The organism is Aliivibrio sp. S2TY2 (assembly GCF_028765525.1).
Taxonomy (GTDB): domain Bacteria; phylum Pseudomonadota; class Gammaproteobacteria; order Enterobacterales; family Vibrionaceae; genus Aliivibrio; species Aliivibrio finisterrensis_A.
The window spans coordinates 57,672-115,342 of the sequence record NZ_JARACS010000008.1 but is presented as its reverse complement, the minus strand read 5'-3'; the positions used below and the strand labels follow the sequence as shown (position 1 = coordinate 115,342).

The 57,671-nt window shown below is 36.7% G+C and carries 40 protein-coding genes (2 of these 40 cut by a window edge); 19 read left to right on the top strand and 21 right to left on the bottom strand.

All coding sequences use genetic code 11. The features are described 5' to 3' along the window. The 7 genes from PVK63_RS13380 to PVK63_RS13350 form a co-directional block, all read left to right on the top strand. A protein-coding gene (locus PVK63_RS13380) for a bifunctional diguanylate cyclase/phosphodiesterase (RefSeq protein ID WP_130048139.1) crosses the window boundary here: on the top strand, nucleotides 1-890 show its 3' portion. The gene continues 793 nt to the left of window position 1, outside the view; the window shows 890 of its 1,683 coding nt (coding positions 794-1,683); its start codon lies off the left edge, out of view; it ends in the stop codon at nucleotides 888-890. 38 nt (nucleotides 891-928) lie between these two features. After that, nucleotides 929-2,221, top strand: coding sequence for a sensor domain-containing diguanylate cyclase (locus PVK63_RS13375; RefSeq protein ID WP_274440585.1), 1,293 nt, complete (start codon nucleotides 929-931; stop codon nucleotides 2,219-2,221). Nucleotides 2,222-2,291: 70 nt separating this feature from the next. Next, entirely contained in the window at nucleotides 2,292-3,644 is a 1,353-nt protein-coding gene (locus tag PVK63_RS13370) for a diguanylate cyclase domain-containing protein (protein ID WP_130087597.1), read from the top strand. Beyond that, a complete protein-coding gene (locus PVK63_RS13365; protein WP_130087598.1) occupies nucleotides 3,644-4,957 on the top strand; it encodes a glycosyltransferase family 2 protein in 1,314 nt (437 codons plus the stop codon). The genes PVK63_RS13370 and PVK63_RS13365 overlap by 1 nt, the downstream gene beginning before the upstream one ends. Nucleotides 4,958-4,962: 5 nt before the next feature. Beyond that, nucleotides 4,963-6,006 (top strand): HlyD family secretion protein, encoded by a 1,044-nt coding sequence (locus tag PVK63_RS13360; RefSeq protein ID WP_130087599.1) that lies wholly within the window; start codon nucleotides 4,963-4,965, stop codon nucleotides 6,004-6,006. 146 nt (nucleotides 6,007-6,152) lie between these two features. After that, the gene (locus PVK63_RS13355; RefSeq protein ID WP_130087600.1) at nucleotides 6,153-6,398 is read left to right on the top strand and encodes a hypothetical protein; all 246 of its coding nucleotides are present in this window, start codon (nucleotides 6,153-6,155) and stop codon (nucleotides 6,396-6,398) included. A 68-nt stretch (nucleotides 6,399-6,466) separates the two neighbouring features. Then, nucleotides 6,467-8,095, top strand: coding sequence for a methyl-accepting chemotaxis protein (locus tag PVK63_RS13350; protein WP_274440586.1), 1,629 nt, complete (start codon nucleotides 6,467-6,469; stop codon nucleotides 8,093-8,095). A 48-nt stretch (nucleotides 8,096-8,143) separates the two neighbouring features. Here PVK63_RS13350 and gltS (PVK63_RS13345) read toward each other — a convergent pair whose 3' ends face one another. From gltS (PVK63_RS13345) to PVK63_RS13310, 8 genes are all read right to left on the bottom strand, one after another. Further along, on the bottom strand, nucleotides 8,144-9,367 hold the full coding sequence (gene gltS / locus PVK63_RS13345) for a sodium/glutamate symporter (protein WP_130087602.1): 1,224 nt from the start codon (nucleotides 9,365-9,367) through the stop codon (nucleotides 8,144-8,146). 217 nt (nucleotides 9,368-9,584) lie between these two features. Further along, nucleotides 9,585-10,664 (bottom strand): rod shape-determining protein RodA, encoded by a 1,080-nt coding sequence (rodA, locus tag PVK63_RS13340; protein WP_130048132.1) that lies wholly within the window; start codon nucleotides 10,662-10,664, stop codon nucleotides 9,585-9,587. Between the two features lie 241 nt (nucleotides 10,665-10,905). Further along, complete coding sequence (locus PVK63_RS13335) at nucleotides 10,906-12,609, bottom strand: RluA family pseudouridine synthase (RefSeq protein ID WP_423734707.1); 1,704 nt, start codon at nucleotides 12,607-12,609, stop codon at nucleotides 10,906-10,908. A 1-nt stretch (nucleotide 12,610) separates the two neighbouring features. Further along, the gene (locus PVK63_RS13330) at nucleotides 12,611-14,326 is read right to left on the bottom strand and encodes an RluA family pseudouridine synthase (protein WP_274440587.1); all 1,716 of its coding nucleotides are present in this window, start codon (nucleotides 14,324-14,326) and stop codon (nucleotides 12,611-12,613) included. Nucleotides 14,327-14,462: 136 nt separating this feature from the next. Next, nucleotides 14,463-14,699 (bottom strand): RNA recognition motif domain-containing protein, encoded by a 237-nt coding sequence (locus PVK63_RS13325; RefSeq protein ID WP_130087604.1) that lies wholly within the window; start codon nucleotides 14,697-14,699, stop codon nucleotides 14,463-14,465. A 168-nt stretch (nucleotides 14,700-14,867) separates the two neighbouring features. Continuing rightward, nucleotides 14,868-15,806, bottom strand: coding sequence for a porin (locus PVK63_RS13320; RefSeq protein ID WP_130087605.1), 939 nt, complete (start codon nucleotides 15,804-15,806; stop codon nucleotides 14,868-14,870). A 274-nt stretch (nucleotides 15,807-16,080) separates the two neighbouring features. Next, nucleotides 16,081-16,944 carry a (2Fe-2S)-binding protein gene (locus PVK63_RS13315; RefSeq protein ID WP_130087606.1) on the bottom strand — a complete coding sequence of 288 codons (864 nt, stop codon included), beginning with the start codon at nucleotides 16,942-16,944 and terminating at the stop codon, nucleotides 16,081-16,083. Nucleotides 16,945-16,975: 31 nt separating this feature from the next. Then, nucleotides 16,976-18,079 (bottom strand): anhydro-N-acetylmuramic acid kinase, encoded by a 1,104-nt coding sequence (locus PVK63_RS13310; protein WP_130087607.1) that lies wholly within the window; start codon nucleotides 18,077-18,079, stop codon nucleotides 16,976-16,978. A gap of 172 nt (nucleotides 18,080-18,251) precedes the next feature. Here PVK63_RS13310 and nagZ point away from each other — a divergent pair, with 172 nt between their 5' ends. Then, the gene (gene nagZ, locus PVK63_RS13305; protein WP_130087608.1) at nucleotides 18,252-19,247 is read left to right on the top strand and encodes a beta-N-acetylhexosaminidase; all 996 of its coding nucleotides are present in this window, start codon (nucleotides 18,252-18,254) and stop codon (nucleotides 19,245-19,247) included. Between the two features lie 72 nt (nucleotides 19,248-19,319). On the opposite strand, the gene PVK63_RS13300 is transcribed toward nagZ, so the two are convergent. The 3 genes from PVK63_RS13300 to queE form a co-directional block, all read right to left on the bottom strand. Next, entirely contained in the window at nucleotides 19,320-21,107 is a 1,788-nt protein-coding gene (locus PVK63_RS13300; RefSeq protein WP_130087609.1) for a hypothetical protein, read from the bottom strand. 348 nt (nucleotides 21,108-21,455) lie between these two features. Beyond that, nucleotides 21,456-22,901, bottom strand: a complete 1,446-nt coding sequence (gene pyk, locus PVK63_RS13295) for a pyruvate kinase (RefSeq protein ID WP_130048124.1) — start codon at nucleotides 22,899-22,901, stop codon at nucleotides 21,456-21,458. A gap of 105 nt (nucleotides 22,902-23,006) precedes the next feature. After that, nucleotides 23,007-23,687: a 7-carboxy-7-deazaguanine synthase QueE gene (gene queE / locus PVK63_RS13290; RefSeq protein ID WP_130087610.1), complete on the bottom strand. Its 681-nt coding sequence runs from the start codon at nucleotides 23,685-23,687 to the stop codon at nucleotides 23,007-23,009. Between the two features lie 182 nt (nucleotides 23,688-23,869). Between queE and mlc the strand changes: the two genes are divergently transcribed. Next, nucleotides 23,870-25,084 (top strand): sugar metabolism global transcriptional regulator Mlc, encoded by a 1,215-nt coding sequence (gene mlc / locus PVK63_RS13285; protein ID WP_130045852.1) that lies wholly within the window; start codon nucleotides 23,870-23,872, stop codon nucleotides 25,082-25,084. An 86-nt stretch (nucleotides 25,085-25,170) separates the two neighbouring features. On the opposite strand, the gene ltaE is transcribed toward mlc, so the two are convergent. Continuing rightward, on the bottom strand, nucleotides 25,171-26,175 hold the full coding sequence (ltaE, locus tag PVK63_RS13280; RefSeq protein ID WP_207215678.1) for a low-specificity L-threonine aldolase: 1,005 nt from the start codon (nucleotides 26,173-26,175) through the stop codon (nucleotides 25,171-25,173). Nucleotides 26,176-26,501: 326 nt separating this feature from the next. Here ltaE and PVK63_RS13275 point away from each other — a divergent pair, with 326 nt between their 5' ends. Then, on the top strand, nucleotides 26,502-28,151 hold the full coding sequence (locus PVK63_RS13275) for an ATPase RavA domain-containing protein (RefSeq protein ID WP_130087612.1): 1,650 nt from the start codon (nucleotides 26,502-26,504) through the stop codon (nucleotides 28,149-28,151). A gap of 32 nt (nucleotides 28,152-28,183) precedes the next feature. Beyond that, entirely contained in the window at nucleotides 28,184-29,632 is a 1,449-nt protein-coding gene (viaA, locus tag PVK63_RS13270; RefSeq protein WP_130087613.1) for an ATPase RavA stimulator ViaA, read from the top strand. A 9-nt stretch (nucleotides 29,633-29,641) separates the two neighbouring features. Here the strand turns inward: viaA and PVK63_RS13265 are convergent, their stop codons facing one another. Both PVK63_RS13265 and PVK63_RS13260 read right to left on the bottom strand, forming a co-directional pair. Continuing rightward, nucleotides 29,642-29,887, bottom strand: coding sequence for a DUF2960 domain-containing protein (locus tag PVK63_RS13265; protein WP_130045856.1), 246 nt, complete (start codon nucleotides 29,885-29,887; stop codon nucleotides 29,642-29,644). Between the two features lie 47 nt (nucleotides 29,888-29,934). Then, nucleotides 29,935-30,372, bottom strand: a complete 438-nt coding sequence (locus PVK63_RS13260; protein WP_130087614.1) for a DUF3069 domain-containing protein — start codon at nucleotides 30,370-30,372, stop codon at nucleotides 29,935-29,937. Between the two features lie 207 nt (nucleotides 30,373-30,579). Here PVK63_RS13260 and PVK63_RS13255 point away from each other — a divergent pair, with 207 nt between their 5' ends. Then, nucleotides 30,580-31,206 carry an OmpA family protein gene (locus PVK63_RS13255; protein WP_130087615.1) on the top strand — a complete coding sequence of 209 codons (627 nt, stop codon included), beginning with the start codon at nucleotides 30,580-30,582 and terminating at the stop codon, nucleotides 31,204-31,206. Nucleotides 31,207-31,264: 58 nt separating this feature from the next. Here PVK63_RS13255 and PVK63_RS13250 read toward each other — a convergent pair whose 3' ends face one another. Then, nucleotides 31,265-31,735: a CreA family protein gene (locus PVK63_RS13250; RefSeq protein WP_130087616.1), complete on the bottom strand. Its 471-nt coding sequence runs from the start codon at nucleotides 31,733-31,735 to the stop codon at nucleotides 31,265-31,267. 383 nt (nucleotides 31,736-32,118) lie between these two features. Here PVK63_RS13250 and PVK63_RS13245 point away from each other — a divergent pair, with 383 nt between their 5' ends. Genes PVK63_RS13245 through PVK63_RS13235 form a run of 3 tightly spaced genes read left to right on the top strand, consistent with a single transcriptional unit; the run spans nucleotide 32,119 to nucleotide 34,865 of the window. Beyond that, nucleotides 32,119-32,541, top strand: a complete 423-nt coding sequence (locus PVK63_RS13245; protein WP_130045860.1) for a DUF3010 family protein — start codon at nucleotides 32,119-32,121, stop codon at nucleotides 32,539-32,541. A gap of 47 nt (nucleotides 32,542-32,588) precedes the next feature. Further along, a complete protein-coding gene (locus PVK63_RS13240) occupies nucleotides 32,589-33,080 on the top strand; it encodes a hypothetical protein (RefSeq protein ID WP_130087617.1) in 492 nt (163 codons plus the stop codon). 30 nt (nucleotides 33,081-33,110) lie between these two features. After that, nucleotides 33,111-34,865 carry an HD domain-containing phosphohydrolase gene (locus tag PVK63_RS13235; protein ID WP_130087618.1) on the top strand — a complete coding sequence of 585 codons (1,755 nt, stop codon included), beginning with the start codon at nucleotides 33,111-33,113 and terminating at the stop codon, nucleotides 34,863-34,865. Between the two features lie 72 nt (nucleotides 34,866-34,937). Here the strand turns inward: PVK63_RS13235 and gltS (PVK63_RS13230) are convergent, their stop codons facing one another. From gltS (PVK63_RS13230) to PVK63_RS13220, 3 genes are all read right to left on the bottom strand, one after another. Beyond that, nucleotides 34,938-36,161, bottom strand: coding sequence for a sodium/glutamate symporter (gene gltS, locus PVK63_RS13230; protein ID WP_130045862.1), 1,224 nt, complete (start codon nucleotides 36,159-36,161; stop codon nucleotides 34,938-34,940). Nucleotides 36,162-36,378: 217 nt separating this feature from the next. Further along, nucleotides 36,379-37,362: a Solitary outer membrane autotransporter beta-barrel domain gene (locus PVK63_RS13225; protein WP_130087619.1), complete on the bottom strand. Its 984-nt coding sequence runs from the start codon at nucleotides 37,360-37,362 to the stop codon at nucleotides 36,379-36,381. 214 nt (nucleotides 37,363-37,576) lie between these two features. Then, a complete protein-coding gene (locus PVK63_RS13220) occupies nucleotides 37,577-39,403 on the bottom strand; it encodes an ABC transporter ATP-binding protein (RefSeq protein ID WP_130087620.1) in 1,827 nt (608 codons plus the stop codon). A 211-nt stretch (nucleotides 39,404-39,614) separates the two neighbouring features. Here PVK63_RS13220 and PVK63_RS13215 point away from each other — a divergent pair, with 211 nt between their 5' ends. Continuing rightward, on the top strand, nucleotides 39,615-40,586 hold the full coding sequence (locus PVK63_RS13215) for a CobW family GTP-binding protein (protein ID WP_130087621.1): 972 nt from the start codon (nucleotides 39,615-39,617) through the stop codon (nucleotides 40,584-40,586). 79 nt (nucleotides 40,587-40,665) lie between these two features. Here PVK63_RS13215 and ylqF read toward each other — a convergent pair whose 3' ends face one another. Further along, complete coding sequence (gene ylqF, locus PVK63_RS13210; protein ID WP_130045866.1) at nucleotides 40,666-41,601, bottom strand: ribosome biogenesis GTPase YlqF; 936 nt, start codon at nucleotides 41,599-41,601, stop codon at nucleotides 40,666-40,668. 65 nt (nucleotides 41,602-41,666) lie between these two features. After that, nucleotides 41,667-42,470 carry an EAL domain-containing protein gene (locus PVK63_RS13205; RefSeq protein ID WP_130048111.1) on the bottom strand — a complete coding sequence of 268 codons (804 nt, stop codon included), beginning with the start codon at nucleotides 42,468-42,470 and terminating at the stop codon, nucleotides 41,667-41,669. Between the two features lie 451 nt (nucleotides 42,471-42,921). Here PVK63_RS13205 and PVK63_RS13200 point away from each other — a divergent pair, with 451 nt between their 5' ends. From PVK63_RS13200 to PVK63_RS13190, 3 genes are read left to right on the top strand one after another with little or no spacing between them, the layout of a single operon-like run. Next, complete coding sequence (locus PVK63_RS13200) at nucleotides 42,922-52,989, top strand: DUF11 domain-containing protein (RefSeq protein ID WP_130087622.1); 10,068 nt, start codon at nucleotides 42,922-42,924, stop codon at nucleotides 52,987-52,989. Nucleotides 52,990-53,028: 39 nt separating this feature from the next. After that, nucleotides 53,029-56,556 carry a hypothetical protein gene (locus PVK63_RS13195; RefSeq protein ID WP_130087623.1) on the top strand — a complete coding sequence of 1,176 codons (3,528 nt, stop codon included), beginning with the start codon at nucleotides 53,029-53,031 and terminating at the stop codon, nucleotides 56,554-56,556. A gap of 11 nt (nucleotides 56,557-56,567) precedes the next feature. Then, on the top strand, nucleotides 56,568-57,515 hold the full coding sequence (locus tag PVK63_RS13190) for an OmpA family protein (protein ID WP_130087624.1): 948 nt from the start codon (nucleotides 56,568-56,570) through the stop codon (nucleotides 57,513-57,515). Nucleotides 57,516-57,617: 102 nt separating this feature from the next. On the opposite strand, the gene PVK63_RS13185 is transcribed toward PVK63_RS13190, so the two are convergent. Then, nucleotides 57,618-57,671, bottom strand: the final stretch of a protein-coding gene (locus PVK63_RS13185; RefSeq protein ID WP_130087625.1) for a DUF2797 domain-containing protein. It continues 774 nt past the right edge of the window; only the last 54 of its 828 coding nucleotides appear in the window; its start codon lies off the right edge, out of view; it ends in the stop codon at nucleotides 57,618-57,620.

Genomic DNA, 57,671 nt, shown 5'->3' with positions numbered 1-57,671 from the left:
ATATCCATATTGCTGATGAATTTAATAACCTCGGTTCAAAAGTATCGGACAGTTTGAGTATTCCTGAGGTGAAATTAAATTTACTTAAAAAATATAATAAAATAGCAGTAGGATCGAATAGTCCAGAAACTCGATTTTTTAAATCGTACCTGAATTGTACTAGTAGATTAGTAATTATTCGTGATTCAGAAGGCAATGCATTATTTAATAATCAAGCGCATATTGATTTTATGCAAATTGATCTTGTTGGATTGCCTTTGCCTAAAGTTTATGAGAAATTTGAGCAGTATAAAGGCTGTATTGCGATAGATAAAAGCTTAATTGAATCAAAGTCAAATTTTTTAGCTGTAAGAGAATCTGTTGATTTTGATGGAAAGATTAAATCGTATTATACATTTAGGCAAAAAATAACTCATTATGGAAAGATACTAATAATAACAATAGTTTATGATGAAGATGATCGGGATACTTTTCCTCGTGATGCATTGACCAATTGTTTCGATAGAACTATTTTAAATAGCTATTATATGAATAGCTTCAACATGGTTGCTTTTATTGATATGGATGGTTTTAAAAAAATCAATGATAAATTTGGCCATAAATTTGGTGATAATTGTTTGAATAGATTTATTGGATATTTAAGAAACGAATTAAGAGAAGAAGACTTAATTATTCGATACGGTGGTGATGAGTTTCTAGTATTTACTAAATGCAATGAAATTAATGTATTTAATGCTAGGTTGGAGTTAATTCGAAATAAAGTCGAACGATTATTTAAATCAGATGATATTACTTTGTCTTTTTCTTTTGGTATTGATAATTTAGCTAAAGGCATTGAAAATGCGATTAATTATGCAGATGAGAGAATGTATTTAGATAAAAATAGATGAATTAATTAAGTCATAATATGTTAACTAAGATAAATAAAATGGCTTTAATTAGCTTGTGTGTATGCTATGCTTTTATTGGTACTATTATTTTTAATGTAAGTAATGAATCTGCAAGCTCAACAAATAAAAATAATATGATTTATCTTTTGGGTAAGTATGAAAGTGAGATTTTAATTAAAATAAATGAATATCTTACACTATCTAAGGTCTATCGATATTTAATTTTTACTCAAAACGCTACTATAACTGAGAATGATTTCAATTCAATATCTGAAAATATTATAAATAATAATATAGCAATAAAAAGTTTACAGCTTGCACCTAATGGTTTTGTTAAATTCGCTTATCCTAAAAAGGGTAATGAAAGTGTATATATTGATTTATTTACAGACGAAAAAAGAAAACAGGATGCTTTTTATGCACGAGATAATAAGGTCAGTATGATGTCTGAACCTCTTGATCTTTTTCAAGGTGGCTCAGGATTAATAATTAGAACTCCAGTATTTGTTGGGAATAAATTCCAAGATTTTTGGGGGTTTAGTATTGTTGTGCTAAATATTGAAAGTTTCATAAAAACAATATCCTTAAACGAATTATCAGTTGATGGATTTAATTATAAATTAAGCTTTATAGAAAAAAGTAGTAATAAGAATAAGATGATTAGTGAGTCTTCAGAAGCGGCACTATCTAACACTGTTGAGCATCAGTTTTCGATATTGAACCAGTGTTGGGTACTCTCTGTTAACTCTAAAGATAACTGGATTAATCCAATTGAATACAAATATAAAGTTTATCTTTTGGTTTTTTTTATTGTTGCAATGTGTGTAATTTCTTATATGTTTTTGAATTTATTAGAAAAAAAGAAGGAAATGTATAAGCTTTCACATATAGATTCACTTACTGGACTTTATAATCGACGCTCTTTTGATGAGAAATTTAGCTCATTATTTAAAACATCGATATTGTTATTTTCTGATCTTGATGGTTTTAAAAAAGTTAATGATATTTATGGTCATGAAGTAGGAGATCTGCTACTGATCGAAATTGCTAAAAGAATTAGATTAATTGTTGGTAAACGAGGTTATGTTTTTAGATTAGGTGGCGATGAGTTTTCAATTATTTTAAGGGATACTTTAGATCTAGACTTAGATATTTTTAAAAATGATATTATTAATTCAATATCTGAACCTATCACTATTGATGATGTTTCTTTAAATATAGGGATTAGTATTGGATATAGCCTATATCCTAATGATGGGTTAGATAAAGAGAATCTAATTAGAGTTGCTGACAAAAGAATGTATAAAATAAAGTTTAACAATTCTAAGTAAATGTGTTTAATATAGGGTGTTCATTGTCTGATGATTGCCTTTTTAACTTGAAATTTTAATGGTAACAACTATGAATATACAACCTGGAAGTCTTATTCCTGTCTATGTTATTGGTGAATCTAAATTCATATATGGTAGTGATATTAATATTATACATATCACAAATGTAGATGAACTATTCTTACATGAACCAGCTATTTGTATATTATCTTTACCTTCTGAGGAGCAAGATAGAGCACTAGAGTACTTACATTCTAAGTTAGGGTTATGGAACTGGCGTATTTACGTATTAAAGGCAAGCGTATTAAGTTCACATCTATCTGATGGATTATGGACTCCAACAAATGTAACAGAACAATGGAATTTACACCGTTCAAAACTAGAGCTAATAAAAGAAGAACCAATCGATAAATTATTGGCGTGGCTTTGGTTAGGAAATGAACGATGTTTAAAACCTCTTTGTGATACTACAAAAAATGAGTTGTATCATTACCCATTAATTTCTTCGTATTTAGGTTATAAAAGTACGTTTATTAACTATCTTCAATTAGAAGTAAAGCGAGGAAATTTAAAGAAAGAATATACAGTTGATAGAATCAGGTTGTGTCCAAGTTGTCATAGTGGTCATCAGAACTATATTGAAACTTGTCCTTCTTGTAAAAGTGTAGATATTGAAGAGTCTATTTCATTGCATTGCTTTACTTGCGGCCATGTAGGAAAGCAAGATAAGTTTACGCAACGTGGGAAGTTAGAGTGTCCAACTTGCTTAACTCAATTGAGACACATTGGCGTTGATTATGACCGACCATTAGAAAATTATAAGTGTTTAGATTGCGACTATACGTTTTCTGAATCTGTCGCTAGAGTCAGATGTTTATCGTGTTCAGACAGTAATGAAATCGATGACTTAATTACTCGTCACATTAATACCTATAAAGCTGATGAACAAGTTAAAAACGTAATGATGTATGGTCAAAATTCATTTAACCAAGAATTATCATTAAAAGGTTTGGTTGGTGGGGAGTCATTTGATAATTTATTAGTGTGGGTTAATAAATTAGCGATTAGACATAAGCATAGCCATATTCTGTTAGGTATTAAGTTATCTGGAGTTGAATCTTATTCAAATCAATTTGGAGAGGCTAAATTAGCACAATTAATTGATCAGATATCTAATGATTTGAATGGTATTTTACGTGATACCGATATCTGTTGTCAGTATCGAACTGACATGATTTTATTACTCATGCCAATGACACCCATTGAGTCTCTATCAGTTTTACAGAAAAAAGTAGAAATCATCGCTGACAAAATTGAATCCGAATTAGTTGTTTTGAATGTTCATATTTGGTCCTTGCCTGAACCATCATTAAATGATGATGCCTCTATATGGTTAGTTGAACAACTTGGTGCTATTGAATAATGAATGAGTTTGAATACGTTTTTTATTCTATGATCGGGATGTTGCAACAAGATATAGGGTTAATATTTTTATTTTTCCCTATTATGATTTTTATTGAATTACCATTATTCTTATTAGTTACAACGGGTGTCTTTCGTTGGTCATGGAATTTAAGTGACGAAGAACCAAAGGAATACCCAACGATTAGTTTTATCATTACCTGTTATGGTGAAGGTGAAGCTATTGCTCAAACTATTGATACCTTAGTTGAACAGGTTTATCCAAGTTTTATTGAGATATTAGTTGTTGTTGATGGAGCAAAGCAAAATGAAGATACTTATAAAGCCGCATTAAATGGAGCCAAAAGACATCAGTTTTGCGAGACGAGAAGAGTAAAAGTAGTACCTAAATGGCAACGCGGAGGTCGAGTATCAACATTAAATGCAGGCTTATCAGAAGCGAAAAATGACTTAATTATCAATGTTGATGGGGATACCTCCTTCGATAATAATATGGCTTGGGAGATGGCGAAACAATTTTCTGATCCAAACGTTCTTGCTTCTGGTGGGGCGCTTCGAGTTCGCAATTGGGATGCTAACTTTTTAACCCGTATGCAGTCACTTGAGTACATGATGTCAATGCAAGCAGGTAAAACAGGAATGAGTAATTGGGGGGTATTGAATAATATCTCTGGCGCATTTGGTGCTTTTCGCGTAAATGTGATTAAACAAGTTGGGGGTTGGGATACTCATACTGCTGAAGATCTTGATCTTACTATGCGATTAAAGCAATACAAGGGACGTCACCCTGACAGTAGATTAGCATTTTCTCCTCACTCAGTTGGACATACTGATGCCCCTGATACATTAAAAATATTGATTATGCAGAGATTACGATGGGATGGTGATTTACTTTTTTTATTCTTGCGAAAACATAGAAGTGGACTAACCCCAAAGTTATTAGGCTGGGGGAATTTCATATATACATTAGTATATGGGGTAATACAAAATGTGATACTACCACTTTTGATGGTTTTATTTACGTTGCATATTTTATTTAATTATCCAATAACCGTTATTTTAGCGATGTTACTTTTTATATATTTAATATATATGGTTTTTATACTTCTTACGTTTTCGATTTATATTGGTTTAGTATCAGAACGGGCAAAAGAAGATATTAAGCTGTTGATTTGGTTGCCAATTTACCCATTGTATGCATTTTTTATGAGATTAATAACAGCATTTTCAATGGTAAATGAGATTACACGAAGAAGCCATGAAGAATCAAGTATGGCTCCGTGGTGGGTACTTAAACGTGGAAAACGGTTTTAGACATTATGAAAGTTAAGTTTCACTTAGAAAAAAATAAACAGCCAACAACTGAGAATGGCATGAAAGTCGTTTATGGTAATGCTAAAAGAGGAGGATATCGCATACGCTGGTATTCAATTCTAGCTTTAGTATTAAGTCCATTATTTGTGATGTTATATTTGTTTTTTCAAGAATATATATTAACTATTGCACCAGGAATTATTACTAGTAACCCTGTTATATTGACAGCCCCTCAAGATGGATTGGTTATCGAAATTAACGCTAAAGAGGGGGGCAATGTTTTTCAGAATGAAAATGTTTTATATTTAGAAGATGATGTTTTAAATGAAGATATTTCATTTTTGAGGCGTGAGTTAAAAAATGTAGTCAATAGTAAAGTCACAATAAAAGATGACTTTGACCCATATTTATTGGCTGTTAATAATGCAAAGTTGAATTTAATTAAAATAACCAAAATAAAAGAAAAGTATGATGGGTACATAAAAGAAGGAAAGGTATCACAAGTTGATTATGCTGCCATTATTGGTATGTACAGTAATGCTCAAAATTTAATGACTAATGCTGATATTGAATTACGTCAAGCAAAAATAAATGAACATCAGCTTAATCTTGCAGGTGGCATAGCTCAAGTTATCCGAGGGTTAAATCAAGAATTAGTAACGAAGTTAAGCCAATATAATTCACTGAATATTCGCTCACCATTAGACGGGAATATTTTAGATATACATGCAGTTGTTGGTCAAAGAGTAAAAAAAGGTGATGATTTGGTTACTGTGTCATCAAAGTTGGAACCGTTTGTTATTGTATATCTAGAACCTAAATATATAAGTAAAGCAACAGAAGGGGCTTCTGTAACTGTAACCCTGCCAAATAGAGAACGTTTGAAAGGCTATGTGTATCTTGCAATTGAAACAACGTCAAAATTACCAACTCAGCTTGCAAAACCTTTTGAAGGAGCTAAGGCCTTACTTAAGGTAAAGGTGATGTTTAATGATAAATTAGATAAAAGCTCATGGGTGGAAGGAATGCCAGTGCATGTTTCATTTTAATTTATAATTAAAAATATATAAATAGACTTAATTGTGGAGTGTCATTAATCATATAATTAAGTGTAATGGACTATAATTAGAATGCTCTCATATGTCACGTTATTATTCATTTGATTAAATAACAATGATTTAGGAGTGATTGTTCGATGAAGATAGACTATGTTTTTTTAATTAATAAAATTTCTGATGCGTGTGAAATATTAAAGTTTGCAATGGAAAAAGATCCTCTTTTGTTAGTTAATAATAAAGAGGCTGTTTTGAAACTAACGGACTTGAATTTTTGGCTCATCAATGAATTATCAAAGCCAATATATAATAATGAGCACTACAAAGAAATTATGTCAAAGTGTATTAATCTTAATGTAATGCTTAATGAGTTAGGTCGCGAGTAGATGCCATTATTGGTTGTTTATTCATTCGTAATAGATTAAATAATATAATAATTATTGAAGGTTGTAAGATGAAAAATATTTCATTAAAAAATAAAATTTTATTTTTAGTGGCATTTAATGCTATAGGGTTGTTTGTCGCATTAAATATTATATATATGAATTATATTGATAATGATAAAACAGAACAGTTTTTATTTGAACAAGTGATCGAGCCATCAGAAATATTTGATAGTTTTGAAAAAAAATTAATCTTATTAAGAAGGTCTGATCTTGCATTGATTTCTATCCATTTTGAAGATAAAAATGATTTGAATGAAAGAAATATTCTGATTTCAGATATTAATACTCTTTTAAACTCATACAGTACATTTGATTTAGATGTTATAAAAAATGAGAAGTCACAATTAATTTCGTTAAGTAATGGAATCAATGAATACGTTAAATATGTCGATGCTATTAAAGATGGCAGAACATTAGAGCCTAGAGCTAAACTGGTTAGCGATAGTTTAGTTGTCTATAGTAAAATTAATAATAATATACGTGATCTTTCAGGAAAAATAGATACTTTCCTTGAAGAGTATAGACAAATATCAAAACAAGACCGACTAAATACTTTGTACTTTGCTATATTTATTATTGTATCTATAACATTGGTTTCAGTAGTTAGTGGATTATTCATTTCAAAAGATTTGAATCGCCGTATAGCATTGATAAATGCTTCTTTAAATACTTTCATCTCATTGGATCTTCGAGATAGCGAAGTATGTAAATTTATTGAAAGTAATGATTTTGTGAATGATGAAATCGGCAGTATCATGAAATCAATTCGTTCTTTTAGATTGAAAATTGTTAATGTAATCAATGCTGTAAAAGAGAGTATTGATATTAGTAATGATGCATTTAACTTAATGAATCAGCAATCAAAAGAAAATGAAAAAGCAATAACTCAGCAACTTAATTCTGTTGATATGCTGGCAACTGCAATTAATGAAATGCAAAGTGCATCAAATGAAATTGCAAGTAATATCAATAATTCGGCTAATTTTACTACTGATGCATCCAAAGAATGTAATCAAACTAAGCAAATTGTCTCAAATACATCTGAAGTGATTGCTTTAGCTTCTACTGAAATTGATGATTGTAATGCTTTAATTTCTGAATTGCGTAATGATAGTAACAAGATAACAAGTGTTCTAGATATGATCAGTAATATTGCAGATCAAACGAACCTGTTAGCATTAAATGCTGCTATTGAGGCGGCAAGAGCAGGAGAGCAGGGCCGAGGTTTTGCTGTTGTTGCTGATGAAGTGCGTGTACTTGCTCAAAAAACACAGCATTCTACGATTGAAATTAATAGTATCATTTCTAACTTACAAACTAAGACTCTTGATGTAAGTGAGAAGATGGAACAAAGTCAAAATACAATTAAAGAGTGTGTTGAGCAATCTATTGTTTCTAGAAATAATATCGAAATTGTAGATAACAACTTAAATTCTATATCTGATATGAGTCACCAAATTTCTACGGCAAGTGAAGAGCAGACTTGTGTTATTGAAGAGATTAACGGTAATGCTGTTAACGTAAGAGATATGTCTCAAGTGTGTATGGACGTTTCAAGTGTGATTTCAGAGCAAGTTAAAAATATGAATAAAAGCATTTCTAACTTATCTAAAAACATAGATCAATTTACAATATAAGTTCGATTAATAAGCTATAAAGTATTGTACTTTATAGCTTATTTTTTATTAACCAATAAAACTAATGTAAGCCTGAAGAATGATTAGGTTGGTTATATCGATAAAGAATGCGCCAACAATTGGAACAACCATAAACGCTTGTGGAGATGGACCAAAGCGAGAAACCAAAGACCCCATATTCATCACTGCTGTTGGTGTTGCACCTAGGCCAAAGCCACAATGGCCACCAACCATTACTGCCGCATCATAGTTTGATCCCATCGCACGGAAAGTAATGAAGTACGAAAATAATGCCAGAACGATAGTTTGAACCGTTAATATAATTAAGAAAGGTATGGCTAAGTCAAAAATATTCCACAGTTTTAAGCTCATCAATGCCATTGCCAAGAATAAGGAAAGCGAAACCGTTCCTAAAATATCAACCGTTTCAGTGTCAATTTTACGTGCTTTAGTGATCTCACAGAGATTAGTAATGAATACACCGACAAATAAAGCGTAAACAAAATCGGGGATTTTTAACCAAGCAATGTCGAAGCTATTTACAAATTGACTTAAATACTTAGATCCAACCACACAGATAAGCAAGATAAACAGCATTTCAATTACTTTTTTCGCTGTGACTTTATCTTCTTCACGCTCATTATAAGTGACAAGCTCAGGGAAGCGGGTGTGAGTATCAACACCCACACCATACTCTGATTCTAAATTATGCTTTTGAATTAATCGTTGTGCAATTGGGCTACCAATTAAACCGCCCATGATTAAACCAAAAGTAGCAGAAGCCATTGCTAACTCTAGTGTATTGATTTGGTAGTTTTCCGCAAAGGTTTGTGACCAAGCAGCCCCTGTTCCGTGTCCTCCAGAGAGTGTTATTGAGCCAGCAATAAGCCCCATTAGTGGATCTAACCCCATTGCGCTAGCAAGTCCAACACCAACTGCATTTTGTATGATGATATAGAATGAAGCAACAGCTAGGAAAAGGAATACTTTAGTACCGCCTTTTAGTAGTTGTGTATAGTTGGCGGCAAGGCCGACCGTGCTAAAAAACATTAGCATGAAGGTGTTTTGCAAGGGTAGAGAGAACTCAAGACTTACGCCTTGAAAGTGTAAAATAGTGATGGCAAAGGCTACAATTAATCCGCCGACGATAGGTTCAGGGATATTGTATCGTTTAAAGAGGTCAACTTTAGAATTAATGAAATGACCCAGAAACAGCACGGCAATTGCAATTAGAAACGATTCTAATGCGCCGATAGATAAAGTGTTTGTCATAGAAGCTCGAAGTTATAATTATCAAACCAATAGGTATGATGCAAGTCTAGATAGTTTAAGCGTTTTTTCTAGATTGCATTGTTAGGAAAATCGAGATTATGCTAAGTTATTGAGAATGTCACTATAAATATTCACTGTCATAAAAAGTTCATATTAAAAGTGAGACACGATAAACACAATCTCGATCTCATCTTTTGCTGTTTTAATTTATTGATTATTAAGGTTTATATGCTTTATTTAGGCACAGAGACATAATAATGCCGAAGCAAATCCCTTGAGTTATCATTGCGGTCCCGCCATAACTAAAGAAGGGCAAAGGGCTTCCCATTACAGGTAATAAGCCGGTTACCATGCCTATATTGATAAATGCATATAAAAAGAAACTAAGGGCAAAAGTAACACTTACTAAGCGGTTGAATGAGGAATCACACTGGTATGAAAGCCAAATCACTCGGCCTGTAATAAACAGATATAATCCGAGTAAGAGCAAACATCCGAAAAAGCCCCATTCTTCAGCATAGGTTGAAAAAATAAAATCAGTATGACTTTCAGGAATGAAACCAAGTTGTCCTTGTGTTGCATTCATCCAACCTTTACCACGCATTCCACCAGAACCGACAGCAATTAATGACTGAATAATTTGGTAGCCAGCACCAAGAGGATCAGATTCAGGATCAAGAAACTGAGTTACACGCTTTTTTTGATAAGCTGCCATCACAAAGATCCATAGCATTGGAACGATAACGGCAATTCCTCCGAGAAAAGAACCAATAATTTTCCAACTCATTCCTGCAAAATAAAGGACAAATAGTGCGTAAATAATAGTAAAGATAGCACCATCAAGATCGGGTTGAATAAAAATCAAACCGGCAGGAATAGCGGTTACCAATAAGCAGATAAGGATTTTTTTAGCATCGGGGCGTCCGGCTTCAGCAACTAGAATCCATGCAACCATAAGAGGAATCGCGACCTTCACTAATTCTGATGGTTGGAATCGAATAGGGCCAATAGCTAACCAGCGTTGGGAGCCGTTAGTACTGTCGCCTGCGACAATAACACCAAGAAGAAGAAGAACAGCCAAAGCAAATAAATAGGGTGTAATTCGTTCGTAGGTTCTTGGTGGAATACTCGACATGACAACAATACAGCCAAGAGCAATGATAGCTCGAATAAGGTGTCGTTCTAACATTGGTTCACTAAAACCACTAGCACTCCATACAGTTAGAGAGCCAAGCAAAATCAATAATGAAATGGCTATCAGTAGTGGGTAATCGATTCGAGGTGCGTATTTAAACATAGTTAATCATTCATTATAAAATAGATAGACAAGCGATCGCTCATAATATTGAGCCATAAATTGGGTAGAGAAAAGTGCTTGATTAAGGGCTTTTTATAATCGGCGATAGTTACCGAGTGATTTATAAGATGAAGGAAAATAACTCTTTTACGAAAAAAAGCAATCTTTACTTGATGGATAAGGAGAAAAAACTGACACGGCATCGTATCAGTCCTTTAGTTACATTGGCATTAGTTTGAATTTAAAATTCAGCATCAACTTCAAATTCCATTTCAATATTGGTAACAGGGTGACGTAACTTTAAATACCCTGCGTGTAAATGCAGTCTATCTGCTTTAAAACCATATAAATCATCCCCCACAATAGGGGTGTTTAATCCTGCTTGATGTGAGCAATGAACTCGCAATTGATGGGTCCGCCCAGTCTTAGGATAAAGGTAAACCTTGGTTTTATTATTAGCACGAGCAATCACTTGGTAACTAGTCTCGGCACTTCGGCCTTTATGATGGCAAACCATTTGGCGAGGTCTGTCTTCTATATCTCCACATAATGGCAGAGTAATAATACCCGTGTCGTTGTCGATATTACCTTCCAGTAGAGCGGTGTAACGCTTCTCTACCGTTCGTTCAATAAACTGTTTCTGTACTTGTTTATTCGTCTCTGGCGTAAGTGTTAGCACTAATAAACCAGATGTCGACATATCCAACCGGTGAACAATTAATGGGCCAGTAGCACTAGGATAGCGTGCCTGAATGCGAGCATGAACAGAATCAGCAATAAATTTTCCAGATACCGATAAAAACTCAGCGGGTTTATTCACTACAACCATTACATCATCTTCATAAACGATGTCTAACTCTTTGCCATAAGACGGTGTCTGTTCTAATGGACTTTCATCAAGGTTAATTCCAGTAAGCATATGTTCAAGGATCTCAAAGCATTTACTTTGGCACACAGGATAAAGGTTTTTATGCTGGCGAACTTGTTCATAAGGCGAAGAACCCCACCAAAATTCACCGAGTGCAATTGGTGTATAGTCGAAACGAAAAGCCGTTTGTAGCAGTTTTGGTAAATTCTGCTCGCTAGAATAAGGGATTGGGGTTTGCGCCTGTTCAGGAACACTTTGTTTAAACAGTTCAAATAAGCTCTTAATTACGCCAGATTGATTAATAAACTGAGTTGCTTTTAGCGTATCTATATCTATTTTTTTCAGCAATTTATTGAGCTGATTTTTATGTAAATCAATGTGGTGAGTGTATTCATTGTGTTGTTGGGTCAAGTCAGCAATAGTTTGTTGCCATTGCTGTTTTAATTGCTTTAAATCTCTCTTTTCACGGCTACTTTGGTTACCAAGTTCAGTAATTAACGCTGCTAGCTTTTCAGTAGATGATGAGTCAGCCAAAGATTCTGCTTGGGCACGTCGCTGCTTTCGTTCTTTTTTTCCCGCTGCTATTGATTGTTGAAACGCAGAGATCTCTTGCTCTGACTGTACCGTACTTACCGATAACTTTTCTGTTAATGCGATAAACGAGGGTGAGCTCTCTAATTGAGAAATACGCGATTTAAGTGATTCAATTTCGCTTTCTTGATGTGAAAATAGTTTATGGTGTGCTTGTTTATCAAAAATGGCATCGACAAAAAAATCAGGAGCCTGGTCCAAGCTATCTTCTGAATCTGCAAGTGTACCTGTAAAAGAAGACAGGTAACCCAGTTCTCCTTGCTGATTTTTTACCACAAGAACAGCAAACATCTTACCTTGCTTAGTAAAGTCATGATGCCATGTTTGTTGGTTACCGAGAAAATCTTGTAGTTCCACCATAGCTAATGATACCAGTGGATGCGGAGCATAATAATAAGGAAACGTAAACCTTTCTGGAAGCGCGTAGGAGTCTGTTTGACTTGAGAATGGTGTGAATTTTGAGTGTGTCATTTTATCTTGTGACATATTAAAACTCCGCCTCAATATCAAATTCCATCGGTTCTTTGGTCATCGGGTGTGTTAGGGATAAATAGCCAGCGTGCAAATGTAATCGGTTCGCTTTTTTACCATAGAGATCATCGCCAACAATCGGCATATTTAAGCCTAACTTATGAGCGCAGTGAACTCGTAATTGATGTGTGCGTCCTGTTTTTGGGTACAGATAAACTTTAGTTTTATTTTTTATGCGTTCAATGACTTGATACGTTGTCTCTGCAGGTTTTCCATGTTCAAAGCAGACGAGCTGACGAGGGCGATCATACAAATCACCACGTAGTGGTAATGTTATCATTCCTTCATCTTGCGCTAATACGCCTTCAATTAAGGCGGTGTATCGCTTCTCAATAGTACGGTTGATAAACTGTTTTTGTAATCGTTTATGTGCTTTTTTGGTTAGTCCTAATATCATTAAACCAGAGGTTGCCATATCTAAGCGGTGGACGATCAATCCTCCAGTAGCATTAGGGTAACGCTGTTGAATACGAGTATAGACAGAGTCTTGAATATTCTTACCAGGAACAGATAAAAAATCTGCAGGTTTATTAATGACAACCATACATTCATCTTCATAAATTATGTCGATGTCTTTGCCTTCCGCTGGGTTGATTAATAATGGGTTTTCATCCATTTCAATTCCATCAAGCATGTGACCTAAAATTGGTTGGCATTTACTTTGGCAAGAAGCATAGAATTTCTTATGCTGACGGATCTCAGATTTTGGCGCTACACCCCACCAAAACTCCGCTAATGCTAATGGTTTTAAATCATGAGTAAACGCATATTGCAGCAGTTTTGGAGCGGCACATTCACCAGAGCCTACAGGGGGAATATGGTTGGGTGTGTCTTTGAAAATATCATTGAGATCTTTTTCGATACCATGGGTATTTAAAAATTTATATTGCTGAAATAGCTTCTTTTGTAGTGCATTAGATAGATTTTTGCGTGCTGTTTTTAGTGTGGAAAGCTCGATATTAAATGTATCTAATTGGCTTTGAATACTAGTGATTTCGTTATCCCAAAAAAGCTTAAGATCTCTTAGCGTATTTTTCTCTTGAACACTTTCTTTGCCCAATTTTATCTTTAATTGTTCTAGTGCATCGATAGCTTCTTGATCGTTATCTTGAGCGTGTAATTCGGCTTCTGCACGTTGTGCTTTACGTGATTTTCGACCTTCAATCATCTCCTGACGCTGTGCTTCTAATTGTTCTTTTGAAGTCAGGCTTTTTGCTTTTGCTGCCGCTGTTAATTCAGCTAGTAATGGATTGGCTAGTTGTTGCTTAATGATTGCATTAATTTCGGTTATCTCAGCGAGCTCTGCTTTGAAAAAACCATCTTCCTCTAACATATCAAATACAGGAGGAACAAAATGGGGGAGGTGGTTACTGTCAGCGACTTTTCCTGAAAAAGCAGATAAGAATCCAACCTCGCCAGATATATGCTGAACGAGCAGTACGCCAAACATTTTACCAATTGCTTTATTATTTTCTTGTATTTCTAAGCCATTCTCTAAGCCAAAATTATGCTGCCATTCTGTTTGACTCTCCAGATGACGTTGTAACTGTTCTGCAGCCAATTCACATAAAGGGTGGGGTTCATAATAAAATGGAAAAGTGAATCGCTCAGGCAAAGCGTAATGGTCAATTGGATGAGAAAAAGAGGTAAAACACAGTTCAGATGTAGGCATAATGATATCTATATTAGCAGGGATGAAATAGGGGGATATTGCAGAATGACGCACATAAAGATAAGTGATTCAAAATTAGGTAGAGACCATGTGTTTTTGAATCACTCGAATGCGTTGGTGTACAGAAGTAAGGTGTTTATTCTGCTACTTTTACGCGAATTTTGTCTTTACCGATTTTTTTACCGTCTTCAGCTGCGATCGCGGCTAACGCTTCTTCTTCAACTAGCATCTCAACAAAACCAAAACCTTTTGATTCGCCTGTAATTTCGTCGATTACTAATTTACAGTATTGGAATGAACCGTGTGCTTGGAACATTTCACGTAATTGGAATTCAGACATGGTGCGAGGAAGATTGCGAACAAGTAATTTCATGAGTAACCATATAATAGTGATTTAAGGGTACGTTATAACAGATCTTAGTGGTTTCCCCAAGTATTCTATCGATTCAAAAATAGAAAATCCGAAACCACATTAACATGATTTCGGATTTGGATTTAGCCCTCCACCCAGAGCGCTAAAATTTGGGCATATTAGGTTGGATTAGAAATCGTAACGCAGGCCAAATTGAAGTTGATCATCTAAGTTATCCATTTGCTCAAATTTATAACCTGCATAAGTACGAAAGCTTTTGTTGAGTTTATAAATGGCTTCAATGGCTGCATTGTTTACAGTGTCATTACTGTCTATTTCTTGGAAGTTATAAACGCCTTGGAAAACCCACTGGTCAAACTTATAAGCAGCGGCAAGTTCGTAGCCGGTTGCATCAAGCTTATCGACTTCACCTGTTGTAAATAAACCAGATACCATAAAGGCATTAAGCGTGTAGCGAACGGCTAAGTTGACTTGATCTGCATCTACTTTTGTTATGCCATTTGGAGATTGTTCACCAGAGGTATAACCAAGACCAAAATCTAAGCCCATTGGTAATGCATACATACCTGAAATACCAAAGCTATCGTTTTTCTTTTCGTTATTAGCAATGTAGTTTGCTTGAATTGTTAGTGCATCAAACTCACCTGAGTATAAAAAGTTATTCTCACGTTTATCTTTGTTACCTGTCGTTAAATCAGCCGCATCACCACCGAATGTAGCTAAAATATCAGTGTAATCGGTAAGCATCACTTGTGCTGAATCTTGCTGACCATACGAGAAATTACCAATGTTTGTGCTTAAGCCTGCGAATAGGTAACGGGTATTTACGGTATTACCTTTACCACTGCCAATCTCAACTTCATAAGTACCAAATGCGCCTAAGCTATCGTTGATTTTAGTTTTGCCTTTTAAATTAATACGAGCACGGCTTTTATCTTCAAATGAACTCTCTGCTGCTGTTTCATTATTATCTGAAATATTCGCGCGAGCTTCGGCTCTGCCACCAACTTTTAATTGTGTATCATTTTGATCATAAACGGTTGCAGCTAAAAGAGGGGTTGATAAAAAAGATGAGACGATAGCTGTTGATAGTAGTAATTTTTTCATTAGATTCCATACCTTTAAAATACCAAAACACTCCGCTTTGGTTTAGTTAATTGCTTGGGATCTAAGATAAATTTTATATATGAAAGATTAATGTCAGTTATGTTTAATATTTATAAAAGTAATGTGTCGTTAGGGTGACAAACACATTACTCTTGATAGTTCGCTTATACCATTCTGGATAAGTCTTTGTTCAGATAGTTGCGTAGGAAAAATCGATTTTAACAAGCAAGAATGACCAAGTACTTATGTAGATTGGTATTAATTGCTTTGTTGTTTAGTGAATGCGTTTGATGTTCTTTTTATGACGTTCTTCTTCGCTTAAGAGTTGACAGGTCGCACAATTTTTTTTGCCATCAATTTTGTATTTCATGCAGCAGGTTTCACGTTGAACATAAAGGATTGCCTGATGTTTATTTTCAGCAACTCGTATATGAGAAAGATCTCTTCCTATCTCAGGCATAATACTTTCTAACCATTGCTGGGCTTTTGGTGCTACTTGATTAGCGAGTTCTTTTGAGAGCCCTTTTTCAGTTAAGCGCATGAAAAAGACGCTTACGGCAAGAGAAATGGCTCCCCAAAATGGTTTGTGTTTCAATCTTTCTTGCTCAAATAACACACTTAGTCCACCACCTATCTGCTGTAGTAAATGGGTAAATGCTTCATCAAGTTTATCTTGGCTCTCTACGACGGTTGCTTGTGGTTCAGAAGCCAAAGGATCGGTTGCAAGGCAAACAAAAGGGCAAGTGTTATTAATTTTTAGTGATTTTATCTTTTCGCCATTGGGTGTCGAAATGAAAATATCGTTAAACTGAATAATAGGAACGCGATTAAAGTGTAAACGTAGAGCGACTAAGCTGGTAAAAAATTGGTTATTAAATGATTTTAGCCACATGGAAGCTGAAACATTTTGGTTTACGTTGTTTTTTTTACCGAATAATTCAATCGCGTTGGATAAATGGGCAGGTAACCACTGGTTTAATGGTAAGTGCTTATCATCAAGTTGTTCTTTATTGATTGCTTTGAGTTTAAAATTATCATCAGCATCGTTTAACCATGCCAGTTGCTCTTTTAAAGAGTGGCATGAATCAGGTGATTTTTTGCTACGCCATAATGGCATTAGTTGTTCTGCAATATGCATATGAGCTACTTTAAATTATTATTATTTGTATTTAAGATGCAGGGTAGATTACACCTAAACTTGCATAACGAGAAGCGCCCGTCACATCCGGTTCGTTACTTGGTAAATCATGAATTCGTTGATGTGCTAACCATGCAAACGCCATTGCTTCCATATTGTCACTATCTACATTGTAGTCGTTAGTGGTGGTAACTGCCCAATTTGGCAGATGAACTTGCAATCTTTCCATTAAATAATGATTATGAGCGCCTCCACCGCAGACTAATAATTTTGCGTCATCACCGGTATGGAATCGAATGACTTGTTCAGCAATTGTCGTCACAGTGAACTCTAATAACGTAGCTTGAACATCCGGCGTTTGATAATGTTTATTCTCTATATATTGAGCAAACCAATCTAAGTTAAATAACTCACGACCTGTGCTTTTTGGGTATGGACGAATAAAATATTCATGTGCTTTTAGTTGGTTTAGTAATTCATCAATTATTTGCCCTGAGCGTGCCCATGCACCATCTTTATCATAGCTTACTTGTTGGTGCTCGGTGATCCATGCATCCATTAACATGTTACCCGGGCCGGTGTCATAACCGATAACTGGTGAGTCTTTCTGTAAAATAGAAATATTAGAAATACCGCCAATGTTTAAAATAACGTGAGTACTTTCGGGTTTCCCAAATAAGGTGTGGTGGAAAGCGGGTACTAATGGTGCGCCTTGTCCGCCTAGTGCCATGTCTTTACGGCGAAAGTCAGCAATTGTATTAATTCCTGTTTTAGCCGCGATAATATTGCTATCGCCAAGTTGCATCGTAAAAGGGTATTGTGCATCAGGTGAATGAAAAACCGTTTGACCATGGCTGCCAATTGCAGTGATCTCTTCTGGTTTAATATGCAGAGAATGAAGAAGGTGTAGTGCAGCATCAGCAAATAAATGACCTAAGCGATGGTCAATTTCACCAATCACCTTTAAATTAGTTTGTTGACCAGTACAAACAGCCAATAAATCAGCTTTTAATTGAGGCTCCATAGGGAAATCGGCATGACCAAGTAGATTGATTGTTGTGCCATTTGTTTCTACGACAACGGCATCAACGCCATCTAAACTGGTTCCTGACATTAAGCCAATGTATTTTTCCATGCCAATACTCCATAACTGCTGATTAATTAACGGTTTTATTGTGCCATAAAGTCGGTGAATAATATCTATATTACTCACATTATTGACATAAAATTACCATAGATAAGATGTTAATATGTGAAAGGGCATGATACTTTAAGCCTATAAAAATTAAGATGATTTGGAGAAAAATATGGGTCCATTATGGCTAGATGTTGAAGGATATGAAATTGATGCAGAAGAGCGTGAGTTACTTCAACATCCAACAGTGGGCGGATTGATCCTTTTTGCTCGAAATTACCATGATTCAAAGCAATTAGCAGCATTAACCGCTTCTATTCGTAAAGCAGCAGGGCGTCCAATCCTTATTGGTGTTGACCAAGAAGGCGGCCGAGTTCAGCGTTTTAGAGATGAATTTACCCTTATTCCACCTGCGCAAGCATACGCTGAAATGGATAATGGTCTTGAGTTAGCAAAAACAGCAGGCTGGTTATTGTGTTCAGAGCTCGTTGCTCATGATATTGACCTTACGTTTGCACCAGTGCTTGATAATGGTTTTGATTGTAAAGCCATTGGCAACCGTGCATTTGGTGATGATATTAATACCATCGTTAAATACAGCACGGCCTTTATGAAAGGCATGAAATCAGCAGGAACATCGACAACAGGGAAACATTTCCCAGGGCATGGTGGTGTGATAGCTGATTCTCATTTAGAAACCCCTTATGATCACCGTGATAATATTTTCGAACTCGATATGGCGATTTTTAAAGCACAAATCGACGCGGGTATTTTGGATGCGATGATGCCTGCTCATGTTATCTACCCTGAGTATGATGCATCACCAGCGAGTGGATCTTCATTTTGGTTGAAAGACATACTGCGTAAACAGCTTAACTTTAACGGCTTGGTGTTCTCTGATGACTTGAGCATGGAAGGTGCCACAATCATGGGTGGGCCAGCAGAGCGTTCTCAGCAAGCCCTTGATGCTGGTTGCGACATGGTATTAATGTGTAACAATCGAAAATCAGCCGTAGAAGTATTAGATAACCTAGCGATTCAAACGGTAGAAAAAGCAAATAGTTTACTTAAAACTAAACATTTCGATAGAAAAACGTTATTAAGCACTAAGGAATGGAAAACGGCGAATGAGATCGTTACCCGCGCTTACGATCGCTGGAAAAAGTGATCACTTGAGTAATGAGTAGCTTTTAGAGATAAATAAAAACGCACAAGGTTTATACTTGTGCGTTTATTTTATTTATTGAAGTTTAAGCAGAGATGTTCTCTTTATTTCTCTTCCATCGTAAGCATTTTGTAATGTAAAAATATGACCATTATTGGATTCAAAAACAAAAAATGGCCACTCTGTGTAATTTACCCCATCTATCATAGAGGTTGTTTCTTCATAGCGTGTGATTTCTGTATTATTTGATTTTTGTAGCTGTCTGATCATATTAAATGGGTATTTTTCTATAACCCATAGATAAGCGCCTGTATCAAAAAGGTGCTTTAATTCAGCGGTTTCATCTAAGCCAACACCGTTTACATATTCTTGTAATGGAAGTTGTCCTACGTGAGTCATATCCATAAATTCAAAGTCAGAGATGAAAAAATAATCTCCTGTTTGTGAATAATAATAATTTCCAGTCCGGTCAAACCAAAAATCATCACCATGATCATAAGTACCATGATAAACATCCGATTTTGGTTGCTCATCCCAACGTTCTGAATCTAATATGACTTTTGAAAATGAGCGAGGGCTTGAGTTTATATCTTGTGTATACAAAGCTTCACCATTTGGAGTTACTTTTAATATTGGCCCGCCATAAAACTCGCTTGAATTACTGGTTTCAATATCACCAGTATTAATGTTTATTCGCTCTAAAGCCTGCCAATTATACCCAGTACTTATCGTATAAACGTGATCCCCTTTTACTGCAATATTCGATTGGCTGGAATTTGAGTTTAAAAGTTTTTGGAAAGAGGTAGATGGACTTGCTTTATTATAATCTATAACAAAAACACCATAATATTGACTAACTGCAATTCGTCCTTGCTTTTCACTATGATCAACGGATAGATTTTTAGGATAGCTTGTAAGTGCAAATTTTTCTGTTGTATTACTGCTTATGTCATAAACGTAGATAGCATTTTCAGGGGATTCTGATGTCATAACTAAAACATCTAACCCTTGTATATATTCAGCTTCATTAACTGTGAAATCAAATGCTAGAGGGGCATTTATAGCAATTGATTCGTCACCACTAGCAAGAGGAGAGTTAATTTTATAGGTCATAGGAATACTCAGTGGGCTTCCTTTGATTGGGTAGAGACATTCGGCATCATAACAAGCATTGACCTTAAACTCTTTACTATGCGTATCAATTAATAGATTACCGGGTAACTTTAAGCCTAGGTCAAGGTCAAATAAATACCCCGTTCGTTGTGTGACATTAAATTTATTAATTAATTCGCTATCGTTTCCTCGACTAAAGATAATTGAATTGCTATTACTGCCAGTAACTGAAATTTCTTTTGAAGTGAAGTTATCGGTGATATTAGCATCATCATAATTGTATTCTCGACTTATTGTAGACTCTGCACTTACCATCCTAATTTCATCGTCTAAGCTTACGTTATAATTGATGGAGGCATTAATTGGAGAACCAGACACTTGTTCATTACAATATTCATCATAGCAAAAATTGATAGATATATTGTGTGTTGATTGGCCATCACCAACAGCGTAACCAGGAATAAAATCAACCTCAAGATTACCAGTGCTGTCTGAGGTGATATTCATATAGGTTGATTTGATAGCGATACTGTCATAAAACGCACCAAAATAGAGGTTTTTTGAGGTCGTTCCTTTTGATTTTACAGGTATAATGACTCGTGTTGATTCTGTCGCATTGCCCTGTACGCTAACATGTGGTGAAGAGCTGAATACGTGTAAACTTCCGCCATTACTTCCACCGCCACTATCGCTATCTCCACCGCAACCAGCAAGAAGGGCTGCAATAGAAAGAGTTAAAATTTTATACATATATACCTCTATTTTGATTGAGTATTTTGAAGTAATATCACGTTATTTTATGATTTCAATATAAGATTATTAAATTCTCGGTGAGGTTAGGTGCTAGATTTAATAAGCTTCGATTGGCTTCAAACTTAATATTAATAGGAATGTAATATTACAAATATCTACTAAATGATTTTGTTATATGAAAATATAAATTAGAGATTTTTAGGTAAGTCTTTTCAGTTCAGAATTTTAATAGATAGGTTAATTAATTACATTGGTATAATCTGAGTAAATATAGAAAGTAAAACACATAAAAAAGCCTCGTAAATCAATTTGATCTACGAGGCTTTTGTTTTAAATATCGATCAATTATTCAACCGTAATGATACGCATACAGTTAGTTGAACCAACGATATCCATTACATCACCTTGAGTGATGATAACTTGATCACCAGCACTTAATAGACCTTTGCCTTTTAGTGTATTAATTGCCGCATGAGTTGATGGAAGACCAGAGTCTGCGCTTTCATCAAAGAATACTGGCGTTACACCACGGAAAAGCGCTGCACGGTTTAGTGTGCTTTCGTTACGTGATAGAGCAAAGATTGGTAAACCAGAGCTTAGACGTGACATCATTAGTGGAGTACGACCAGACTCAGTAAGTGTGATCATCGCCGTGATGCCTTCCATGTGGTTTGCAGCATACATGGTAGACATTGCAATCGTTTCTTCAGGGGTAGTGAAACGACGATCTAAACGGTGGTTTGATACGTTTACAGTAGGCACTTTCTCTGCACCCATACAAACGCTTGCCATTGATGTTACTGTTTCAACAGGGAAGTCACCAGCTGCTGTTTCAGCAGAAAGCATTACCGCATCAGAGCCATCTAGTACGGCGTTAGCAACGTCCATTACTTCAGCACGAGTTGGCATTGGGCTTGTGATCATTGATTCCATCATTTGCGTTGCTGTAATAACCGTACGGTTAAGGCTACGAGCACGACGGATAAGTTGCTTTTGAACACCCACTAGCTCAGGATCGCCAATTTCAACACCTAGATCACCACGAGCAACCATCACTACATCAGAAGCCATGATGATATCATCCATTGCTTCTTCTGTAGCTACTGTCTCAGCACGTTCAACTTTAGCGACTAATTTAGCTTCTAGACCTGCTTCACGAGCTAGACGACGAGCATAGTTCATGTCTTCGCCATTACGTGGGAAAGAAACGGCTAGGTAGTCTACTTTCATTGCCGCAGCAGTGATGATATCAGCTTTGTCTTTTTCAGTTAGTGCGTCAGCAGAAAGGCCACCGCCTTGCTTGTTGATGCCTTTGTTGTTTGATAGAGGCCCAGCAACCGTTACTTCAGTATGAACTTTATTGCCTTCAACTGCTGTTACGCGAAGTTGTACACGACCATCATCAAGAAGAAGAACGTCACCAGTAGTCACGTCTTGTGGAAGTTCTTTATAATCAAGACCAACAGAGTCTTGGTTACCTTCACCTTTAGGTAAATCGCTATCTAGTGTGAATTTATCACCAATAGCTAATTGAATTTTACCTTCTTTAAACGTAGAAACACGGATTTTAGGGCCTTGTAAGTCACCTAGAATCGCTACGTGAGTACCAAGTTTTGCAGCGATTTCACGAACTTTCTTAGTACGCTCAATATGGTCCTCAGGGCTACCGTGAGAGAAGTTCATACGAACAACGTTTGCGCCAGCGGCGATGATTTTTTCTAAGTTATTATCACGATCAGTTGCAGGGCCAAGAGTGGTAACAATTTTTGTTCTACGTAGTCTGTTAGACATATTATCTCCAAGATGGATGTTGTTGTGTTTATTCTGTGATCAAGTAAACATATATCGAGAATGATGACAATTCCATGATTCAAACAAGGTAATTATCAAAAATTATCACGCAATCGCTAAATATTTGTGCGTTTGTATAGAAAGTCGCCAGTTTCTTTTGATGCAGGTTTCAATACAAAGTTCAGTAGCGCGTGGTTTTTGGCTGATAGGTTGCAGTGCAATAGTTACGTCATCCAATAACTTTACACCATCTAATAACGCTTCTAGTTGCTCAATATCTTTGTTAGTTCCTACAGGGTGTTTAATTTCGTTTGCTCGCATTAATGCGTTTTCTAAAACGGGCAGTTTACCTTTCATATTGATTTTTGGTGAAACCGTAACCCATGTATTTTCTGATGCAAGAACAGGATAAGTACCACTGGTTTCTATTTGACAACGATAACCGTGTTGTTCTAATTCTTCAGTTAATGGTGTTAAGTCATACATGCATGGCTCTCCACCAGTGATGACCATATGCTTTGCTGTGTAGCCTTGTTCTTTAAGCATATTGATTATTTGAGTGCTCGTTAACTCGGTCCAACTTGGTGAGTCTTCTGTTTTAGCTAAAATTGAAGCTAAATCCGTTTGATCACTTAATTCCACATCCCACGTTTGTTTTGTATCACACCAAGAACAACCGACAGGGCAGCCTTGCAAGCGTAAGAAAATAGAAGGAACTCCAGTAAATGTGCCTTCACCTTGAATGGTTTCAAATAGCTCATTAATCTTAAATGTTGACGATGACATAATTATTTTACTCAAATAAAAAACTACAAAATTTGGTGATTGAAATACGTGTTAAAGTCGCATTTTCAGTAAATATTTCATGATCTTCGTGATAAACATCACGTAGGTTAACTCTCGGACTTCACAATTTGTTCGCAAAGTAAAAAATGATATCCGATGATATTTATTTACTGGAGAGAAGCATGTACGTGGCCCAACCCGGACACATTGATCATTTAAAACAAGTAAATGCTGGACGGGTATACAAGTTAATTGATCAACTAGGCCCAATCTCTCGGATCGATCTTTCTAAGCAAAGTAATTTAGCTCCTGCCAGTATTACTAAAATCACACGTGAATTACTTGATGCACACCTTATCAAAGAAACGCAAGTACAAGAAGCAAATAGTCGTGGTCGACCAGCAATTGGCTTAGAAGTTGATAATGAAGGGTGGCAATTCCTATCTATGCGTTTAGGGCGTGGTTATCTAACCATTGCGTTACATAGCTTAGGTGGAGCGCAAATTATTGAAGAAAGACAAACGATTCATGAAATTGAGCAAGATGAATTACTTGCAAAATTACTGTCTGAAATTGAACTTTTTTTCCAAAAGCATTCTCGAATATTAGGAAGAATAACCAGTATCGCAGTGTCACTACCAGGCTTAGTGATTTCGTCACAAGGCCTTGTAATACAAATGCCTCACTATAATGTAGACAATTTGCCTTTGGGTCCTAAGATCTACGAAGCAACAGGACTGCCTGTGTTTGTTGGCAATGACACTCGTAGTTGGGCGCTAGCTGAAAAGCTATTTGGCAATTCAAAAGAACACGATAATTCAATATTAGTATCAATCCATCATGGGGTTGGTGCTGGTATTATTATGAACGGTGAAGTTTTACAAGGCAGAACAGGCAATATTGGTGAGATGGGGCACATCAAAATCAATAAGTTGGGTGCTCGTTGTCATTGTGGTAATTCCGGCTGTCTAGAAACGGTTGCAAGTGCAAAATCATTACGAGATCAAGTCAAAAAGCTGATTGATGATGGGCATAAAACATCATTAAGTGGTAAAAAAATCACGATAGAAAGCATTTGCCTTGCAGCGAATGACGGAGATATGTTAGCTAAACAAGTTATTACTGATCTAGGACATAATCTTGGTGAGGCGATCGCTATTATGGTGAACTTGTTTAACCCTGAAATTGTATTGATTGGTGGAGAAATTAACCTTTCAAAGGCGATTTTATATCCTGTCATTATGGATGCGATCCAAAACCAAGTATTGCCATTGTACGCTAAAGACACCAAGTTAGTCGAAAGCCGCTTTTATACGCAAGCAACGATGCCCGGTGCGGCATTAGTAAAACAGGCTATGTGTGATGGCTCTTTGTTAATGAAGGTGATTGAAGGGTAATATTGACAATCTTTTATTCTATAAAAATAGCAGCTGAAATGAGCTGCTATTTTTATTTGTAGGCACTGCTTTATTGTTGAGGTTAGTTAGACTTCGCTTTTAAGAAACTCAATGAAAGTATCAATATCTTCTTTTGAAACGTCTTTATGAGTAACGAATCGAATAGGGTTACCTGCTGACAGTAAGATATCGTGTTGGTTCGCTTTTTGTACAATATCATGAATATCGATTTGACTATCTAAGCGTGCAAAAACGATATTGGTCTGTACATGCTCAATATTAACGCTAAATCCAGTCACAGTATTCAGTTGTTCTGCTAAATATTTCGCATTGCTATGATCAATCGCTAACTGTGGCACTTGCTCAGTCAGCGCAAGTTTAGCCGCAGCCCCTAGAATACCAGCTTGCCTCATTCCGCCACCGAGCATTTTTCTGATACGACGTGCTTTTTGAATGTATTCTTTTGGGCCTAATAATAAAGAACCTACAGGTGCAGCTAATCCTTTAGATAAACAAATCGTCATGCTATCAAAGTGCTGAGCAATTTCTTTAATATCAACGTCAAGGGCAACAGCTGCGTTATAAACTCGTGCGCCATCAAGGTGAAGTTGTAAGTTGTGTTTATTTACAAACTCACGTGCTTGTGCAAGATAAGAAAGGGGTAAGACTTTACCGTTAATGGTATTTTCTAAGCTCAATAGTTTTGTTCGTGCAAAATGGAAATCATCAGGCTTAATTGCGGCTTCTAGTTTTTGAAAACAGAGTGAGCCATCAGGATTGTTTTCGATAGGCTGAGGTTGAATAGAACCCAATACGGCTGCACCGCCGGCTTCATATTTATAATTATGTGCTTGTTGACCACATAGATATTCGTCGCCGCGTTCACAGTGAGCCATTAAGCCAAGTAGATTTGCTTGAGTCCCTGATGATGTAAACAGTGCAGCTTCAAATCCATGACGATCTGCTGCCCATGTTTCTAGCTCATTAATCGTTGGGTCGTCTCCATACACATCATCGCCCACAGGGGCATTAGCCATCGCCTCACGCATGGCTTGGGTCGGCCTTGTTACTGTATCAGAGCGAAAATCAATCATGTTACTTCCTTGCATTAGCCACTATACCTAAATATAAGATATTTGTTGGCGATGTTGTTGTTATGTTTCACTTTAAAGTCAAGATAACATAGTGCTTCTAGATGTGAAAATAATGAGAGTGAGATCTTTCAATTTAAGAGAGTTAAACATCCATCGTATTTAATAAATACACTGGTGGTAATCACTTTAAATGAGCAATTACGACTAAATGGCTAGTTGATTTGGTTATTTATCAGCCAATTACACTAAAGGGCTACTAGGTACAGACTAAAAATTACATTATACTCAAGAGTAATGTGATATCTGAAATGTAAGGGAATGTAATGCAAGGTAACTCAATAAGAACCAGTGCAGAGCGAGCGTTGTTATCAGAGCGTATTCAAAAACTGACAACGGCGTTATCTGACGGCGTATATGAAAGAGAAGATACAATGCGATTGTGTCTACTTGCAGCGCTTTCTGGCGAGAGTGTATTTTTACTTGGACCACCAGGTATCGCAAAAAGTTTAATTGCTAAACGATTAATAAAAGCGTTTGATAATAGTAGTTATTTTGAATATTTAATGACAAGGTTCTCGACACCAGAAGAAGTGTTTGGTCCATTATCGATTCAAGAACTTAAAGACAATGGAAAATACGTTCGACTCACTCAAGGGTATTTACCTACGGCTCAAGTTGTCTTTTTAGATGAAATTTGGAAAGCGGGTCCTGCAATTCTAAATACATTGCTGACTGTGGTTAATGAAAAAACCTTTAAAAATGGCAATGAAATACTTCCTGTACCAATGCGTCTTTTGATTTCAGCCTCAAATGAATTACCAGATGAAGACAGTGGCCTGGATGCTCTATATGACCGAATGCTTGTTCGTGTGTTTGTAAACCGTATTCAAAATAAAAATAATTTCAAATCTATGTTGATGACGGGCACGATTCAAGAAACAGAAATCGATCCGGCATTAGTGGTAACCGATGAAGAATATCATCAATGGCAAAGAGAATTCGATGGACTTACTTTATCAGAAGAGGTATTTGAAAAATTATTTGAATTAAAAACAATGCTTGAAAAACACAATGCGTCTTATGATGACTCATTGTACGTATCGGATCGTCGATGGAAAAAGTCAGTTAAATTATTGAAAGCTTCTGCATTTTTTAGTGGGCGCGATGAAATCAACCCAATGGATCTATTGTTGCTTCAAGATTGTTTGTGGACAACCCCTGAAAACCGAGAGCAAGTAAGAGAAAGTATTCGAACCTTTGCTTCCGATAAGGCATTTGATCAAAAGAATGTTTCTATGAATATTGAAATGATTCAAAGTGACATTGCTGAGATGGAAGCGCAGGTTCTCGTTGAGCAAGGTATCGCTCTTCATATTGAATCGGCGGGTAATCGCCTGATGAAAAAAGAAAGCTTTGAATTTGATTTTAACAAAGGCAAGCGATACAGCGTGGGTCATACGCATCAGTTGGTTAAGTTGATCATGCTGCAATCAAACATGTCAGTATCTGAAGGCGAGAAAGGGGACAGTCGCTGGGTTTATGTTAACCCTGAAGAGCTGGCTAAGCAGATGAAAGAAGGGAGAGCAACGGTATATGGTTATGTAAATCAGAATCAAAACCTATGCAGCTTAACGTTTGAATTGGATGCTGATTGCAGATTAGTAATCAAAGATATCGCAAATCGTTCTGTTCTTGTTGGTATGGTGGGTCATAATGATCCAACACAAAGCCAGTTTGATGAATGGACACAAAAAATAGCGCATAACCAACAGCACTTAGATGAAGCAGAGCACCAGTTAAGAAAAAGTCGTGCTCAATTTCATTCTGCATTGCCTCATAACTTCATTGAAGAGAGCTTACCATCAGTGATTGAAAACAGTTTACACCTTTTAGGTCAGCGTATTGAAAGCTGTAAATCTCAATTTGAAGGGGCAAGCCGTCGCATGTTGAAATTTAGCGACTATTATTCATAGGCTATGATCTCTTTTAGAATACAAGGAAACTTATGTTAGGTGCAGATGCGCTAAATTTGGTTTTAATGGTTGCTGAGTCAGGAATGATTGACTCATCCATTACCGAAATATTATCAAGACCACAGTTTTTGACTGCAGCAAAGTCTAATCCTAATATTAAGCCTACGATTAAAAATCACATTTTGAAATGGCGTGGTAAGGTTAAGCACAAAATGACAAAAGTGTGTGAGACCGAGCGAATTCAAGAGGAGCTAGCTCTGTATCAAGAGGTGATTCATTGGAGTGAGAGTGAATTCTATTGTCAGGTAGATGATATTATGTCTAAGCTGCAGTGGCATTCCTCATTTTATATCGAAGCAAAAGAGCTTATTAACAATAATAAAAGCTTAATGAACCCAATGTTTCCACGCTTTTTTTGTGAGCGATGGTATCAGAGTTTGTCTGATTCAATTAAACAGGCTCAATTGAGCGAACTTAAAGAAGACAAAGAAAAACTGTTGGCGGATTTGTATCAGCGGATTGAAACGTTAAAAGCAATGGAATCGGTAACAGAGGAAGGTGATGATGCCCATATTGGTAAACTGTGGGATATGGCTTCAGCAAAATTAACCAAGTCCAATGTCGATATCATGAAGTTGCATGCGCGCTTCCTTAAAAAGAATAAAGGCTTGCAAGAAATAGCGTCAAAACTGGGTCGTATGGCGAATGAAGCACAAAATCATGATCGCTCTCAAGCTACTGCTGAAGAAGTTAAGGTGGTGGAAGAGAAAAGTGATTTTGTTACTGATGATATTGTTGGTATTCAAGAAGGAGATGATCTTAGTCGATTACTGCCTAATGAAACCTTATTTCTGTCACACCCTGAGCTAGAAGTGATTTTCTATCAGCATTTGGTTGATAAACGTCTGATGAATTATCGTATGGAAGGAGCTGATAGGAAGTTACGCAAAGTTACGGCTCATTCAAGAGCATCAGATGATGCATTAGTTGAAAAAGGCCCTTTCGTTGTGTGTGTTGATGCTTCAGGCTCAATGAGTGGGTTTCCTGAGCAATGTGCTAAGGCCCTTGCTTATGGCTTGATGCAAATAGCATTAGCGGAAGAGCGAGATTGTTATGTGGTTTTATTCTCAACTCAACAAATTACGTATGAATTAAGCAAGCAAGATGGCTTGAGAGAAGTTGCCGATTTTTTATCGTACAAATTCCATGGTGGAACAGATTTAGAGCCTGTATTAGAGCAATCTATTGAATTGATGCATGGTGATAAATATAAAAACGCAGATTTAGTGGTTTTGTCTGATTTTATTGCACCGACGCAATCAGAGAATATTGCAGCAATGGTAGAGGACTTAAAACAGCATCAGAATCGATTTCATGCCGTTTGTTTATCAAAATACGGTAATCCAGCATTAATGGCGATGTTTGACCATACATGGTCTTATCATCCATCAATGCTAGGTCGTTTAACGCAAATTCGTTAAGGCTTGGCGTTATTCGCCATCTTTAACAAAACGAACTTTGCTAAAACCTAATTTAGTAAAGTAGCTATGGCGAAAATCTTTTACCGCTCCTGGGTTGTTTGATGCCATCTCAACTTGCTTTAACATGGTATCAAATTGAGAGATATCGATGCCTTCTGCTGCTGCTGCTGCTTCAAATGGGCCATGAAACTCTCGAAATGAAAAAGGGATCTCTTTAGTTTCAGATTTGTATGTGTATCGAACGGTACGAGCCATTATTATTCCTCGAAAATGGATGACATATTGCCATCCATAATCATTAATTATTTTTTGAAGATTTCAGCAAGTTCACGTTTCATGATTGGATCGCGACGTGCTTTTTTGATTTGTTTAACAAGATCTTTCACGCAGTTGTGAAGCACTTGGTCAAGCAGCTGAGAGCGGTATTCTGCTTTTGCGTCATCGTCCATGTTTTCAGGAAGTTCGATAGTTTCAAACTCAGCCATGAAATCATAACCCGCATAACTTTGGCTTAGAGAGACTAAAGCGTGGAACTGTTCAAAGTTATCTAGCACTTTTTGTGCACTAGCAGGCATTTCATCCCAAGATTCACGAACCGCAATTTCAGCAACTTCATGAACAGAAACAAGCATGTGCCACATTTCTTCAGGAACGTTTTCAAACTCAATCACTTTTTTAAGTTCAGGAGAGATAGTTTCTAAATCGATAGCTTCTTTTTTTTTGTTTTCAACTTCAGACATGTGAGTTTCTCGTCATATAAAAGAGAAATGGTAACCAGACCACAAGAAATGTCAATTCTATTCATATCATGAGATGAAATTAGCCTTCAATTCGTTCTATTTAGAAGCAAATATGAGGAATTAATATCACAAAAATGAAGATTTAGATAAAGAATGCGCTAAATAGGTCGATACAGTTGATAGGAATTATAATAACTCGGATTAATCATGCTAAGAATTATATCGTTATGCACTTCATTGTTATTGGTAGGTTGTGTTCAAGATGGAGGAAATTTATTAGATACAGCACCAAAAACAAAAAGTGACACACCATACCCAACGTTTGAAGACCCTTATACAGAAACAACAGAGCAGGAAAATACGACGGATGCTACTCGTGCGTTAACCGGCCCAAATGGTGAATTAAAAGACGATGACATGAGAAAAGTGTCTGAACAATTAACTGATTTAGGTGTTGTTTATCATGAGGTGAGTGGTGATCAGCTGGTTATTTCAATTCAAGAAAAAGTACACTTTTCTAGTGCAAAAGCTGAATTGACGCCGCTAGCAACTAATTTATTAGATAAGCTAATTTCAGTTATGTCAACAAAGCCTGAATTAGCATTGGTTTTAGATGGACATACTGATGTCACTGGTAATCCAATCAAAAATCAAAATCTGTCAGAAATGCGTTCAAACGAAGTTCGTCGTTATTTATTAACTAATAAATTAAATGCATCTCAGCTCTATTCTCGTGGTTTCGGTGAATATCTTCCATTATGTGATAACGAAACGATGCTTGGGCGTAAATGTAATCGACGTGTCGAAATTACTATTCTGAAGATTCATTGGTAGAAGATATAAGAACAGAACTCAAACTGGATAGTGACTCACTATCCAGTTTGCATTTAGGTTACTGAGTTGCAATTACTGGCTTTTGGTAAGCCTTAGTTCCCCACAGCGGTACCGTCGAAAGGCTGTGTTTGAAGCTACCTTCTGTCTCTTTCGTCGTGTAAGACAAGTAGAGTAGAGTTTGATTTTCAGCATCGTAGATACGTCTAACTTTCATCGACTTGAAGAAAATACTTTTAGATTGCTTAAATACTACCTCACCTGATTTACTTCTATCGATTTGAGCGATCATCTCGGGGGTAATTTCGCCTGTTTGACGACATGAAATCGAGCTATCACTTGGGTCAGATAGGCTCAAATTCGCTTCAACTGAGGCAATGTGACAGGTTACACCTGGAATTTTCTCATCATCAAGGTTTGAGATTTTGATGTCTTTTAGTGTAAATATACCGAGTGAAACGTCTCCAACCTCGTTGTCTGAACAACCAGCCAGCAATCCTGCGATACTTAAAGCGATCAGTAATTTTTTCATAAAGTTATTCTCTAAAGGGGCGATACAGTAACTATAACATTAAATATGATTTTTTAGTGCAGCGCTTCTCTTAAATAGTTTTTCATTTGAATATAGAGAAGAACGTTATTGAGTGTTTCATTCGCTAAAATGTATTAGTATCTGTTTAACAGAATTTAAGTGTGGATTGTATTGTGAAAAAACAAATCATTGCCGTTTTAATGATGGCTGCTTTAATGGGTGGGTGCAGCTCTGCTGCACAACAGCAAATATGTGTTCCTGACTTTTGTAATATTTGGGGGCAGTAGTTTTATCTTTGCTGTTTTATTGTTGGATTCAACGTATCTATTTATTGAATATAAGCCTATAATCAACAGGTTCAAGACATTGTTAGGATTTTTAAAATGAAAGTATGTGGCGTAGAGCTTAAAGGTAATGAAGCAATCATCTGTTTAGTAAATAAATCAGATGGCATGATTGACCTACCAGACTGTCGTGTTGCTAAATTTGATATTACTGAGCCATCTAAAACGGAATCAATCCGTGATTTTCAGTTTAAATTTAAAAAATTAATGCAAGATTACCAAATTGAAACGGTTGTTATTAAAGAGCGTTTAATGAAGGGTAAATTTGCAGGTGGTGCTGTAGGCTTTAAATTAGAAGCTGCTATTCAACTGATTGATGAGATTGAAGTTGAAGTACTAACTGCCGCAGACCAAAAAGCAAGCCTTAAACGTGCGCCTGAAATGCTGCGTGTAAAAGAGATTGGCCTTAAAGGTTACCAACAAGAAGCATATGAAGCTGCTTACGCTTTCTTAAACTTCTAAAATTTAATGATATAAAGGATGGGTGACCATCCTTTTTTGTAGGTGCTATGACTATTAATTTTGAAACATTTTTTCAACAAAAACAGGCTTGGTTATCGAACCAAGTTAATGTTGACTTTCCAACTCCTGAAAGTGTGAAAGGCCGAGATGTTTATTTAAAGCAACCTGCGAAAGCGGCAGAAGAATACACATTATCATCGGAAACACTACCTGAAACCATCTCGGTTCTATTGGTGACAGAGCATAGATTAACGATTCGCTGGGCAATAACCGTTGCCAGTCAATGGGATGCTGAATATGACGAAGTATTGGAGTTTTTAACTCAAATCGACCTATGCGATGATTATCAATTGTTTGTTGCGCTTGATGGTATGAAACCTGTAGCTGCTTGTTTATCTCAAGTTATTGACGGAATCATGTACGTTTCTGATATTGCATTAACCAGTGATGCCATTAATGAAAATGCTTTTTTAAACACTGTGATGGCTCAGCAGTCTATTCAATTTGAAAGCACGCTTAAGTCTTGCATTAAAAATTAACTTGGTGTTTGTTGATTGAGCGATAAGTTTATGCGTCATTATTCTTCATTGTTATTTAGTTTAGTTTTTGTCTTTTTCTCATTGAATGCAGCGACAAAACCACTTGTAACAGAAAAACCGATTAATATCCTAGTATTACATTCATATAGCCCTTCATATGAATGGACTCAAAATATTGAAGATGGGATAAAAAATACGGCCAAAAATAGTGATAAACCCATTCGTCTTTCTATTGAGTATATGGATTCTAAGCGAATTAAAGGAAGGGCTTATCAAACTCAATATGCAGATTACTTAAGTGCTAAGTACACTAGAGATTATTTTGATGCTGTTATTGTTTCTGATGATAATGGGCTGAATTTTCTTGTTAAAAATGGTGAGTATTTATTCCCAGAAATACCTGTTGTTGCCGTTGGTATAAATAACCTTAGTGTTGATTTAGGTTCATTAGCCGATCGAACGACTGTTTATTATGAAAAAGATCATATCCTTGAAAACCTTGAGTTGGTTCAATCTCTTTTCCCGCAAACCAAAACTATCTATTTACTGAGTGATAATAGCTTAACCTCACAACTTATTCGTAAAAGCTTTTTAGATGAAGCTGAACATTTCCCTGATTTTACTATTAAGATTATTGATGAAAAACCACTAATGGAGGCGGCATCTTATCTATCACAATTGTCGTCTGATTCTGTTGTATTTTTAACTCACTATAATACAGAACTTCAACAGGGGAAATATTATGATTATGCTTCTGTTGCATCTCAACTATCCAAAAAAAGTACCGCGCCTATTTTCGTATTTTGGGAACATTATATTGGCTATGGGGTGCTTGGGGGATATGTTAACCGTTCATATTCATTGGGTGTACAGTCAATTTTATCGCTAAGCCATAAACTGAAATTTTCAATAGTTAAAAATGTAATCAATTTTCCAACGGCTTGGGAAGGGTTTGTATTTGATCATCGGGTTGTGGATGTATTTGATTTAGATATCGATGATCTTCCTTATGCATCCAGTGTTGTTAATAAGCCGTCGTCGTATCTTTATGAAAATAGAAATATAATTACAGTCACCTTTCTTTTAATTTCAATGATGTTAGGGATTATCATTACTCAGTTTATTGCTATACGTCGTAAAAAAGAGCTGAATGAGAATAAGTCTCATATTTTAGCTCTACAAAATAAGACATTACGAGTTCAAAGAGCAATGATTGAAGTACTTGGAGAGGCGATTGAAACACGATCGGGAGAAACGGGAAACCATGTACGTCGGGTGGCAAAAATGTCGTTATTGCTTGGTAAAATATACGGACTACCTAAAAGCGAATATGAACTAATTGAAGTTATTAGCCCAATGCATGATGTTGGAAAAATAGGGATCCCTGAAGCCATTTTGGATAAGCCAGGTAGATTAACTCAAGAAGAGAGAGTCATTATTGAGACGCATACAGAGCTAGGATATAAACTATTAAGCTCTGGTGATGGAGAAATAATGCAGTCTGCAGCAAGGATTGCTTTAGAGCACCATGAACGGTGGGATGGGAAAGGTTACCCGAATCAATTAGCGGCGCATGATATACATATTTTTGCTCGAATTACTGCTATTACAGATGTGTTTGATGCCTTAATGAGTAAGCGTTGTTATAAAGAAGCGTGGCCTTTAGAACAGGTGATTGAATTATTTAGTCGAGAATGTGGTAAGCAGTTTGATCCCGAGTTGTGCACTTTATTTTTAAAGAATATAGATAAATTTGTAAGTATTCGTCAGCAATACCCTGATTGATATTTGAAATAAAAGAATAAAAAAGCCCGATAGTTCGATGAACTATCGGGCTTTTTGCTATTGATATGATTTTTACCCAATAAAGCTAATGTAAGTTTGCAATATGATTAGGTTAACAATATCAATAAAGAAAGCGCCTACAATAGGTACAACCATAAATGCTTGTGGTGATGGACCAAAACGAGAAACTAATGACCCCATATTCATTACAGCTGTAGGCGTTGCTCCAAGACCAAAGCCACAGTGCCCGCCAGCTATTACCGCTGCATCATAGTTGGAGCCCATTGCTCGGAACGTAACAAAATATGAGAACAAAGCTAATACAACTGTTTGAACCGATAAAATAATTAATAATGGAATGGCTAAATCAAAAATATTCCACAATTTTAAACTCATTAATGCCATCGCAAGAAAGAGGGCAAGGGAGACTGTGCCTAAAATATCAACGGTTTCAGTATCAATTTTATGGATCTTAGTGACTTCAGTAATATTAGTGATAAATACACCGATAAATAACGCATAAACAAAATCAGGAATTTTTAGCCAAGATATTTCAAATGTGGCAATAAAATCACCAAGATGGCCAGCACCAACAACACAAAGTAAAAGTACAAATAGGGTTTCAATTACTTTTTTTGCGGTAACTTTTTCTTCTTCACGCTCATTGTACGTTACCACTTCAGGGAAGCGAGTATGAGTGTCTATACCTGTCCCGTATTCTGATTCAAGGTTATGCTTATGGATCAATTTTTGTGCAATTGGGCTACCAATAAGCCCACCCATAATTAAACCAAACGTAGCTGAAGCCATTGCAAGCTCAAGTGTATTTAGGTTATAGCTTTCAGCAAACGTATTAGACCAAGCTGCACCCGTTCCATGTCCTCCTGATAGTGTAATAGAACCTGCAATCAACCCCATTAGAGGGTCAAGTCCCATTAAGCTAGCTAGGCTAACACCAATACCGTTTTGGATAATGATGTAAACGGAAGCAACAGCAAGAAATAAGAAGACCTTTGTACCTCCTTTAATTAGCTGTTTATAGTTAGCCGCAAGACCAACAGTACTAAAGAACATAAGCATGAATGTACTTTGCAAAGGTAGCGAGAATTGTAGGTTTATCCCTTGAAAATGAAGGATAGTAATCACAACCGCTACAATTAACCCACCCACAATAGGTTCTGGGATATTGTATTTTTTAAATAGAGCAACTTTTGAATTGATGATATGTCCTAAAAAAAGGACAGCTATAGCAATCAAAAATGATTCAAGTGCGCCAATAGATAGAGTGTTTGACATAGTACTCCTAAGTTGAAATATCATTTATAGTTTCATTCAAGTTAGTGTATTTCGAAATAAAATGAAGAATACATGTATTTTAATGCATTTTTAAGAATGATATTGTCTGATTTCAGGGACTGATAGTAGCACTTTTATCAGCAAGATAGGGTTGCGGTAGAGTAAAAGATGAAAATACACTGTTATGATTGAAGATTAAGTTAGGTTGTTTTTCTTGTTATTCGTCATAAAACAACACAATACTTCCTCCTCGTAACGCACTTCCAACATTAAATGTGAAGCCAATTCCAACGTTATCAACAAGTGAAATCCATTTTCTAGTATCGATTAACCATGCAATATTGAACTCATGGTAAAAGTCAGTTCCAAGCGGTTTATTTACATCTCCGCCTAAATCAACACGTTTGGCTTTGAGATAAAGTACCTGAGCGAAACGATTCCAATGAGCCATGTTATAGCGTAATTCTATACTATTGATAAAACGCCAAACTTCAGGGTTTACCTCAGAGCTGTAATCTGAAGAACCCCCAAATCCTTGACCATAGGCATAATGATAGCTGTTGTTAAAACGCCACTCCCCCCAAGGTTCTTCTTTTTTATATTCAAAGGAAATTTTTGGTTCAATAATAAATGCATTCGTTGAGACATTAAAATAAACACCATTAAGATGAGGCGCTAAGGCTTGGCTATAGGCCGTATTGTACTCGTGAGTATTACGATAATGCATTAAGTGTAGTGCATTGCCGAAGGATATGGTCCAATTCTCTTGAAATATATAATTTTGGGCATATTCAGCATACAAACCGAAGATTTCGTCTAAATCAGAATCAGGCTGTGATTTATCTTGAAACTTAACATCAATGTCCGTGTTGACATAAGATGCTCGAAGCGTAATGTCATGGCTCCACCGGGATTCTGGATCATCCGTTAGTTCAAAAGTGTAGGGTAGCGAGTAAACTGTCATTTTACTGCGTAAATCTACTGAGTCAGCACTACCGATATTTTCATTATCAGTTTCTAAATAATTATTAGGATTAAAGTCAGCAATGCCAAAGGTGATCATGCTGCTATCGGATAAAACGAGAGAAGTAGCAAAAGCCTCTTCAAATTGACGGACAGGAGTAATGTTACGAGCAACAGCTTTATCCATTACTGTACTAAGTAATAAAATAACAAGAAAATAGGTTGGTCGGCGTTGCATTGTTTATCCTTTGAAAAGAGTCCCTAATAATGTAGTAGAAGTAATAATGAAAATCTATATTAAATCAGCTTGTTATCTCAACTTTTCCCAAAAACAATACGGTTGTGAGGTGTATTGAAAAACAGAATCGCGTTAGATAGCTATTTATTCTTATAATATGAAAACACAAAAAGAATAATGTCAGATTGTGTTTTCATATGAAGATTACTTATGACTATTCACTAATGAATCCGCCTGTTTGGTGGTTCCATAGTTGAGCATAAATGCCACCTAATGCAACGAGCTCTTGATGAGTGCCTTGCTCAACAACGCGACCTTGGTCCATCACTAATAGTCGGTCCATCGCTGCAATAGTTGATAAGCGATGAGCAATAGCAATAACCGTTTTTCCTTCCATAAGCTCATCTAAGCTATCTTGAATTGCCGCTTCTACTTCGGAATCAAGTGCAGATGTCGCTTCATCTAAGATCAATAGCGGCGCATCTTTCAGTAGTACTCGTGATATAGCTATACGCTGACGTTGGCCCCCTGAAAGTTTAACTCCTCGCTCACCAACTTGAGCATCGTAGCCTTTACTGCCATAGGAGTCGGTTAAGGTTTCGATAAATTCATGAGCTTGAGCCTGTTTAGTCGCAGCAAATAATTCGTCATCACTGGCATCAGGTCTGCCATATTTGATGTTATCTCTAATAGAACGGTGTAATAAAGAGGTATCTTGGCTTACCATACCTATTTGGCTGCGTAATGAGTCTTGTGTGACGTCTCTTAGATCGTGACCATCAATAGTAATAGCCCCTGACTCTATATCGTGAAAACGAAGTAATAGATTGACCAATGTTGATTTTCCAGCACCAGAACGGCCAACTAAACCAATTTTTTCTCCCGGTTTTATTTCAAGATTCAAGTCATTAATTACGCCTTTATTTTCACCATAGTGGAAATTTACTTTATCAAACTTAATAGAACCTTGGGTTACTTTTAGCTCTGAAGCTCCTGCTTTATCATTAATAGTAATAGGCTTTGATAATGTATTCATTCCATCAGTTACTGTGCCTAGGTTTTCAAATAATGAGCTGATTTCCCACATGATCCAATGTGACATGCCATTAATTCGTAATGCTAAACTAATCGCGATAGCAATAGCACCAACCGACAATACATTGTCAATCCATAGCATGATAGAAACAGCTGCAATTGAAAAAACAAGAAGGTAGTTGATGATTTCTACTGAAATGTTAATCCCAGTAGCCAAACGCATTTGTTTATGCACGGTACTAAGGAATTCTTTCATTCCTTCTTCTGCGTATTCAGTTTCACGTTTACTGTGACTAAATAATTTTACTGTGTTGATGTTAGTATAGCTATCAACAATACGGCCTGTCATTGTCGAACGGGCATCGGCTTGTTTTTCTGAAATCGCTTTTAATTTTGGAACAAAGTAAAACTGGATAGCAACATAGGCTGCTAGCCAGATCAGCATTGGCGCCATTAAACGCCAATCTGCTTGACCAACCATAACGATCATTGAGGTGAAATAAACAGAGATATATACCAATACATCAAGTAATTTCATTACCGTTTCACGAACCGACAGAGAGGTTTGCATTACCTTTGTCGCAATACGCCCTGCAAAATCATCAGAATAAAATGAAACACTCTGCTTTAGAAGGTATCTATGAGCCTGCCAACGAATAGCCATTGGGTAATTTCCCAATAGCGTTTGGTGAGTAATAAGAGAGTGAATAAGGATTAAAATAGGGACCCCAACCACTACAAGTAGGCCTAGCCACATTAAAGTATGGCCCTCTTGAGCTAAAAATGTATCTCTATTATGCGTCGATAGCCAATCAACTAATTGTCCCATGAAACCAAAAAGTGAGACCTCAATAACCGCAATAATGGCACTTAGAGAAGACATTGCAATAAGAGGGAGTTCATAGCCTTTGGTGTAATGACGGCAAAATGCATACAGTCCTTTTGGTGGTTGCTCAGGGTCTTGTTTTGGAAACGCGGTGGTAAGCCGTTCAAAAAAGTTAAACATACATGAAGCCTTTAATTATTGATTTTGTTTAAGAGTAATATCAATGTGTGTTGTAAGAAAAATTTCCATTTCTACATATCATTAACATAACTCAAAACGTAATTTTATGTAATTGATTTTATGAAATAATCAATAAGTTCTTTAAAATAATTAGCAGACTGAGACGCGCTAGAGGTATCATTAACAAATCTTACTAATTATGAGCAATGTTATGAAAAAAATACCAACTAATATTATTACTGGCTTTCTTGGGGTCGGAAAAACCACCACGATATTACAATTGCTAAAAAATAAACCTGAAAATGAATCTTGGGCTGTTTTAGTCAATGAATTTGGTGAAGTTGGTATTGATGGTGCATTCTTAACGGAAAGTGGCGCAATGGTGAAAGAGGTCCCTGGGGGTTGTATGTGTTGCACCGCAGGGTTACCGATGTCGGTTGGGATAAATGCGCTTTTAAGACAAAAACCAGACCGTTTGATTATTGAACCAACAGGCTTAGGCCACCCTAAAAAAATACTGGCTATTTTGCAGTCAGAAAACTACAAGAATTACATTGACTTAAAAGCAACCATTGGCCTTGTTGATCCTAGAAACCTATCTGATGAGAAGTATACGAGTAATCAAAACTTTAATGACCAATTAAATATCTCAGATATCGTTGTTGCGACTAAAATGGATATGGCATCAGACTATGATGAATGTTTATTTTATTCTTGGGTTAAATCGTTACTACATCAACCAAAATCAACCGCTATTGACCATGGAGAATTACCTTTACACTGGTTAGAGGAAGATCGAACCACTGACTTAATCATTGAAGAGCACCATCACCATCATGCAGAGCAAGAAATAGTAGAGATGGTATTAGAACCGGGTCAAAAATTTTGTCGTAAAGAAAATAAAGGGCAAGGTTATGTTAGCTGTGGTTGGTTCTTTGGGGCTGAATCAGTATTTGATTTTGATGAGCTATTTTCAATGCTTTCAGCACTGACTGCTGAGCGTGTTAAAGCGGTGATGAACACTAATAAAGGTTTTTATGCATTCAATGTTGCTAATGGCGTTGTTTCTGTCAACTTACTTAGCATTGATGGTATGGAATCAAAATTAGAAGTGATTGATACTCAGTTGTTACCTTGGGATCAGTTAGAGGGTGTGTTATTAAGTTTACTTATTGAAGAGTAATAGGTTTAGTAATAACAATAAAAAAAGAGAGGTTAACTTATTGGTTAGCCTCTCTTTTTATGTATATATTTAAAAAGAATTAACGTTTGTTTTTCAAGTAACGCTTACGGCGCTCTTCTTTTTTCTTAATTTGTTGTTCAACTTTAAGCGCTGCTGCAATTTCAACGGCTTCAAGCTCAGCAGGGATCATGTCGGGAAGCTCTAGAGTTAATTGACCTAATGTGCCAGAACGTAGCTCATGAAGTAGAATTTCAGACGCTTTATAGATGTTGATTCGTCCGCCAGCTTGCAAACAACCACGACTACGACCAATTGCTTCCATCAATTCTACATCGTTATTTGGTAATTCATCTAAGTTATAACGCTCTTTCAAACGCTCTGGGTACTGTTTTGCTAAATACTCAACAGTATAAAAGGCAACTTCATCGTATTCCATTGCTGTATCTTTAACGGCACCTGTGGCAGCAAGACGGAAACCACTGTGTGGGTTTTCAACTTTAGGCCATAAAATTCCAGGAGTGTCAGAGAGAACAACGCCATTTTGTAAATTAATACGTTGTTGGCGACGAGTTACCGCTGGTTGGTTACCGGTTACTGCAATCATACGTCCGGCTAAGGTATTAATGATGGTTGATTTACCCACATTTGGAATACCCATAATCATGGTTCGAACGTTTTTTCCCATCGCTTCACGATGCGGGACCAACTTACGGCATCTTTCCATAATTTTATGGATTTCATCTGGATTACTGGTTGTCACTGCCATTGCTGTAACACCTTGCTCTTTCTCAAGATGCTCAATCCAAAGTTGAGTCACTTCAGGATCAGCTAAATCACGCTTGTTCAAAACTTTAATACAAGGCTTATCTTGGCGTAGAGAGGCAATCATTGGATTCTCACTACTGAAAGGGATACGAGCATCAAGTACTTCAATGATCACATCAATTTTAGGGATCACCTCAGCGATCTCTTTTTGAGCTTTATGCATGTGACCAGGGAACCATTGGATGGACATAGCGTGAATCCTTTAAAAAATCAAAAACGCTATTTTAGCGACAAAGTGAAAAGAGTAAAGGGAAGTTACGCTGCTTGGTGTTTTTGTTGATGTAACGGTAAAGGTTTACCTATTAAAAAACCTTGAAAATATTCTACACCTAATGCTTTCATTTTTTCATATTGTAATGGTGTTTCTATGCCTTCAATAACGACTTTTGCATTTTCTTTTTTTGCTAAAGCGATCGCAGATAATAATGGTTGGGTTAACCCTTTATCGTATTGCAGAAGTAATTTACGGTCTATTTTAATGATATGAGGGTTTAAACTGGATACTCTTTTTTTACTTGATGCTTCACAACCAAAGTCATCAATAGCCACATTAAACCCATGTTCTTTAATACCTTGAATAGCGGTAGCTAGTCCCTCTTCATCATGATAGTGGAATTCAAGCAACTCTAGTGTCACTTGTTGTGGGGTTAAACCTAGCTGTTTTATTCGAACCTCAAGTAAAGATATATTGATATTTTTAAGCTTATGCTGATGAAAATGGATGGCCGACTCTGGTAATACATTAAGAAAGAGTTGGCAATCGTCAGATGCAAAGGTTGAAAAGTTTCGGATATGGATAATCCGGCTAAGTCTTTCAATATTCAATATGTCTTCTAATGAATGAGTTTTACTTTTGAAAAAAAGATCGGGGCGTATTGACGTCATCTTGTGATCAAAAATACGAAGTAGTGCCTCATACCCAATCACTTTATTTTGAATATCTACAATGGGTTGAAATACACTTTGTAATATGAAATTGTCATATTTTGAGTAGTATGAGCCACTTTTACTATCAATAAATAAGTATGGTTCAAATTCATTTGGTGTGGCTAAAATCATGCTCGACTCCCTTCAATAGCATTTGATATTGATAACTGAATCAATAAATCTAATCAAATAAATTAGAATCAATTATCGAGTTAAATCACATAATAAGGCAAAAAGAAATGGTAGGGAGTAGCAACTCAAACTAATGTAACTAAATCTAATAATGAGTAAACCGTCATTCTAATTTGGGAGGCAGTAATGTCTCTTTTCTATTTTAGGTATTTATAATTTAGAGGATTCCATTTTAATTTCAGATGATTTCTCTAGGTTAGTGAACAAAAAATGAGATATAGATAGCACCAATAAAATTTCGAAATAACATTCTCAATAATGTTACATATTATAATCTAATATTAACTGGTTTTGACATTGATGTGACGTTTAGGTGGTTTGTTCACTCTAAAGTAGATCATTGATTTATGAAGTTGTGACAGTTTAAAATTTGATTGGTGTATTAATAAGAATGTTTATTTCTCATTTAAAAAATAGTTTTAGTACTAAGCTATTTAGTTTGTTTATTGGCTTGTTTTTATCTCTCGGCGCTCACTCTGCTGATCTGACTATTGCTATTACGGCTGATAGTGCGATTTATGAAAACAATGAAATCGTATCCTATCAAGTTACTGTCACCAATGTATCTTCAGTTACCATTGATGATATTTCAGTATCTTCCGAGTTTATGTCTGCAATGTCAGGTTCTGAACTCGCTTTTCAATCAACGGAAATATCAGGTTCTGCTACTTGGTTCTCTAATAAAGGGGATTTTAGTACGTCAGGTGACCTTATGGTTAGCAATGCGAAGTTACAACAGGGTGGTGTGCTAACTTATACTGTTTTAGCAAGAGTTTCAGATACTGCTATTGCTGATGTTTCGATTCAAGCAAATGTAACTTCATCATCCGAAAGTATTGATTCAAATACACAAATTATCACGCCAGCACCTTATGTATATACATTGACTCTTTCTGTCGATAAAAGCCAATACGAATTAAACGATCTGTTAACTTATACACTAAAGGCTGAAAATACAGGCAGTTATAAAGTTCAGCACCTAGCCATTAATCAATTGTTTTCCTCTTTATCGGTTGAATCTATTGATGGCAATTCTGTTTCTCCATTTTCATCGGTTTCTATTACAGCAAAAAAAAGTGGATCAGGCAGTGATACGGGTACTTTTGCTTCACAAGGAGATCTTGTAGTTAGTGATGCTACTCTTGATGTTAGTGGCAGCATAACCTACACAATCAAAGCGGCTGTTATTGGTACCTTGGTCGGTGACATTGTCACTTCTGCTGACTCAGTAACCAAAGAAGGGAATTTAAGTAGTAACCAACTCACCACGCCACCAATTATTGGTGAGTTGACCATTACAAATCATGAATTTGAAAATACAACGCCTTATTTGGTTAATGGTGAAATGAAAGTTCACCTGAGTGTTGAAAATACCGGTGGTGGTATTATTCATAATTATCATGTCCAACATAACATTTCAGACTTGCTGTCTACTTTAGGTAATGATTTAGATGCAATTAAGCTTGATCAGACTGATGTACAAGGTAATCCATATAACTCATGGATATCTAAAGTAAATACGATTGGTAGCAACTCTGTATCGGCTCTTAATGACAGTGGTGAACTAACAGATACAGCATTTGATGATGTGGTTTCTGTCTATCCTGGTGAGACAATTGATTATTTAATTTCAGCAACAATCACACCTGTAACTATCGGTGAAATTAAGAACTTAACCACAAAAGTCTTAAAATCTGATGGGTCTTTAGCTAACTCGGTGAGCCAAATTACGGCTCCGATTAAGGCTGAAAAAGTGCTACAAACAGCCGATCCAGAAATTAAAATCACCAAATCGACATCACAAAGTCAGTATACCCCTGGTGGCGAGGTGGTTTATGACATTACGGTTGAAAATACGTCAAGTAAGTATTTTGCTAATAATTTGATTGTCGTTGATAAACTGTCATGTATTAAAACAGAGCAAGCGGGTGGTGCTGGCTCGGCAAGTGCTTTTAAATCATGGAAGTTAGAAGTTACTGATGGCAGTGATAATCAAGGAACAGATGCGGGTAAATTTACAGCGTCAGGTACTAGAGATGTTGTTGTTTCACCCGATGTAGCTCCCGGTAAAAAGGTCATCTATAAACTGACAGCTACGGTTAATGATACTAGCATTGGGATTATCATTGATAATGATCCGAGCTGTGCCGATGATGTAACAGAAGATGGGACAGGGGTTGAAATGCCTGATGACAGTTTATCGGTAACAAAAGATGTCGATTCTTATTATTATTCATCAGGTCAATTGCTTACTTATACTATAAAAGTAACAAATAACGGCGATGGCTTTGCCGATCAAGTCTCTGTTGTTGATGATTTAGCGGCAATCATGGTGACTGATATTCATGGTAACTCTGTTCCCGCTTATTCTTATTGGACTGTTACAGCAAGCGCGGAGCATATTGATGGAACTCCTGCAAATTCAACAGATACAGGGCTCTCTGGATCTATTGTTTATCCCGATATTTTAGATGTAAAAGCGACAATTGAACCAAAAACTACAATAACTTACACCATAAGTGCAAGAACAATTGCAACAGCAAATAGTACGATAACAAATGAGGTGATTGTTGATGGTAAAGCAATCGCAGATAGAGGCTCGGTACCAAGAGATTTCGCTGTGACGATAAATAAAGCCGTAAAAATTGATGGAGCGGCGACGTTTAGTGGAGAGCAAACCTCATACTCAAAACCGGCAACAACAGTGACGTATCAACTCGTATTAAAAAACGATAAAGCAAATGGTTATGCTACTAATGTAGACGTGGTCGATCCGATCTCCACCATCAAAGCTGATTTATTAGAGCCTGAAAATACTCAAATACCAGTATTTACTACTTGGACAATTGCAACGCAAAAAGAAGTAATTGATGCTTCTGGTTTGTCATCACAAGAAGAAGCAGAGCTTTTGGGTGCTACTGATGTAGGTATCGTTGAAAATAATAAAGACTTAAATACAACCGCACAAATTCCGCCGAATGTTCGCATTATTTATACGATTACAGCGCAGATTGACCGTACTGATGATAATAAAATTGTTTGGGGAAAGTTTAATAATATAGCCACAGTTTCTACGCCAGACAATGGAAAGTCGAATAGTGATAATGCATGGGTTCATCCTAAAGATCCGGATGTATTGGTAACTAAAACAACGCCTAATGATGTGTTTAAAGTTGGAGAAACTGTCGAGTTCAATATTTATGTCTTCAATAAAGGATCAGGGTATGCCAATGACGTAGATGTCAGTGATGATATTATTGGTATGGACGTATTTGAACCAGGCTGGACAATTCAAGCAAGTACAGAAGGACACCCTAAGAGTGGCAGTTATGCTGATATAAAAGCTACATGGCCAGATGGCGGAAATATTCAATCTAGAGTAGATATTGATCCAAAAGAATCATCTGGTGATTATAATGGCATGGGTTATGTTGTTTATAAAGTTACAGGTACGGTTAAATCTGATTATATAAAAGATGAAATATCAAATACGGCAGAAATTCATGATCCTGCTACAGGTACGGATCATTCGTCAACGGCAGAAATAGGTAAAGGGGCCGTAACAGAAAAATTTAATATATCGATCTTAAAAACCTCAGATAAAGTGAAAGTGGTTCCTGGTGAAGATATTACCTATACCATATCACTGTTGAACAACAGCACGACAATAACAGCAAAAAGGCTGACTGTTGCTGATTTGATGACTCAAATAAAATCGGTACTAGCAAACGATAAAGACGATCATTTTGAAAATGATGTAGACCAGTCTCCCTTTGACTATTGGCAAATAAAACTTGATGGTGAGGCATCTTTTGGTCCTCAAAATACGGATGATTTTATTTATCCAGCAGTAGGATCATCTGATGTATTAGAGCTTGCGCCACAAGAAGTGAAAACCTTCCAAATTAAAGCTAGAGTTAAAGACAATTACGTTGGTACGGTGATGTCTGGTTCACTAACTAATTTGTTGCCTAATGATGCTTATGTTTATCGTGATTTTGGGGAGGTAACAGAACAATCTCATATTTCACATCACGAAAATGAAATTACTTGGAATGGTGCTGATACCATTAGACAGGTGTTGGTTAATGGTTCTCCTAATCAGTATTACAGCCCTGGTGATGAATTAACTTATACCATCAAAGTGCTTTCTAAAACGGGTTACTTAAATAACCATAAAGTATCTGAGGATATTTTAGGTTTGAACGTTCTACTTATGGACGGTACTTCAGAAAACCCATTCACAAACGTATTCTCTGTTGACGTAATTAAAGATGATGCTAATGGTGGTCGTGGTACTACGGATGGTACCCTCGACGGAACGGTTGAAAATAATAAAAATATTAATACCACAATAGATGTAGCCGGTGGTGATTTTGTTTTATATACCGTAAAAGGTATTGTTCGTGATGATGCCGTAGGTGATATTGATATTGGTGGCATAACGATTCGACCAAATGAGTTTCATTTAACCTTCTCTAAAGAAGTTGATGAGATTAACTATAAACCGGGAGAACCTTTAACTTACCATTTGCTTATTACTAATGACGGAAAAGGTAATGCTTACGATATACCTGTACTTGATGAAATATCAAAAGTACAGGTTGAGCTTGTCGATGGTAATTTAGGACCAGCATTTATGTCTGGTTGGACAATAAACCCAGTTATCACTGGTGGTTCTGCTGGGGGGAATGCCCAAGTAGGTACGGTAACAGATGGAAAAGACATTAATACAAGAGCGTCAATTCCTGCAGGTGCGACCATTGATTATGTAGTGACGACCACCGTAAACCCTAAAGCTGTTGGGGACATTATTAACATACTATCGGTTAATGGTGACCGAGTGAGTGCAATCTCTAAGCCTGATGCTCAAAAATTTGATTATTCAAAAACCATTTTAGCTTATTACGATACTGATGGTGTTACTAAGTTGAGTTCTGGTTTAGCAGGATATAAGCCAGATGGGTTTATTGAATATCAAATTGAAATAGTCAATGATAATGAAGTGCATTTGAATGATATTGCAATTATCGACAGAATTCGCTCAATAACAACTGACTGCTATAACATCAATACTGGCAGTATTTATACATGTCCTGCTTTTGATCGCTGGGAGATAATAACGGAAACGGATAGAAGTCCAATATCTAATCCGGGAATCGTTAAAGATAACGAGAATATTGATACAACCTTTGATCTAGCTGCAAAAAGTGCCACTCCATTAGGCTCGTTTGTTAGATATAAAATAAAGGCTCATATTGTAGAGAGTGCGGTTGGGGAATTCAAAAATGAAGCGCTTATTGCGGGCAGATATAATGTGAGTTCTGATCGTTCCGTTATGCTACCTTCTGTCATTAAAAAAACACATAAAGCCTATTCAGATAGCAGCTTTAGTGCTGTTAAAACGACTTATAATCACCAAGTTGATGATCAGAAAGTCTATTATCACTTACGTTTAGAGAATAATGGTGATGGTACTGAGTATGGCAAATCGCTGGTTGAGAAATTCTCAGAATTAAAAGTGAGATTAGCACAAACGGCTCTAGGCCAAGGTGATAACGAGAAAGGCATTGTATATCAACCAAATGGTTGGACAGTTACTGCGACAACGTCAGGCGAATCGATGACTTCTATTGGCTCCTATGTTGGTGGTGCTAATGCAGATATTAATTTGGCTTATGTGTCTATTGCACCTAAAGGATGGATCGACTTCGTAATGGAATCACAGATCCGTGACGATAGCTTAGATGCCATTCAAATTAAGCCTTTATATAATGGCAGTGGTTTTTCAAAATCACATATTAATTCAGACCCTAGTGGACTAGAAGTTACTAAAAAGATCATATCAATTGCAGGCAATTCTTATAGTAGCGGTGATACTTATAAGCCGGGTGATAGTGTAGAATATCAATTTGTTGTAAAAAACATTCAACCTGTTTGGCGTGATAATACGATCATTCAAGATTTACTTTCTGAATTAAAAGTAGAAGTTATTGGTGGGGCGATAGAGCCTGCATTAATCAACACCAATATTACGGATGTAGTAACAACAGGTTTGGATGCTGATATTGATACAAAGCCTTTAGATTACGATCCTAAAGATGATCTTGATATTAAAGCGTCAGATGGTTTAGATATTGCTCCAATGGAAGATATTACTTTTACCATTACAGGGAATATTCGAGAGGATGCCGTAGGAATTGTTGATGCCAATACGGCAATAGGTGGTAATAATACAGTTACAACAGATCCTATTCCACCAGTAGCACCTTTATTAGTATTTGAAAAAACAGTAATTAATACAACATCAGACAGTAATACGTGTTCATTTCCGTCAACGACTGGCAGTGGTTGTCAATACAACCCAAGCGGACAAGTGACTTATGAAGTCATGGTGCGAAATGACGGTGAAGGTACTGCTAATGATATCGTAATAAAAGATCTAATTAGTGCTTTAAAAACCTCTGATGGTATTGATGCATTTACATCAAGTAATGTGCACCTTATTGAGCAGCCAGATCCTTCTCGATTTTCTATTTCAGGGCAGTATGACGGTTCATCGGACTTAAATGCAACGTTTGATTTGATGTCTGGGGACAGCTTGAAGTTTGAGATATCAGGAACGGTGTCAAATAATGCAACAGGGTCAATAGTAAATACCGCTCAGATAGATGGTGTCAATTCTAATGATGTAACATTGGCAGCGGGCACGGCTAAGATAGTTGCCATGAAAGCCTCTGATATCAGCACTTACTCACCAGGGCAACCAATTAAATACACGATTCGAATCTTAAATAAATCAGACACTAACACTGAAGTTACAGTTGTTGATCCTATCTCAACATTTATGGTGAAAGCTGCAGATGGTTCCATGCAACCGGCTTTGGAGTCATGGTTGATTACGTCACGTGTAGTATCTGATGGTGACCATGATTCATCACCAAGCTATACGGATATCAGTACGTTACCTACAAGTGGTGATATTAATTCTGTTATAAAAATGGCAGCTAAAAATCCTGATTCAACCATGACAGAAGTGGAGATCGTTATTGATGGCATGATCAGAAAAGATGCGATTGGCCAGTTTACAAATACGGTAACTGTCAACGGGGCAAAGTATCAAGTTGATGTAGGCTATATTGTTCCAGAAAAGGGTGAGCTATCCGTAACAAAAACTGCATCTAAAACTCCGGCTACTTATGTTCCAGGGGAGACCATTGGGTTTGATGTTCAAGTTGAGAATACTGGTGGTGGCTATGTAACTAATGTCAATATTAGTGATCTAAGTAAATCAATAAAAACTGATTTTGCAGGCCAAGCCAGAGAAGGGCGCGCATTTGAACAGTGGGACATTACTGATGTATCAGTTATTGGAGTTGAACCGTCATTATCACAAATGGTAGCTGGCAGTGAAGTCACAGGGACTGATGGCTATGAAGTTAATTACAATATCGCACCATCACATATCATTAATCTGCATCTAGAAGGAAAAGTAAATGATGCTGCAATGGGGGATATTACTAATATTGTTAATGTTACAGATGCTGAAAACAAAATAAAAAGAGCAGAGGTTACTTATACACCGGAAAATGCATCATTAACGGTAACGAAAGTAGTAGATAAACCAATCTATGAAGCTGGTGATACATTAACGTATACCATTAAAGTGACAAATACGACCGCAGCATGGGCCAAAGATGTTCAGATTAGTGATTTTGTATCTACAATTGAAAGCCCAACAATCGATGGAAATACATTAACTGCATTTGATCCCGCTTCTATTAGTATTTCTGGAAGTTCATTAACCGGGCATACGGTTATCCCAACGATTACTTCCGGTGACATTAATGGAATGATTGAGATAGCGCCAAACGATGAGTTGGAAATTACCATCAGCGGTAAGTTATTACCAACGATTCATGGCGAAGTTAAAAATACAGTTACCGTTGAACTTGATGGTGTTACTCAAACCGCAGAAGCGATTAGCCTTCCTATTATTCCAGTCGTTACTTTACTAAAAGAAGCGCCGGTTGAGACCTATGTTCCAGGTGAAACATCAGATTTTGTTATTACCGTAACCAATGGCACCAATGGCTTTGCCGACGACATTAAATTAGACGACATCATTTCAGCTTTAACTGTAGAAACGATAGATGGCATACAGGAGCAAGCATTCAGCCATTGGGTTCTAGATGTTGAAGCGAATGATTCTGATACCGTTATAACACGAACCAGTTCGACGATTAATGAAGATATTCAGGTCAATATTGATCTCGCTCCGCTTGATACAGTGACATTTACAGTCAGTGGAACAGTTAATCAAAAAGCTACAGGGATTATAAAAAATACCGCCACGATGGAATTTAATGGAGTACCTGTCACTGATGAAGCGGAATTAAAGCCTGCAGCACAAAATGTCTCTTTTATTAAAACCTTAAAAGATGGTTCTCAAGAGGCGAAATACATTCCAGGAGAAGAAGCAGAGTTCCATATTACTTTAGTAAATAATGCCGCTAGCTTTGCTCAAGATATACAGATCACCGACATCATTAGTGATCTACAAGTAACGACAATCTTAGGTGCAACTGAAGATGCCTTTAGTTCATGGGATATTAATTATGACATACAAAATGATAAATACAGCACAACAACTATTGATCCATTGCCGCTAGGGAAGGATATCAATGTTACTGTTGATTTAGCACCAAATGCGACAATTGATTTTATCGTGAAAGGTATTGTGAATCCTGATGCGCTGGGCGACATCACCAATACTGCGAGTATAAACGATGGAACAACAACGATAGATTCAACCGCAGTATTAAAGCCAGAAGAGGTGGTTTTAATGGTGAAAAAAATCGCAGACAAAGCAGAGTACACAAATGACGACGACGAGATAACCTATACGTTAGGTGTGACAAATAGAGGTTCATCAGATGTCTCAGGTGTACGTTTATTTGATGAAATTTCAGCGCTTCAAGGGGCTAACGGTAATCCTCTGTTTACAGAGTGGACGTCAAAAATTATTGAATTTCCTGGCGGAGCGGTAATTGACACCCAAAATTCGGTTGATCTAGATTCAACTCAAACTTTAAAAGCTTACGAAGGTAACGCCTTTGAAATTATCGTTATCGGCAAAATAGGAAAAGGCCTTGATGATGATATTACTAACACCTTTACTGTGACGACTCCTGGTGGGATAACAGCCGAAGACAGCGTCACTATACACGTTAAGAAGTTTGCAGATAATGAAGGTGAACTTCAAGTAACTAAACGAGCATTAAAAGACAGTGCTCAAGTTGGTGATGTTGTTGAGTATGAAGTGATCATTGAAAACCACAATGAAGCTGAATTTAAAGGCGTTAAGCTAGAAGATAGATACCCATCAGGTTTCCAATATCTTGAAGGTTCGACTGAAATTACTAACAGTGGTCCAGATGGAGAATTTGATACGTTTGATGATGTATTTACCAACCAAGATCCAAGCATGACCAATGTATTGACCTTTAACATTGGCGATATGCTGGCGTATGGTTCAAGCGGTTCAACAATTCAAGAGAAAGTTCGTGTTCGATACTTATTGCGTGTAACTGTGGGTGCAACATTTGGCAGTTATGTGAATACGGCGTATGCCATGACACCGGCAGAAGGAATGACAAGCGGACCATTAGAAATTAAGTCAAACATGAGTAGCGCAACGGTTGAAATAACCCCTGATAAGCTATTTGATACCGCTTCAATTATCGGGAAAGTGTTTGAAGATCATAATGGTGATGGCTATCAAGCAGAAGCCACTGCATTTGATATTACGATCACTGCTGATATTCCGTCATCCGTTTATGTGCTTAATTCAACGACTTTGGAAATTCAAGGCCAAGAAGAGGCGCTTATTGAAAAAGAAGTTGCACCAATAAATAAAAGTATCGTTATTGATCATTTATTTGGACTCTCTAGAAACAGAACCTTACCTGAGGGAAATAAAGCGGTACTGCAATTTGCAACCACCACTCGAGATAAGTTTGATTTTACGGTAACGACAGAAGATGGTACTCACATATTGTTCAAAAAAGATGATTCAGTGATCACAAGTCATACCGATGAACGACAAGAGGGCCTAACCGGAGAAAATCTGAACATTACTCGAAATCTCTATAAAGATGGCTCTCATTATTTATGGGAAATTATCATAGAGAATATGGGGTTATATGAAGATGGTATTCCAGGCGTTAGGCTACTTACGGTTGAAGGTATTATTATTGAAACGGATCAATATGGTCGCTATCACGTACCAGATCAGTGGGTATTGGATAAAAAGGGCAAACAATTCCTTGTAAAGGTTGATAGTGATTCATTGCCAACAGGCATGACCGTTATCAGTGAAAACCCAAAGGTGTTACGTATAACACCGCACGCACTGACAAAATTTAATTTCAGTATTCAAAGCAAAGATGAAAAATAACTCAATATAAAAATAAGAATAGAAGTTATTAGGAGATATATGAACGTATTTAAAAAGAGTCAGTTAACGGTGTGCGTGTTATCCGCATTACCTATAATGGTGCTCGCAAAAAATACCGACAATTTACAGCAGTTGGATTCAGACAGTATGGGTATTTCAGTAGATGCCCATGAACAAACAGACAGCTCTCGCATCTATTTAGAGGAAGGGGCTATTTGGGCAAGTCGTGATATCACTAAATTTGATCCAGTATTGGATTTAAGTGTTAACGATGAAGTTGAAATTTCGGATGGCAGTTTAGTTAATTCAGTGAATTTTTCAGTTAACACAAACTACAGTTATTACATAAAAACGTGGCAGCTAGAAGTATATCGAGGCGCTGATCGCCATTTGTCAGAGCCTCTGGTGATAAAAAAAGGCGACACGTTAGCCAATAGCACCGATATTGAATGGGATGGTTCTACGGATGTGGATTATCAATTTAAGCTTGGCGAGCAATTATTGTTTAGACTTAAAGTGTGGGATAAAGACGGAAATATGGATGTTACCACTATTGGTGTGGTTGATTTAGTTCGTCCAGATAAAGATTTGTCGATAGATAAGAATGCAAATGATGAAGAAAATGGTCGCCATTTTGGGAAGTCGACCCTAATGCGTCATAACATTCCAACCTCATCAGGATTGGCTAAATTTATTGGTACAGGACTAGATGGTGTTGATAAAGTTATTATTGGTGAAGATGAGTTTGATGTTACAGAAGGAAAACTTTACGCCGAAATATTCTTACCAACTGACGCTTATCGATTTCCTACGACGGTCGTATTTGACTCTGGTGAAGAGCGTCGTTTTTCATTGTACGCACGAATTCCTGACACCTACTATGCGCAAGCAGGTCTAGCTGATTTTTATGTCGGTGCAAATCGTGTTGGTGGTAGTGCTGGAGCACTAGAGGTTAATGACCAGTATGCTAAAGATATCTATAACCAAGGGCGTCTCGCCTATTTCGGGCAAGGTAAATTTGGAGACAAACTGCGCGTTGTTGCTCATGTTGATACAAAAGAAAGTGCCGTAAAAGACATGTTTAAAAATCCATTTGCTGCGGATGACAGCTCAACTGTTTTTGATATTGTCGATGGCGATGATGAGATGATGTATGGCAACTATGGCGATGGTGCGAATATCCAAAAAGTTGTCAATACCAAAGGTAAGGTCTATTTAGATATCCAGTATGATAAGTCTCAATATTTATGGGGTAATTTCAATACAGGGATAACAGGAACAGATAACGGTGATTATAACCGTAGTCTCTATGGTTTTAGAGGGGATTATCGAACAAGAGAAACCACTATATATGGTGAAGATCGTTTAAACATTGTCGGTTTTGCATCACAAGCCGATTCTTTGTATTCACATGACGAATTTTTAGGTACTGGCGGTTCACTGTATTTCCTACAGCATGGTGAAGTGCTTCCTGGTAGTGATAAAGTCATGATAAAAGTCATGAATAAAGACAGTGGTATTGTTGAGAAAGAGCTTCCATTACAACCTGGTCGAGATTATGAAATTGATGAGTATCAAGGCCGAATTATTTTAACTCGTCCTTTATCTGATATTGTTTCAGACAGTTTTGGTTCGGTAATTGATGACTCTCCACGTGGTGGTTATGAGAATTACCTTTCTGTTGATTATGAGTATGTTCCTCGCGGAAAAGATGCTCAAGATGCGATGGCCTACGGTGGTCGAGTTAAAGGTTGGGCGAACGATTATATTGGTATTGGTGCTACTTATATTACGGAAGAGAAAGACAGCCAAGATTACGAGTTGTATTCAACAGACCTAACGCTTCGAGCAACAGAAGGCACCTATTTAAAAACGGAATTTGGTCATACGACAGGAACACAGGCAGACAGTAACTTTGTCTCTTTTGATGGCGGTTTGACTTTCACACCAATTTCATCGGGTAATACGGATGATCGTGAAGGTAATAATATACAAGTTCTTGGTGTCGCAAGTTTATATGACTTAGCGCCAGAATTATTTGGGGCAGTAGGTAATGACGTTAAAGCGTGGTACAAATCCAAAGATGCTGGTTACTCTTATGCAAGCCAAAGCGATGATTTAGAGCAAGAGTCTTACGGTACTGAAGTTCGCTTACAAGTGAGCGACCGTGTTCAAATATCTACACGTTTTACTTCGATGGAAGAGAAAGAGCTAGATGGCACCTTAGAAACAGATACAGAACAAGTTGAAGCTGAAGCGCAATTCTTGGTTACCGAACATATAAAATTGTCAGTTGCGGGTAAACATATTAAAGAACTGAATCAGCAAAAAGAATCAGGGACAGGATCACTTGCTGGAGCCAAAGCAGAATATTTGTGGGACAGCGAAAACAGCGTTTACATTAAGGGGCAAACTACTGTCGATGCGACGGATTCTTATGATGATAATGACAGCATCACTCTTGGTGCAGAAACCCGTGTTTTAGACGATTTAACGCTAGGTGGCGCGTATACCACGGGCAGTCGAGGTGATGCTGCAGAAGCAACGGTAAATTATGATGTAACTCAAAATTACTCGACTTATGTCACCTATGTTGATGATAATTATCAAGACCAGAATAACGTTATTTTAGGTCAGAGAGCAGCATTAACACAAACCGTCGATTTCTATCAAGAAAACCAATTTGTTAATGAGAATAATGGCAAAGGCCGCATTGATTCGTTTGGCTTTGATAATGAATTTACCGATGATATTGATATCGGTATTGCTTATCAACAAGGCGAAATTGAATACAATAATGATCCAAACAATAGCATTACTGGTATTGTCTATCGTAAGGCAGTGAGCTTTAATGTTAGTTTCGATCTCGATGATGTCTTATTGAAGAATAAGATCGAATACCGCGTAGATGAAACTGAAGAAACCAATGAAAAAATAGAGCAGTGGGTAACAACCAACAGTTACACTCATCACTTAACGGAAGAATACACTGTATTTGGTAAGTTTAATTATTCTCGCTCTGAGAATGAAACAAACAATGAAATGTTAGCGCGATTTATTGAATCAAGCATCGGCTTAGCCTACCGTCCTATTTATAACGATAAACTTAATCTGTTAGCTCGCTATACCTACTTAGTTGATTTTGATAATTTAAATCGAGACGTAGAATATTCTGATGAAGAAAGTCATATCATCGAGACAGAAGCAATTTATTCGTGGGATGCGCACTGGGACTTTGGTGCAAAATATGCATATAAAGATAAATATGAACGCTTTGATAGAGCTTCAGGTGCTACCGTTGATGTAAACAGCCAAATTTATCTAACGGGTATTAGTGCCTCTTATCGTATTATGAAAAATTGGGATATCACAGGTCAATATCATTGGAAGGTTGATACACAATATGACGAAATGGAAGACGGCGCATTAATTTCATTTAATAAACACCTGACAGATAACTTTAAAATGGGTATTGGTTATAACTTCTCTCGTTTTGATGACAATTTAACGAATGATGATGATTACGATGCAAGAGGGGTCTTTATTAACCTCATCGGGAAAATTTAAAGGAAGAGAAGATGAATAGAAAAAAACAATTACTGGTTGGGTTAACTCTTCTTTCTGTATTTGGGTGTAGTACAGACACCTATGTTAGCCAAGAGAATATTGATAAATACGATGAACGAGTTCAAAAGTTTTTAATCGCAGAGTGTTTAGTCCCTCAACGTGAAATTCAAGTTGCTGTGGCAGAGCATTTTGAGTTCGATAAATCAGAATTAATGGAAGCGGATCATACATCATTAAACCAATTTATTAATGAAATTAAAAAATTAAAAGGTCGTGTTGCGATTGTTGGTCACACTGATTATCAAGGTTCAGTAAAATACAATGAGCAGTTATCATTTAGACGAGCTGAGTCCATAAAAGCTTACCTCCTGCAAAATCTTAATGCTGAAAACTATGAGTGGGAAATAAAATACTACGGTGAGAAAAAACCAATTGCAGAGGGGAAAACATTAGAAGCAAACGCGATTAACCGTCGTGCTTTTTTAGTGTTTGAGCAAACCGTTGAAAAAGAGACAAACCCTGCTTGTTTACCACCAGAGCCAAAGCGTAAAGTCTACGTCACTATGGCATCCCATTTTGATTTTGATAAATCAATATTAAAAGAGAAAGATAAGGTAGAGTTAGACAAATTAGCTTTAAAATTAGAAGGATTAACAGGGCGAATTTTAATCGCGGGGCATACAGATTATCAAGGTTCTGTAAGTTATAACGAGAAACTAGCCAAAGAACGCTCTATTGCGGTACAAGAATACTTAAAAACCAGAGTAGATCCGACGCAGTTTGTATGGGAAGTAAAATCATTTGGTGAAAATGATCCGATAGTTGAAGAGCATTCTTTGAAAGCCAATGCTGAAAACCGTCGTGCATTTGTTGTTTTTAAGGAAGGTCCATTACCTGAAGAGAAGATTGAATCTTTAACTGAAACTGAAAAGAATGAGTCAATCAATAATAATGAATAGATCATTAGGGGCTGATATGCGTAAAGGGATGTTTAGTAACTGAATAATATAAAAGAAAGAGAAGGAAGGGCATTCATTTATACAATGGACGCCCTTATTAAGTTACGCGGTCACGGTTACTTCGTAAGACCCGAATTTACGAATATTAATTACACC

Bases quoted from the DNA above. Each gene is read 5' to 3' on its own strand.
- mlc (WP_130045852.1), top strand. From the start codon at position 23,870: ATGTACGTGGCCCAACCCGGACACATTGATCATTTAAAACAAGTAAAT.
- PVK63_RS13315 (WP_130087606.1), bottom strand. From the start codon at position 16,944: ATGCATATTGCAGAACAACTAATGCCATTATGGCGTAGCAAAAAATCA.
- PVK63_RS13215 (WP_130087621.1), top strand. From the start codon at position 39,615: ATGAAAAAAATACCAACTAATATTATTACTGGCTTTCTTGGGGTCGGA.
- PVK63_RS13205 (WP_130048111.1), bottom strand. From the start codon at position 42,470: ATGATTTTAGCCACACCAAATGAATTTGAACCATACTTATTTATTGAT.
- PVK63_RS13195 (WP_130087623.1), top strand. From the start codon at position 53,029: ATGAACGTATTTAAAAAGAGTCAGTTAACGGTGTGCGTGTTATCCGCA.
- PVK63_RS13360 (WP_130087599.1), top strand. From the start codon at position 4,963: ATGAAAGTTAAGTTTCACTTAGAAAAAAATAAACAGCCAACAACTGAG.
- PVK63_RS13300 (WP_130087609.1), bottom strand. From the start codon at position 21,107: ATGTATAAAATTTTAACTCTTTCTATTGCAGCCCTTCTTGCTGGTTGC.
- PVK63_RS13250 (WP_130087616.1), bottom strand. From the start codon at position 31,735: ATGAAAAAATTACTGATCGCTTTAAGTATCGCAGGATTGCTGGCTGGT.
- gltS (WP_130087602.1), bottom strand. From the start codon at position 9,367: ATGACAAACACTTTATCTATCGGCGCATTAGAATCGTTTCTAATTGCA.
- PVK63_RS13370 (WP_130087597.1), top strand. From the start codon at position 2,292: ATGAATATACAACCTGGAAGTCTTATTCCTGTCTATGTTATTGGTGAA.
- PVK63_RS13375 (WP_274440585.1), top strand. From the start codon at position 929: ATGGCTTTAATTAGCTTGTGTGTATGCTATGCTTTTATTGGTACTATT.
- PVK63_RS13320 (WP_130087605.1), bottom strand. From the start codon at position 15,806: ATGAAAAAATTACTACTATCAACAGCTATCGTCTCATCTTTTTTATCA.
- viaA (WP_130087613.1), top strand. From the start codon at position 28,184: ATGTTAGGTGCAGATGCGCTAAATTTGGTTTTAATGGTTGCTGAGTCA.
- PVK63_RS13330 (WP_274440587.1), bottom strand. From the start codon at position 14,326: ATGCCTACATCTGAACTGTGTTTTACCTCTTTTTCTCATCCAATTGAC.
- nagZ (WP_130087608.1), top strand. From the start codon at position 18,252: ATGGGTCCATTATGGCTAGATGTTGAAGGATATGAAATTGATGCAGAA.
- PVK63_RS13275 (WP_130087612.1), top strand. From the start codon at position 26,502: ATGCAAGGTAACTCAATAAGAACCAGTGCAGAGCGAGCGTTGTTATCA.
- PVK63_RS13260 (WP_130087614.1), bottom strand. From the start codon at position 30,372: ATGTCTGAAGTTGAAAACAAAAAAAAAGAAGCTATCGATTTAGAAACT.
- ylqF (WP_130045866.1), bottom strand. From the start codon at position 41,601: ATGTCCATCCAATGGTTCCCTGGTCACATGCATAAAGCTCAAAAAGAG.
- PVK63_RS13200 (WP_130087622.1), top strand. From the start codon at position 42,922: ATGTTTATTTCTCATTTAAAAAATAGTTTTAGTACTAAGCTATTTAGT.
- PVK63_RS13350 (WP_274440586.1), top strand. From the start codon at position 6,467: ATGAAAAATATTTCATTAAAAAATAAAATTTTATTTTTAGTGGCATTT.
- PVK63_RS13335 (WP_423734707.1), bottom strand. From the start codon at position 12,609: ATGTCACAAGATAAAATGACACACTCAAAATTCACACCATTCTCAAGT.
- queE (WP_130087610.1), bottom strand. From the start codon at position 23,687: ATGTCATCGTCAACATTTAAGATTAATGAGCTATTTGAAACCATTCAA.
- PVK63_RS13265 (WP_130045856.1), bottom strand. From the start codon at position 29,887: ATGGCTCGTACCGTTCGATACACATACAAATCTGAAACTAAAGAGATC.
- PVK63_RS13325 (WP_130087604.1), bottom strand. From the start codon at position 14,699: ATGAAATTACTTGTTCGCAATCTTCCTCGCACCATGTCTGAATTCCAA.
- PVK63_RS13255 (WP_130087615.1), top strand. From the start codon at position 30,580: ATGCTAAGAATTATATCGTTATGCACTTCATTGTTATTGGTAGGTTGT.
- PVK63_RS13225 (WP_130087619.1), bottom strand. From the start codon at position 37,362: ATGCAACGCCGACCAACCTATTTTCTTGTTATTTTATTACTTAGTACA.
- rodA (WP_130048132.1), bottom strand. From the start codon at position 10,664: ATGTTTAAATACGCACCTCGAATCGATTACCCACTACTGATAGCCATT.
- gltS (WP_130045862.1), bottom strand. From the start codon at position 36,161: ATGTCAAACACTCTATCTATTGGCGCACTTGAATCATTTTTGATTGCT.
- PVK63_RS13220 (WP_130087620.1), bottom strand. From the start codon at position 39,403: ATGTTTAACTTTTTTGAACGGCTTACCACCGCGTTTCCAAAACAAGAC.
- PVK63_RS13355 (WP_130087600.1), top strand. From the start codon at position 6,153: ATGAAGATAGACTATGTTTTTTTAATTAATAAAATTTCTGATGCGTGT.
- PVK63_RS13235 (WP_130087618.1), top strand. From the start codon at position 33,111: ATGCGTCATTATTCTTCATTGTTATTTAGTTTAGTTTTTGTCTTTTTC.
- PVK63_RS13310 (WP_130087607.1), bottom strand. From the start codon at position 18,079: ATGGAAAAATACATTGGCTTAATGTCAGGAACCAGTTTAGATGGCGTT.
- PVK63_RS13245 (WP_130045860.1), top strand. From the start codon at position 32,119: ATGAAAGTATGTGGCGTAGAGCTTAAAGGTAATGAAGCAATCATCTGT.
- PVK63_RS13190 (WP_130087624.1), top strand. From the start codon at position 56,568: ATGAATAGAAAAAAACAATTACTGGTTGGGTTAACTCTTCTTTCTGTA.
- PVK63_RS13240 (WP_130087617.1), top strand. From the start codon at position 32,589: ATGACTATTAATTTTGAAACATTTTTTCAACAAAAACAGGCTTGGTTA.
- PVK63_RS13365 (WP_130087598.1), top strand. From the start codon at position 3,644: ATGAATGAGTTTGAATACGTTTTTTATTCTATGATCGGGATGTTGCAA.
- pyk (WP_130048124.1), bottom strand. From the start codon at position 22,901: ATGTCTAACAGACTACGTAGAACAAAAATTGTTACCACTCTTGGCCCT.